Here is a 57,671-nt window from a genome sequence, read left to right as displayed (position 1 = left end):
TCCACCAGACCACTATTTTGCATGTCTTTCAACTCTTCCCAGCTCAAGATTTTATTGCGTGCAATTTCCTCACCGCCAAAGTCAACCTTCTGGCCCGCCTTAGGTTCTAACCATGACCCTACCACTGCCAGCACCACCGGAATTTTTTTGGCACGAATAATCGGATAGGCATTTTGGTAAAAAGATTGATAACCATCATCCACCGTCAACAACACCGGTTTTGCCGGCAGTCGATACTTGCCCTGATGTGCCTTGATCAACTGATCAACATTGATAAAGTGATAGCCATTCTTCTTGAGCCAGTCGATATGTTCACTGAACTGTTGTGCCGTCACCGAATAGCTAGGAATCAGCGCATCTTTCCTGTCTGTGATTTCATGATAGCCAATGACGGTTAAGGTGGTTGCATCGATTTTTGGTTTTGCAGCAAACGTAGTGGTGCTAGCAACCACGCCAAACACAAGACCTAAAACTGTATTTAAGGTCGGAGACACGAAACGTGTGGTCATAGAGATATCGTCTCAAGATTAGAAATGTGCTGATCGCAAAGCATGCCTGAAGCCTCTTACACTTTATTGAAACATCAGAGAATTTAAATGATCAGCTGGGAATATGGATTGTATTTATAATTTTAAAAACTGAAAATAAACTTAAAAGTATTTTTTATGAAATAAATCACAGGATAACTGGGGTTTTATTAACAAAAATCTAAAAACTCCTAAGATGACACGCAACATTAGGAGTTTTTCGAATCGTGATTGGCTGGCTTTAATACTGGATGGACTGAAAATTCGGATCGTCTGCGAGCTGCTGTAAATAGTGCCGTTCTTTTTGATAAAAATATTTATTTAAACGGTTCACCCATTCCCCACGGCGGAAGGTCAATATTTTTTTATGCACACCATCATATTCCAGTAATACCACATTACTGTCATCTTCGCCTGTCGCCAAACGGGTCAATTTATAATCATGCGGCGCATATTGATGCGATGGCTGCAAGGATCTCAAAATTTCGACTTTATATTCACCATCCAGCCAGTAATGTTTATCCATTAAAGCTTTTTCATTGACCCAGAAACCGGTTTCCGCACCATCATGGGTATCAATCAGAAAAAAATGATCCAGTTCCCTTAACAACTCTGATGCAGTGATATCCAAATAATCATTCATACCCACCTCTACTCACTCAAATTCTTATCGTTGCTTATGCTATTTTTTTATCATGGTTCAATTACAAGTGGTCTTGCCCCCGCCACCTGTAATCACCCAAAGCACAAATGATCATGACCTGTAGTGAATAATGGGTTTTTGCAACAGTATCATCAAAAATTGCGCTTTTCATTCAAACATATACAGGAGCGTATAGAGAATCAATATTTTTCTCTTGGGTTGCTCTATAATTCAGATAAAAGAAATTTATTTAAAAATCATAATGTTATTTAAAGATTATATTTATAATAATATGTATTTGATTTTAAAGTGATTTAGCTAAAAATCAGACTAAATCACCTTTATTGCTACGCTACAAAAATGTTATTCGTCGCGAGTTTTTACATCAAAAAGCTCGATCTCAAAGGTCAGATTGGCATTGGCCGGAATAATCTTTCCAATCTTACGCGCGCCATAAGCCAAATGTGCTGGCACAATCAGTTTACGCTTGCCACCCACGCGCATGCCGATAATGCCCTGATCCCAACCCTTGATCACACGGCCTGTGCCAATCACGGTTTCAAAATAGTTGCCGCGATCCAGTGAAGAATCAAATTGGGTGCCATCTTCCAGCCATCCGGTATAGTGCGTGGTAATTAAGGCACCTTTCACCGCTTCTTTACCTTCACCGACTTTTAAATCAATAATTTCTAATTCTGCGCTCATTTCTATCTCTCCAAATTACTCAAACCAAGATTATTGCAATTGTTGCCATTGAATGTCGACCTGACCTTTATCGCTGAGCAAGATCCATTCGCCATCCATGATATTCAGCTGTAATTGCATGGTCCGTTCGCATAAGCCTTCAAGCGCTTGTGTGGCTTGAGGAGCCAATTGCCACACTTGTACATTGCTTAAGGTGTTAATCTTGCTATTCTTCTGCCACCAGTCGTCTGCTTGCGAGCCATACGTCACGACAGCCACCTGCTTACAACGGGCACTGGCCTTTTTGACTTTATCTTCCGATGGGCAACCCACTTCAATCCACTTTTCTAACAGCCCCGTAAGATCTTTTTGCCATAAAGCAGGCTCATCTGTTTCAAACAGGTCTTTGGTAAATTCCAGACGCTCATCGGCAAAACGCGCATAAGCAAGGATACGAACCATTAAACGCTCAATGGTTTCAGATGGATGCAGTGCCAGTGTCAGTTGATAATCTGCATAGATATGCTCATCCATATTGGCAATATTCAGGTCTGCCTTATATATTGTTGCTTTTAACGCCATAAACGATACTCTTAAAATACGGTACTCTCAAATTTGGCGCTAAGCATACTCTATTTTGCGGGCAAGAATGCGCTGAATTATTCAGGCAGTCGATGAATCTTCAGGATTGCGACAAGCCAGTAACTGGGTCTCAAATGCTAGCCAATCCTGCTCAGACTGTGTAATCACCTCAATCCGGTTATCAATACCTTCTTCGGCAGATTTATAGTTAAATTGCTGTGGATTGAAATTAAAACTTTTCCAGCCCTGATCGGTATGAAAAATCCCCTTGATCCGCACCCAGTCTTGCTGTGTACACAACAGATCCAGCAGCTCATAAAAATTGAACTGCCAACGTTTGGGAAGTTTCCAGCCTGCAACCGTATACCCCTGAGCCGTCTCAATATAGTGATAAGGCAGCTGTTTAATTTCAGCGACTGGCGCATGCGTCGGTTGTGCTTGTTGTAGCTTTAATAAAGGCTGGATTTTACGTTGTATTGCCTGCTGCTGAATATCCAATCGTTGAATATCCACTTGCCCATTTTTAGCTTCTATCCAATATTGAACATAGGTTTCATAGTCTTGTTTTAATACAGTATAAGCTTGACGGTCCTCTGCAGTCATACAGTCGATATGGGATAGCACCACAATTTGTGCCGCTTTGAGTTGATCCGTATATAAGTTTTGCTTGACCCACTGCTCATCATGTAAACGGCTACCATCCACCACGATCACTAAAGCCCGCATTGCCAAACTGCTGTGCCAGTGTGGCTCAGTCAGTTGTTCCAGAAGCTGCGCAGGATGGCCCAAACCGGTCGGTTCGATAAATAAACGGTCAGGTTTACTTTCAGTTAATAGTCGTGCAAGTGCAATTTGCATCGGCAATTGACTACTACAACATAGACAGCCGCCCAATAGCTCTTTGACTGCATAACCTTGTTGTTGGCTAATCAATTGTTGATCGACACCAATTTGGCCAAACTCGTTCATCAAGATTGCCCAAGTCTCATTCTCAGGCTTTTGCTTCAATAAGTGCTGTAATAACGTGGTCTTACCCGCTCCTAAAAAACCGGAAATAATATGGGTGGGGACCGTTTTGGGCGCAAGAAATTTCACGAGGCACTCGCATTAAAAATTTATTTCATTCTAATGAGAAAAATTGATTAAATAAATTAAAGAATATCGATTGATATACTATGTCTTTAAACGCATTAATTCAAAATAAGGTGATATTCATCACAATCAACATCTAAAAAATATATTTAATCTAAAAAAACAAATGGTTTATTCAATTAACCCATATTCGTTAAACTTAAATCAATGTTTAAAATACGTAAAAAATCCGCTTGTTTTTTGATCACAAAAACATATTTCCATACATTTTCATCCTTAATTTCTCCATGCTATTTTACACAGTGACTACATAAAGCGACGCAATATTTCATATTGTTAAGAAGGACGTAATAGATTGTTAAGGATGTTGCTGCAAAAACGTTTGGCCCATAGCATGGACCTCATGCCGAAATGAGAGATTCGGATTGACTGAATCCTCCATTGATGGCTGTTATTTTAAATGAAATAAGGATGCCAAACATGAAACTTATCAAAACTCTTCTTGCAACAACTCTTACTCTTGCAGCAGCGTCTTCATTTGCAGCAACAGCTGACGAACAAGCTCAGACTCAGGACAGAGTAGTTGTTTCTACTCAAGAGCAACCTGGTACTCAAGCTGCGACTGACGCAACTGCTGAAGCACCTGCATCTACACCTGCACCAACAAACTAAGTAGATCTGAAGGTCTCCTCCAGACCTTTGGACCAACATTCGTAATGATCTAACGCTTATTTCATTACCAATGTAAAAAAAGATCGGACCATGCTGCGGTCCGATTTTTATTTTTTGAGCATCTTAAAATTTAGACGCTTAGCATTGCGTCGATTTTTTAAACATACTGCATGAAGGTTGATGAACTTCTTGCAAACGTGTAGCTTTACGCTGCTCTGCTGCCTCAAAACGACAACGTTTCCATTCCGTATCCAGATTTAAGGCGGGTACCTGTTTGGGCTTACGCTGCTCATCCACTGCAACCATGGTGAAATAGCAGGTATTGGTATGGCGTATGGTTCTATTCTGGATATGTTGCGCTTCGACACGGATACCGATTTCCATTGAGGTGCGCCCAACATGATTGACGCTGGCCAGAAATGTCACCAGTTCGCCCACATAAATCGGTTCTTTAAAATTCACCCGGTCAACCGATAAAGTCACCACATAACTTCCTGAGTATCGACTTGCACATGCATATGCAACCTGATCGAGCAGCTTGAGAATCGTCCCCCCATGAACGTTGCCTGAAAAATTTGCCATGTCTGGGGTCATCAAAACGGTCATGGTCAGCTCTGACTGGTCATCAGGCGCCTGGTTCGCTTGATCTAATTGATACATGAGAACAGCTCATTAAGAATGTAACCTGATTATTATCGTTGATTCATGCGCATAAAAATATGCGCAAAACGCTAAAACATCATCAATTATTTTTATGATCTTTATATTATTTAATTGGAAATAATGACATTAAAGCTGTTTTTACACGGGATAAAAGGCTCTATTCCGGATAAAAACAGCTCCAGTTCAAAGATTATTCAATGGTTTTAGCTTAAATTAGCCGAGCGTATCAGACCCACCACTCCATTGACGATCATATCAATTGCAATGGTACCAATCAGCAAGGCAGATAAACGCCCAACAATATCAAAATACCGGTCAATATATTTGGCATGTTTATAACGAAGATGATCATGTCCAAACTTCATCAGAATGAGAATACTACAGGTCAGGATCAAGGTAAGCGCGATCACTGCAATTGCACCGCTAAACGGTACGCTCACCCCGGTCACAACCGCTGCACTGATGGTACCCGGACCGATCATAAAAGGCATCGCAATGGTCCCCGCCAGATGCTCAGGCGCTCCCCGCATCTCACCAATGGTTTCCGCACCCTGAAATACATAACGGTAGCCAATCACCAGAAAGATGAAGCCACCAAAAATCTGAAATGATTCAAAGCGGACATTCAAATAACGGCTAAAAATGTTCTCACCACCCCATGCAAACAGGATAAACACCCCAAAAGCAATCAAACTGCCTTGAATCAATGCTTTACTAAATACCTTGGCCTCGGTATTACGGATCATCCCCACCATATAGACGCTCATCAGGAAGGGGTTTAAGAGAGAGAAAAACAATGCAAATGCATGAATATAAGGAGAAAACATAGCACTCTCGTGATCAGCGGAAAAGATTAAAAATGAACAACATAAGAAAAAATCAAATCATCAACTCATACACCGGTTAAAAGCTGCTTGCAACGGGGTGTGACATTGTTGAGTGAATCATCCTTATTCAGATCCAGCGTCGCACCAATACCCAACAAACTCACATGAATTTTTGCATGACTAGGGTTCAATGCTTTCACATTAAATTTTATACCTTGATCACTGTACAGCACATTGTCGACCAATTTTACCTTGTAAGACATCGCTTCCTTACGATCATCCATACACAACATACCGCTTCCCTGACGATTTAGTTTTAAAACGGCCATCGATGCCCCTGCCTCGCCAGACCAACTCCCTGAAAATGGAATCTGGGTCGGACTTAACTGACTGAATTGAGCAGGTGTCATGGTTGTTATCGAAGTACAGCCCACCAAAACAAAAGCAAGACTTCCGGCCAATAAAATATTCTTCGCAACCATAGCTAACCCAATAAAAATAAAATAATTCCGTACATTTTCCCACATTTAAGCTTTTTTTAATTTGTACTGCATGTATATAGCTAGTATCGGAAATGTTAAAAAATTTAGTACTCGTCACCTTGTGAATGAGATTATTCAATCAATATTCACAGTTAATACATCTTTATTTTTAATATCAGGATTTAAATGATTAGACCCATAAATCCCTATTTATTCCTCTAAATAAAATAGTTTGTAAAAATTATTTTAAATATAGAATTATGACTTGATTTTCATTGCAATGATCTGTAGATTTTCTTTTTGAGCGAGTAATTCAAATGACTTTCCAAACGATCTTTGAAACCTTTCAAGCGCTTCCGAATGGAACAGATACCTACAAACAAATCAAATCTCAATGTGAACAGGCCATTATTCAGGCCGAACATCCTCTAGAACATTGTGCCTTATTACTCATCTATGGTTTTACAAAAAATTATGTCTTGCTTTATGAGGATCAACCGGTCAGCCCTGATTTTTCAAGTAAAGTGAAAGCCCAACTCACGCATTATATGCAGGAAATCAGTAATGCTTTGGCAACTGAAGATGCAGCGTCTATCCTGGCTGCCTTAAATGATGTGTCTAAACAATATATAGATAGCTCTAGAATTTTCTAATCCTTGTAAGCTATTTTATTACCCTCTAGACCTCATATATCTCGAAATACCGCTTCTAAATATCGGCCGATTATATTTAGAAGCTACTCCGTATAAATATGACCTGAGAATTAAATATATTACTCATGTCATAATATGTATATAAATATGCGTTCTTTATTTTAAATAAACTTCTTGGTTTATTTATATCAGGATTGCTTTTGCCTGACTGACAATATGCTGGGTTAAAAGCTGTAAGGGTTTGGATTGTTGATTCCAGTGATGCCAGTACAAGGGTACTTCCATTTTTGCTTCGGGCAACAGCTCAACCAAAGCATCTTCATTCTTCTCAGTCACCAACTGCAACTCCGGCACCATGCCATAACCCAGTCCCAGTTTGATGGCGGTGACAAAAGATTCGGAAGACGGAATTAAATGACAGGGATAGCTGCCTTTCATCAGACCAAAATGCTTTTCAAGTATATCGAAGTGTAGCCGGTCCTTATGATTAAAAATAATCGCAGGCGTATGACGCAGATTTTCCCGGTCGATACCATGAGCAAACCACTTTTTTCTGAATGACGCAGTCGCCACCATTCGGTAACGCATCACCCCCAGATATTCTGCATGACAGCCCCGCATCGGCTGGTCTTCAATTGAAATACAGGCACTGACGGTGCCCTTTTCCAGTAAGGAATAGGTATGTGACTGGTCATCTGTCCTTAGCTCAATCACGATTTTCTGTTTGAGCAATACCTCTTGTAATGCGGGCAGAAGCCAGGTTGCTAAAGAATCTTCATTAGAACCGATCACCGTTTTGAAAAAGTTGGCATCTCCTCCTCCCGTCAAACCATGTAACAGGTTTTGTTCCAGTCGTTTTATATGTTGCAAATACTCGAACAGCTGCTGACCTGCCTGAGTCAGTACACAAGGACGACCACGGATCAATAACAATTTGCCCAGCTCTTTTTCCAGCGCCTGTACCCTCAGCGTTACCGCTGAAGAAGTAATACAAAGCTTTGCTCCAGCCTGTTCAAAGCTTCCATCTTCTGCAACAGCAAAGAAGGCTTCACATTGTTTATTGTCTAGCATCACAAACCTTAAAAAAATTTAGGTAATCCAAAACAATCTTAATTTTACTGAATTTTTAAATTTAAAAAAGGCACCGGTAAATATAAACCTTCAATCTGAAAAATTTCCCATGCTTTGAAGCAATGGATCTAAAGACTTTAAAATGCCATTCTGATTTAGCTTGCCCTCCCTGGTTTTTGCAGGGCCATTGTTAATTTCCTGATCCCTGACCGTCACCCCGTACTTTGTCTTGATTGATACAGATCAAAGCAGTCTTTTTCTCAAATAAATAATACTGAGTAACGCAAATGCCAAGCCGATAAAAGACGGTGCATAACCAAAGGGAGTTGCTAACAACCCAACCATCACTGCACCAGCGACTGCACCCCCATAATTAAAAATATTCACGCGAGCAATAATTTCATCTCTTCGTGTTTCATCCAAACGGCCTACAGCAGAATATGTAAGTGGAACCAAGGCACCCACCGCTACACCAGCCAGTGCGAAACCTAAAATCACTGTAACGAGTGAATGGCTTATCCCGGATAACGCACAGCCGAAAGCCCCAATCAGCAGCGTGACCAAAGCAACCCATGTCGCTGTTTTAAATTGCAGCAAGTAATCCAGTCCTAAACGTGTCAGTAAAATGCCAATCTGATAAGCGGCATAACCTAAAGGAGCAACAGTTGCCGAGCTGGCTAAAACATCTTTGAGATAGATTGAACTCCATGTACTGATGGCAGAATCGACCGTAAATATAATCAGAATAATCATCCCAAAAATGAGAAGTTGCCGATATGGAATCACTGCTTTCTGTGGTGAAGATAATCCTGAAGATTGTTTTTGCTGAAATAACCAGTGTCTCGAGAGTTGCGAAGTAATCAATGCAATCACTGCTGCAATACATAATGCTGTCGTTGCGCCAAGTGAAGTTGATACAGTGGCTGACATTATTAATGCACCCAAAAATGCCGCCGCTGTATAACAAGCAAAGAAACCACCAAATACACTCTTACCAAGCCGTTGTTCCATCATAACAGCCTGCATATTCAGTGCTGCATCTAAACAGCCTAGTCCAAGTCCATAAAGCAAAAAGCTGGCAATCATCAGCATCACATTTGGACTACATGCAGCAATTGCGACCCCAACAGCTTCAAGCAGAAAACCCGTTACAACAGCAAGTCGCGATCCGAACTTGACTGCTGTACGGTCAGCGAGAACAGAACCGAGCGCCGCTGCTATGCATACCCCCAGAATAATCAACGACAACTGATCATCAGACAGCCTGAAGCGGCCTTTTATGCTGGGAAGTGCGGTCATTACGGTTGCGTAGCCAAGACCTTGTGTTGCAAAACCCAGCGCAATCACTTTCCGTGTTTTGCTGGAAATTCCATCGTTTACACTTTGGATAGGAAGATTGAGATCCATGCCCGACTCACTGACTTATTTTTAAAATATTTGTTTAGAGATGCACTCGAACACGTCCTGTGTCGATTGTTTTTAATTTTTATTTAAAACAACGCGCAAGATAAGGGCAATAATTGGAAAACAAAGGGGGGAAATTCGGACAACAAGATTTGAAATCAACTGGGTTGCCTCAACCCACCTTAAAAAAATTTAGGCAACCCAAAACAATCTTAATTTTACTGACTTTTAAAATTTAAAAAAGATAATAGCAACCATAAATTTTCATTGTGGAACATCTCCCTTCTTTCAGCGTCTAAGTCATTGCGATGTCTGATCTTAAATCGGCATCCAAAGCTCAGATTAGGAAAGAACACTCCCATTCCACCCTAATTCTTGAGGAGCTCAATCTATGACCGCATTTTTCTATGGGCTTGGGATCGGCTTTTCTCTCATTTTAGCCATTGGCGCACAAAATGCCTTTGTACTGAAACAAGGTTTAAAACAGCAGCATGTCTTTTGGGTCTGTTTAATCTGCGCACTTTCCGATTCTATTCTGATCTATCTGGGCGTTACCGGTTTCTCGAAAATTGTGGTGGATTTTCCCCTGATTGTCACGCTTGCGAAATACTTTGGTGCAGCCTTTCTGTTTCTGTATGGTCTGCGAAATTTTTATTCCGCTATCCAGAATAATAGTGGACTGAATCCAAGTGAAATTGAAAAGGATTCACTGCTTAAAATTATCGGCATGTGTCTGGCCTTTACCTGGCTCAATCCGCATGTCTATCTGGATACCGTGATTCTGGTTGGCTCTATTTCTGTACAATTTGCAGATCAGATCTATCTCTTTGCGGCAGGCACCATTCTGGCGTCGTGGATCTTCTTCTTTGCGCTGGGCTATGGGGCAAGAGCGTTATTACCTTTATTTAAAAAGGCCAGCTCATGGAGAGTATTAGATGTTCTGGTCGGCCTCATGATGTGGGCAATTGCCACTAAATTATTGATCTAAATCATCAGGCAATAAAAAAGCCCTTGTGTTCACAAGGGCTTTTTCGTATTTGGCGGAAGCGGTGAGATTCGAACTCACGGAGGACTCACACCCTCGTCGGTTTTCAAGACCGGTGCATTAAACCGCTCTGCCACGCTTCCAATGGCGGCTATCATATAAATAAAAGTTCAACTTGGCAAATCTTTTATTTAAAAACCTGCATCAAATGCTCAAAATAAAATCAACAAGCGGTATTTTTACGAATTTCCAGGCTTTTCATAGCGAATTGAGTTGATATACCACACTTTTTTACCTAAAGGTGTGTGCACTTCCACCTCATCATCGACCTGTTTACTGAGCAATGCACGCGCCATTGGAGACTCGATCGAAATATGCTGAGGATGATGATCATAGATTTCATCCACCCCGACAATTCTTAATTTTTTTTGTTCGCCGGCATCATTTTCAATTTCCACCCAAGCCCCAAAGTAGACCTTGCCTTCCTGCTCAGGCACATAATCTACAATTTTTAATTCTTCCAGACGTTTGCCTAAATAACGGACACGGCGGTCTATTTTCCGGAGTAGCTGTTTATTGTACTGGTAATCGGCATTCTCTGAGCGATCACCTAAGCTTGCAGCCCAATTCACTTTTTTAGTAATTTCCGGACGTTCGTCATGCCAAAGTTTCTTGAGTTCGGCAACCAGTAAATCATGTCCGGTACGGGTGATTAAATTCGATTTCATAGGCTTAAAATACGTTACTACAACATTCTATTTACAAGTTTTTGCATTGTATGCCTTATTTCGCCACGACTAAAGTGTATAAATTTTATTCTTTTTCTAAATCATGTGTTTGTGATGCAATTCTCATTTTTTCTTACGCTAAAATTTGACAATCTAGTTTTTGGCGCTTAATATGCGCGCCTAAGTTTGATTTTGTCTATTTTTTGTACGCACTATTAATATTGTGAAACATTTGCGTCATTTTTTCCCTTTAATCGATGTCATTTTGAATGACGTTCATGACTTGCCCACCCCTTATTGAATTTATCAACTTTTAAAAGTTAAGGCAGTGTATTGCTGAACTTTTAGGGCATAAATTATCTGTAGCGGAGACAACATGCACAGTAATTCAAGTTCTGGGTCTAGGCCTAGCCTTAACTCTTTATCTTCCACACTCCCGTTCCAAGCATTAGCTTTAAGTATTGCGGTTTTACCTTTTAACAGCTTGAATGCAGAAAAATCGCATCAATACAACTCTGTTGTAACCACCAATGTTCTTACTGTCGTTGCAGTTGAAAGTCCAACCACAGTATTTAATGATGGTCAATTTTTACATGGTTTCGGCTATGATCTCGCGCGTAATTATGCGCAAAGTCTTAATGTAAAACTTGATTTTAAAACGGTTCCTGATAATGCCACGGCATTGAAATGGGTGGCTCAGGGCAAAGCCAATCTTGCCATGACCACAGCCAACCTCGCTGCAATTGAGAACAAACAACTGGTTTCTTTTTCAGCCAGTTGTGGCGATCAAGCCAGCCTCAGTAAAAATGGTTTAAACCCTCAGTTAAACTGGGTATTTAAGCAGGCAGATGATCCGCTGACCTTAACCGCAAGTGGTTATGTCTGCCAGAGCAAACAGATGGGAACCACCCAACAGCTCGCTTCATTTTATAACCGGAATGTGGTGAAGCCAGAGTCTTGGTCAACCATTCAGAAAGATCTGAAACAACGCTTGCCGATTTATAAAGCCAGCTTTAAACAGAGCGCTTCTAAATACAATTTAGATTGGCACTTGCTGGCTGCGATTGGCTATCAGGAGTCTTATCTTAAACCGACCTCAGTCTCTCCCACTGGTGTGCGTGGTTTAATGATGCTGACCAATAGCACAGCTCAAGCCATGGGTGTCAGTAATCGTTCTGATCCAGTCCAGAGTATTCAGGGCGGTGCTAAGTATTTTGATCTGATGCTGGACCAGTTTTCGAATGTACCTTATCCGGACCGCAACTGGTATGCATTGGTGGCCTATAACATGGGCCCTGGCGCTGTCAGCCAGATCCAGAAGCGTATTCGTGCCCAAGGTAAGGACCCAAATCAATGGGTCAACCTGTACGATCATTTGCAACGCAATCAGGCACGTAATGGTCGTTATAAGCAAGCGCTACAATATGTCACGCGGATTCGCACCTACTTGGAACACATCAAAACCAATAGCCGTATTGATGTCTAAGTGTCAGGCAATAAAAAAGCTTACCTCAGGGTAAGCTTTTTTATCGGGAAAGAATTTAAGCAGTTTGCTCAAGTACTTTCTTGAATAAATCTTTTTGCTCTTGGCTTGGCTTCGCTGTTTGTAAAGCCATAAGCTGAGACATATCACCTTGCACCTTGATTTTACCTGTCATGAATGCTTGCATTGCAGCAGCCATGTCAAACTCAAGGAATACTTTACGTAAAGTTTCAGCATCCATGTTTAAGGTTGTTTTCGCATTTGAAGATAAACCTTTCTGGATTTTACCTGCATCCAAAGAGAGCTCTGTATTACCAGCTGCATCTGTTACAACCAAGTTAATCGCTAAATTCGCAAGCGCAGGTGGCAAGTTTAAATCACCAGCTTCAGCAGTAAGTTTTTCAACAGTTGCAAACCAATCATCAGTTAAAAATGCAGCCATGATTATTCCTCAAATGTATTTGTTCAATTTCTTGTGCCATCTATCCAGACGACATCTCATGAAGCAATTTGCTTGTGCCCTGTTATAGCATGTAATTTTTATTTTGGGCTATGATTTTTTGTACGCAGGATTCAATTTTTAAATTTTTTATAAAAAAAAGGTACTTAACCAGTACCTTTTCAAAAAAATTTATACTTTACTCTGCCGCAAAACTCAGGTTGACCACGTCCAGACGGTTTTTCATCTCTTCCGGATCTTTCATGTCAAACTCGCGTTGACCATCAAGTGCTTCAAAGTCGAATAACTCACGGTCCGCCAGTTGCGAAGGAGAAACGTTCTGTAATGCACCAAAAATACTGTGCAAACGTTTAGGGTGCTGTTTGTCCCATTCACGTAACATGTCATTGATAATGGCACGCTGTAAGTTTTCCTGTGAACCACACAAATTACATGGAATGATCGGGAACTGGCGTAATTCCGCGTACTTGATGATGTCTTTCTCTTCGACATAAGCCAAAGGACGGATCAAGATATTCTTTTTATCCGAAGACAAAAGTTTTGGTGGCATCGCTTTCAAACTTCCACCATGGAATAAATTCAAAAAGAAGGTCGCCATGATGTCATCACGGTGGTGACCCAACGCGACCTTAGTGGCGCCGATCTCCTGCGCAAAGCCATACAGCGAACCACGGCGTAAACGTGAGCATACCGCACAGTAAGTCTTGCCCTCAGGCGTTAAACGCTTGGTAATGGTATAGGTATCTTTTTCCAGAATGTAATAAGGAATATTGTTCTCTTCCATATAACGTGGCAAGACATCTTCAGGGAAGCCCGGTTGTTTCTGATCCAGGTTGACGGCAACCACATCAAAGTTGATTGGCGCAATACGCTTGAATTGCAACAGGATATCAAGCATGGTATAGCTGTCTTTACCGCCCGACACACAAACCATGACCTTGTCGCCCTCTTCGATCATGTTGTAATCACGAATTGCATGCCCCACCTGACGACGAAGTTTTTTCAACAGGCGATAATACGCCGAACTTGTCGGAAGCTCTGGCTTGAAATTAAATCCTTGGTTGGACTCCACTGGCGCGTACATAGACGTGATTTACTCATAAACAAAAATACCGCGCGATTTTATCTCATTCCGAAAAAATGCGCATCTAAAGAATTTTTCAATTTCTTTCAATCGTCATATTTCAGTTTCATACTGGTAAAATTGTGATCAAAAAAATTTAGAATAGCCTAGATCGCTTATATTTCAAACTTTTCCACAGTTGTCCACAAAAGCTGTGGATAAATTTGTGGATTTCTTAGCTATTGACAAACTGCCTTTATCTTAAAATAAGGCTTCCCATTAAATTGATCATTTTTTAACCAATCATTTTATAAGTTTAAAATCAATAACTTATATAAGTCAAGACTTAGTTTTTAAAAAAAATATTTTAATTTTTTTTGCTGAACATTCGCACAAATTGACTTGATTTTTGTCTGACAGTCAAAAATAAAAAAATTGTAGCAAAAGTTCTTTTTATGCATTTTTTTGTTAAACTGCCACATGCAACTTATGCTCATCCTTTCGCGAATATTATAACGATGAACAAAACAACTTATTTTTTTGCTGTTTGCTTGGGAACAATCGGTTTTTTTAATGTGACAGCATCAAGTTATGCTGGGCAGACCATTTATCAATTTAAAGATGATAATGGGACAACACTACTCACCAATAAGAAAAAGGCAGAGTACAGTCATCTAAAAGTGGTCAAAGCCACTTATTATCCTGATAGTAATATTCATAACTATAGTAACTGGGGCGCCAGTGAAGCCTCTGTACTGCCAAGCTATAGCCGGAATAAAAATGCATTTGACCAGCTGATCCGTCAAGCTGCTCAACAGCACGGAATTTCAGAGGGCTTGATTAAAGCTGTCATGCATACCGAATCAGGCTTTAATATCAAGGCTCGTTCACCAGTCGGTGCACAAGGTTTAATGCAACTGATGCCAGCCACTGCACGCCGTTTTAATGTCAGTAATGCCTACGATCCACAACAAAACATCTTTGGCGGTGCAAAATATCTGAGCTGGTTACTGAAACGCTTTAATGGTAATACCCAACTGGCGATTGCGGCTTATAACGCTGGTGAAGGCAATGTCGATAAATACGGCGGTATTCCGCCATTTCGTGAAACCCAGGATTATGTCCGTCGTGTTACCAGCCGTTACCAAAATCTTTATGCTTCAGGCTTAGGCACGTTTACAGAATCAAACAGCAGCAATACTCAGGTACTGGCGCAATCTGCGAATTATTCCTCATCATCCAATAATATTGCTGAAGCCACTCCCGCCCCTAGATCCTACAATCGCCAGATCATTACCCTTGCAGATGGAACCTTTACCGATGCGCCATCCGGAACCTATACCACCGCCAATGCCACCGCAACCGCCCGAATCCGTCTAAGTAACTGACAATTCAGGCTGTGTATTCTCATGGCATGATTTTTCCTGCTATTTTTTAGACAAAATCGCATTTAAGTCCCTGTTTCATAGTCAATTGATATTTTTATTGGCTAAATGTATCTGCGCCGATTTTTTTCTTGAATTTTTAGGGTTCGCCCTGCATATTAGCGTTATGATTTATAATTTATAAATCAGATCACTTTTTCTTTATAAGAGGGTTTTCTCAATGATGCGGATTGGTTTGTTCTTGCTAACCAACCTCGCGGTACTGGTTGTAGCTGGCATTATCTTGTCACTCTTCGGTGTCGGTAGTTACCATGGCGCGGGTGGCTTGAATCTAGGCAACCTACTGGTCGTCTGTTTTGTCTTTGGTATGGTGGGTTCGATTATTTCCCTGTTCATGTCAAAGTGGATGGCTAAAAAAACCACTGGGACAGAATTAATTGACCCAAATGCACCCCGTAGTCAAGCAGAAGCTTGGTTATTACAAGAAGTGGCGCAATTATCCCAACGTGCAGGTATTAACATGCCTGAAGTGGGTATTTTCCCTTCTTACCAATCCAATGCATTTGCGACAGGTTGGAATAAAAATGATGCTTTAGTAGCTGTTTCAACAGGCCTACTCGAGCGTATGAACAAAGATGAACTTCGTGCCGTACTGGCGCACGAAATCGGTCACGTTGCCAATGGCGACATGGTGACTCTTGCGCTGATCCAAGGTGTGGTCAACGCCTTCGTGATGTTCTTTGCACGTATTGCAGGTGACTTCATCGACCGTAACGTATTTGGTCGTGAAGATGGTGAAGCACCCGGTCTTGCTTATTTTGCCATTACCATTGTACTCGACATCGTCTTCGGTATTTTGGCCTCTGCCATCGTGATGTGGTTCTCTCGTCAACGTGAATATCGCGCAGATGAAGCTGGCGCACGTTTAGCAGGTAAACAGGCCATGATTTCTGCCCTGCTTCGTTTACAGGCAGAGTCAGAAATGCCAGATCAAATGCCGAAAGAAATGAAAGCATTTGCAATTGCGGAAGGTAAGGAACAAGGCTTTAGCTTAGCGGCTTTATTCCAGACCCACCCAACCATTGAACAACGTGTTGCGGCATTGCAGCAATTAAACGTTCAATAATCAGTATCAGATTCATGATAAAGCCTCCATCATGGAGGCTTTATTTTTGCCTAAAGACTAGCGTGTCTGGAAAGATTGATAAAATTGCCACAGATAACTGAAACCTGCCCACACTGCCAGCACCAGTAACATCAGCACTGCGATGCCCAATAAATCGGGAATGCGTAACCAGATCCAGCTCACCACCGGATTACGCCAGAAGGCAGAAGTTTTCTGTTTTTGCTCAAGTGACTCATGCAGGAATGGATGCACCACATGAATATCGCTGTGGACCTGATACTCTTCCCGAATATGCTCATGCACTATCTCCAGCGTCTTGCGGCTAGGGCGGATGAATACGTCAAATACAGTGCCGACAATCGGCACGAAGCCAACCAGCATATCCATAATTGCCAGTTTCACCACACCTTTGAGCTTATGTTGCGGTACACCGACTTCTCTGGCTTTTTTAAAGGCATATAAGGTCAGGATAAAACCGGCAATATCTCCAGCAAATGGAATCGTGCTTAATGCAGCATCTGCGCCCACACCCTGCTTGGTAAAGGGTATGCGGACCAGACTGTCCATAGTATTGGCAAATTTGGCCAAATCACGCTCGACCGCAATCGCTTGCTGCTGAGTTAGTTTTTTTTGTTCTGGGTAATCAGTCATTCGCTCAACCTAAAAACGATGTTTATGCTTGAGAATAAAGTAGTTTTTAGGTTTTGTCGGTACAATTATGATTACAGCCTAGAATAAAATCATGGAGGCAATAAATAAATAAACGATCACCCCGGTGGCATCACAAATCGAAGTCACCAGTGGTGCTGAGGCACTGGCTGGATCAAGCCCGGCCTTATTTAAAATAAACGGCAAACTCATCCCGATCAGGCAGCCCATCAATACAATCCCCATCATACTTAAGGCCAGGACTAGTGCCACCATTTCGTCACCACGGAAATAGCCCAGTAGCGAAACAGCCACCGCCATGGTACCACCCAGACACAGGGCCACCAGACTTTCCCGCCCCAGTAGCGAGAACCAGTCTTTAAACTGCACATCTCCTGTCGCCAAAGCACGGACCATTAATGTTGAAGACTGAGAACCTGCATTTCCGCCACTTCCCACTAGCAATGGCAAGAAGAAGACCAGCACCAGATTCTGCGCAATTACATCTTCATAATGCGCAATCCCGATCCCAGACAACAAGCTGCCAAACACCAAGAAAACCAGCCAGAACACGCGTTTCTGGTAAAGCTGTAAAATAGGTGCAGATTTAATGCTAAGTTTGGATGAAGCATCGACCGCCCCGACTTTCAGGAAGTCTTCGGTGGCCTCTTCACTGGCCACATCCATCGCATCATCATAGGTTACGATCCCGACCATCATGTCGTAGTGATCAAGAATCGGTAGTGCCAACAGATCATAACGGGCAATGGTCTTGGCCACCTCATCCTGATCGGTATCGACATAGGCAGTCAGCACATTGGTTTCCATCAACTCATTAATATTCTGTTCTTCATCTGCCAGAATTAACTGTTTCAGGGATAAAACCCCCAAAATTTTTCGTGCCTGATCCAGTACATAGGCAAAATAAATCGTTTCAGTATCGGGTGCTTCCAGACGCAACATTTTAATTGCATCCTTGACCGTAATATCAGGCTTGAGCGTGGCGTATTCAGAACTCATGATTGCCCCTGCCGTTCCTTCAAGATAAGCAGAAAGCTGACGAATATCTTCTCTTTCAGCCTGCGCTAAGGCAGGCAATAATGCATTCTGTTGTTCCTGATCCAGACACTTGAAGACATCAGCGCGCTTATCCGAAGACATCTCTCCAATAATCTCTGCGAGTATATGTCTAGGCATGGCTTTGGCCAGTTTGACCTGTTCATTGGGAGGAAGATAGGAGAAAACGTAGGCACGCTCAGGTAAGTGGGTAAGCAACAGTTGGCTTTGCTCTACAGAGAGCTGGGTCAAGACATCGGCAAGATCCACCGCCCGAAAGGTCTGTACGGATGCGAGTGCAAGTTCAAGATGGTTGTTTTTAAGTGCGTCGCTTAGTAAATATAAAAAATTATTGTAGCTCATGTCAGCCTCTTCACTACAAATGCTCTGCAATGAAGAACTACAAGCAGCCTATTGGTTTACTGCTAAATAGAAAGCTTCATGCAGACTTTGATGAAAATAAAAATGTGTAATCTGGGATAAATTACAACTCTGCGTGTCCATTTAGGCAATCAAACCTCATTAGACCGTTTATACGGCACGGCAATACTACAAATTTTTTTGAATATTCTCAACTTATTCAACAAAAATGAACAGTTGCTGGCTTAGTCTAAGCCAGCAACTGTTCAGTTTGGCGCTATGATAAAACAATATGGTTAAGCAGTTTCAACCTTCGGTTTTGGCTTGAATGCCGTTCTCACCAAGACATACATAAACGGAATGAAGATCAGTACCAGAATGGTCCCGAAAACCACCCCGCCAAACACGCTATAACCAATCGCCTGTCGGCTTAACGCACCCGCACCACTCGAAAACATCAGCGGGATAACGCCGGCACCGAAGGCAATCGAGGTCATCAAGATTGGACGGAGTCGTAATCCTGCAGCATGTAACGCCGCTTGTAGTGCGGTTTGGCCCTGTTGTTGCAGGCTGGCTGCAAACTCAACCATTAAAATGGCATTTTTACAGGACAAGCCAATAGTGGTGAGCAAGGCAATCTGGAAATAAATATCGTTAGCAAAACCAAACAGGTAACTGAATAAAATCGTTCCGCCGACACCTAATGGAATCGCAGCCATCACCACCGAAGGAATTGACCAGCTTTCATATAGAGCTGCAAGGCACAGAAAAATAAAGGCTATCGAAATGAGATACAGCCAGATCGCCTGATTGCTGGATTGCTGTTCCTGATAAGACAGTCCGCTCCAAGCCAGGCCGACATCTGGCATTTTATCGACCAGTCCCTGAATGGCCTGCATCCCTTGCCCACTACTAAAACCGCTTGCAGCATCCGCTTCCAGACTAATGGCCGGATACCCCATAAAGCGCTCCAGCATTGGTGGCGCGCCCTGCCATCCAATCTGACTGAATTGCGAAAACGGCACCATTTGTCCATTGGCATTTTTTACATACCAGTAATTGAGATCTTCCGGCTTGGAGCGGTATGGCGCATCTCCTTGTAGATACACGCGCTTGATCCGGCCACGATCAATAAAGTCATTGATATAACTGCCACTCCACGCGGTCGATAAGGTGCGGTTAATATCACTGACGTTCAGCCCGTGAATCATCGCCGCTTTATGGTCAATCTTGATATTCAGTACCGCCTGATCATCATTGCCTTTTTTATCCACATTTTCGACCGAATCCAGCGCATTGCCCTGTTGCTGTAAATCCTGAAAAGAGCTTAATAGACTCTGTCTGCCCAAACCCTTGGTATCCTGTAGCCAGAAATCGATCTTATCTGAATTTCCAAGCCCACGAATTACCGAAGGCATCATCACCATAATGCGGGCCTGATTATTCTGCGAAAAATACTGCATCGCCCGCGCACGAATTTGCTGGGCACTATTTTCCGTGCCCTTGCGCTCATCCCAATGTTTCAGTGAAACAAAGGCCTGCCCAAGATTTTGTCCGGTACCTGAAAAATTGCGCCCATGAATCACCATTACCCCATTTAAATTGGCTTTTTCATGTTCAAGGAAATAGTCAGAAATCTGTTTTCCGACATTTTCCGTTTTGCTCATCGGCGTACCTTCCGGTAAACGGAATTGCACCGCTAAAGTTCCTTGGTCTTCCTGAGGTAAAAAGCTACTAGGCAATTCGCGATAGACCCAGGCAAAAATCCCAATCAGGAGAGCAATACCGATCAAGGACATGCTTTTCAGGCTGATGGCTTTGTTAGACACCTTCAGATAACGTGTTTTAATATGGTCCAGTCCCTGATTAAATTTGACTGCCCAACGTGCTTGTTTGTGTTGCGGTTTAAGCAAAATGGCACATAAAGCTGGGGTTAGAATCAAGGCGACCAGTAAGGACAGCCCCATCGCCACCACTAAGGTGATGGAGAACTGTCGATAAATAATCCCTGTCGCCCCGCTAAAAAAGGACATCGGAATAAAAACGGCGGTCAGGACCAAAGTAATCCCGACCAAGGCCCCACTAATTTCCTGCATCGATTGAATCGAGGCTTGTTTGGCACTGAGTTGCTGCTCGTGCATAAGACGTTCGACATTCTCAACCACCACAATTGCATCATCGACCAGCAAGCCAATCGCCAGCACCATGGCAAATAAGGTCAGGGTATTAATACTCATGCCCAAAACGGCCAAGACCGCAAAAGTGCCTAGGATTACCACAGGTACGGTGATCGCAGGGATCAAGGTGGCACGCCAGTTTTGCAGGAAGATGAACATCACCAGCACCACCAGTCCGATGGCTTCAATCAGGGTGGACACCACTTGTGACATCGATTCTTTGACAAATGGTGTGTCATCCCGTGGATACATCACAAAATAACCTTCTGGTAAGGTTTTTTCCAAACGGGCCACTTCTTTATATACCGCATCCGCCACTTGCATCACGTTCGCGCCAACAGTCAGCGACAAGGATAGCCCCGAAGCAGGATAACCATTGATACGGTTAAACACCTGATAATTTTCAGCGCCAACCTCAACCCGGGCGACATCTTTTAAATAGACAAAACTGCCATCAGTGTTGGCTTTAATAATAATATTTTCAAACTGCTCAGGGGTGCGTAACAACGAGCCTGAAGTAACTTTGGCATTCAGGTATTGATCACTGGCCGCAGGCAGTGCTCCAATCGCACCTGCTGCCACTTGTGTATTCTGGTTTTCAATCGCTGTTCGGACATCACCCACCTGAAGCTGATAACCTTCAAGTCGTTGCGGGTCCAGCCAGATGCGCATGGCATATTGCGAACCAAACACACTGACTTCGCCAATGCCTTCAATCCGGCTTAGATTGAGTTCAAAGTTATTGGTAATGTAATCGGAAATATCCAGATTGGTCGACCGGCCAGACTTATCCCCGACCCCAATCACCATAAAGGAATCACTTAAAGATTTGCGAACATTCACACCTTGACGCTGAACATCATCGGGAAGGCGGTTAATTGCCCCATTGACTGCATTTTGGACCTGTACCTGTGCCTGATCAGGATCGGTGCCTTGCTCAAAGAACAAACTGATACGGCTACTACCACTTGCATCACTACTCGAACTAAAATAGAGCAGATGATCAATGCCTTTAATTTGCTGTTCCAAAACCTGGGTCACACTATCTTCAACCGCCTGAGCATCCGCACCACTATAATTGGCCGATACCGTAATTCGGGGCGGTGCAATATCGGGATAACGTTCTACGGGCAAATTCAGAATGGCGAATAAACCAACTGCCATCACAATAATTGCCAGTACAGTCGCAAAGATCGGACGATGAATAAAAAACTTAGATAGCATGGCTGTTTATCCCATTAGCGAAACAGTCAATTTTTCAAAAAGATAGGCAAATACAGGCACTTTTCAGAATATGATCATTACCGAGCTGACAGGCAAACACCATCCCTATTAACATATCATTTCAAAAAGCGTAAATTGCGGAGAAATAATGAATTTCAGGTTATTCGCAATAAAAAATAATGCGTTAACTTTGCAATAATTCAACAGCTTAACTGTGCCAATCAATTTAATTTACTGTGCAATCAAAGACTTCTTAATTTTGAATTGACACATCCCCCACTAAAAACGATATTAGCACGCTTAGTTTATCTCCCCTCCCCATACTGTATTAGGCATATATGAAGGCCAGCTTAAAAAACTTGAATATTCTGCTGCTGATCTTACTACCCGCCTTGATCACAGGCGGCTTACTGATTGCAGTCGGTAATTTATCTGATGGTTTAAGACTTGGCTGTTTATCATTGCCCGGTGTGCTATTTATTTATCTGGCGATTACCCGACAAAAAATCTATTGGTATATCCTTGCGATTATCTGGTGGTTTTTGGCATGGTTAGATGCCTTACTTCGTTCAAGCACCTGGTTTTTATTCAATAGTGATAATGAGGCCTATTTCATTATTGAAGCGCTTGCCAACACCAACCGTCGGGAAAGTCTGGAATTTTTTCAGCTTCATCTCGCGACCATGCTCACTGTGGCAGTTGGCCTATTCGTATTGGTCATCTTATATAGTGTTGCTGTTTTCAAGCTGGTTAAACCGATTCATTTTAGCCAACTCTGGCACAGCCGAATTTATCGGGGCTGTATTATTTTACTGGTCTTACTGGCAACCACCAGTTATCTGATGAAACCATCACGCAAGGTACATCCGATTGTATTCTGGACTGAGTATCAGGCCAAAATTCAGGATTTCAAAGACCGTATCAAACAGCATAAAAATGTTCATCAACAATGGGACAAAAGTGCCAAGCAGAATCTGGTACTGACAGAACAGGCAAAAGGTAAACAGACCCATGTACTGGTCCTCTCCGAAAGTTTAACCAGTTTAAATCTAGGTGTCTGCGGCTACCCACGTAATACCACGCCTGAACTGGCAAAACGACTGGATGAGATCAAGGTCTTTTGTAATGCTTTCTCTCCTTCACCCTCTACAATCAATGCATTACGCGTACTGTTAACCGAAAGCCCGGCTTCACAACATGATCAATATTCACCAGAAAGTATTCTGGCCTATGCCCGGGCAGCGGGATATAAAATTTACTGGCTCAGTAATCAGGACGATACTTATTTATCTTCTTTATTCGGTTCTTATGCCGATAAAGCAGTCTATAAAAATAAGCGTTCGGGACGCAGCAGCACCTCGTTGGATGAATCACTCATTCCTGATTATCAACAGGCGCTGGCCGATCCTGAACCGAAAAAACTGATTATTCTCCATCTGATTGGCGCCCATCCAAACTATGAAGAGCGCTATCCAGCGGCATTTAACCGGTTTTCCAGCAACAGTAACGATGCTGTCGAAACTGACCTCAAAAATAGAGATATTGATCCGTGGATTCGTTCACTGCGCAATGACTATGATAATGCAGTCTTGTATGAAGATTCATTACTGAGCCAGTTTTTGGATGATTTAAGAGCAGATGCGATACCTGATTTTAGATCTTTTACTGTGGTTTCCGATCATGGCAATGAAGTCGGACATGAAATTGATTATGCCGGTCATAGCCCAAATACCAGAGCAGGTTATCAAGTTCCTGTGATCATGTGGTCAGATCGCTTACACAGCACAGGTATAGATAAAGAAAAAACCTTAAGTACTGCGGAACTGGACAATAATCTGCTGCACCTTATGGGACTGAAAGACAAATCCTCCCCTTCTCAAACTTACTGGCTTGATGACAATTATCATTTCACACCAGAAGCCAACTGGCCTTATTGGAAGAAATAGCTCTTCATTATCTCATTGTTTTTGAATCCAGTTTAGACACAAGCTCAAACTGGATTTTTTATTTCAGTGCGACTGCTTTTAAAATTCTTGATATTTTCATAAAACCATCATCTCACTGTCATGTGTTTGATAACTTCAATGCTCAAACTAACGGCTTGAATAAAAAACACATGAGCTTATCTATGTTTAAAAAAGCAGTTCTTTGTCTGTGCCTGATCAGCCTTGCTGGTTGCAATGATGACAACAATGATCAAAACAATATCAAACAACCGAATAATCAGGGTCCAAAAATTCTGGTGGTGGGACATCGGGGAGCCAGTGCACTTCGTCCAGAACACACCCTTGCATCGTATCAAAAGGCGATTGACGACGGCGCCGACTTTATTGAGCCGGATCTGGTTTCAACCCAGGATGGCGTTCTGGTTGCTCGTCATGAAAATGAAATTGGCGGCACCACCAATGTTTCGACCCTGCCACAATTTGCCGATCGTAAAAAAACCAAGGTGATTGATGGCATGACTTTGCAAGGCTGGTTTACTGAAGACTTTACATTAAATGAATTGCAACAACTGAAAGCACGTGAGCGTATTCCACAATATCGACCAGACAATCAAAAATACAATGATCTCTATACCATTCCGACCTTGGAACAGATTATCGAATTGGCCGAAGCACATTATAAGAAAACCGGAAAAATCATCGGCCTTTATATCGAAACCAAACATCCCACCTATTTCCAGAAGCAGAATCTTGCCATGGAAGATCGTCTGCTGAAAACCTTATCTCAATATCAATACACCCGCGATATTGCACCGATCTATTTACAGTCTTTTGAAGTCGGCAATTTGAAATACTTAAAGAACCAGCTTGATCTGCACAAAAGTGTCAAACATGCCCAACTGATCCAGCTTTATGATGCGCCCGATACCAAACCTGCTGATTATGTAGCTGAAAACAATCCGAAAACCTATGCAGATTTAGCCACGGCGAGCGGTCTTAAAAAGGTTGCAAAATATGCCAATGGCGTCGGCCCATGGAAAGTCTATGTCTTTAAAAATGACGACATGACGGAAACCACCTCCTTTGTTAAAGATGCCCATCAGGCGGGCCTAAAGGTGCATCCATATACCTTCCGGCCTGAAAATAACTTCCTGCCAGCCAGCTTAAAATGTAGCGCAGATAAAGCCAAAGAAGCAGAACGTTGCGCAACAGGTTCAATTAAGGAAATGCAGCTGTATTTCAAAGCAGGTGTGGATGGTATCTTTACCGATGATCCAGCATTGGGGCGCCAGGCAGTACAAAGTTATCAAGCCACGGCAAAATAAGTCTTGTTTCAAATTTAAGGGCAGCCTCAGCTGCCCTTATTTATGCATGGCCAAGTTGTTTTTGCTTGACCTGTTGCCATTGCCACCAGCCATAAGCCGCCAGCCCGACAAAGGCGGCATACAGTCCTGCGGTCAGGAAAACTTCTTTGTAGATAAATATGCCCACATAGATAATATTGACAAAAATCCACAGAATCCACGTGGCAATATGCTTTCGACTGGTCCAGTAGGTGGCCAATAAGCTGAATGCCACCAATTGCGAATCCAGCATCGGTACCGCAGCATCAGTAAAATGTTTAAGCATCAAGCCAAAGAGTAGACCAAAAATAACCGCCATACCCATTTGCGCCAATACCAGAGTTTTGGCAATCGGTTCAATCCGGATCTCATGGTCCTGTCGTTTGCCTTTCAGCCAGTAATAGAATCCATACACATTCATCGCAATAAAGAAAAATTGCAGCAGTGTTTCACCATATAAGCGGATGCTAAAGAAAAAATAGGCGTATAAACTGCACGCCAGAAAATTAAACCACCAGCACCACATGTGGCGTCGAATGGTTAAGGTCACACCAATCAGACTGATCACGATCGCAAAAATTTCAAAGGCAGACAAGAGCAAACTTCTTTCAGAATTTGTTGGCAACATTATGGAAAAATCTGCAATTTTAGCAATGCCCAATTGTTGATTTACTTTGCCTATATTTTTATCTTGATTTGAGAAATGGCTATTTTTCAAACACACGCTATGCTATAAAAGATCAGAATCAGTTTCGAATATCTTATATGTTGAACCCTCAAGTTTCCTGTTCACGTCCAAGTGTGATTGCGCATGACATTTCTGTCTATGCGGCATGGCGACGTGTCTACGCGTTACCGCGAGGGGACTTGATATATTTCAGATGATGACACTTTAAACATCAGTTGAATCCACAGGTCGCCTCATGAGCGACCTTTTTTATTGTCTTAATTTCACCGTTGTTATTACAGGAATCATGCCATGACCCAGTTGCCCGAAAAGAATGCTCTCTCCATACCACAGCTACAACCGGCTGTAGCCCCTGTTTCCCCTCGCCTTGCTACAGTCGGTCAATTCATCGCCGTGGTGCTAATCTGGTCATTTACACCTTTAGCTGCGGTCTGGACAGTACATGAAATACACTGGGCTTGGGGATTATTCTTACGATTCAGTATTGCCATCCCACTGGCCTTGCTGTGTCTGCTTTATTTTCGCTTGAAACTGACCATCAACAAGACTGCCATACTCAGTTATGGTGCTGGTGCACTTGGGCTGTTCGGCTCCATGACATTTTGTTATATGGGTGCAACCCGCGTCTCTTCCGGCATGATCTCGATTATTTATGGGACCGCACCGTTATGGTCGGGACTGATCGCCGTATTTATCCTCAAACGCGAACACTTTTTAAAACGCCAATGGTATGGACTCATCCTGGCCGTTTTCGGACTTTCGCTCACCTTAGGTCTTGGTGCAACGCACATCCAACTAGATAGGCTTGGGGTCATCTATGAAATTATTGCAGTACTGCTGTACGTATTTTCCATGTTTGCCGTTGCACAAATTGGTGCCGGGATCCATCCCATTATTCAAACCACAGGCTCGACGCTCATTTCGTGGTTCGGCTATCTGTGTTTATTACCTTTTTTCCTCAGCCAAGCACCCACCCAGTTACCAAGCCTGCAAACAGGTCTGGCCTTGTTATATAGCGCATTATTTTCGTCGGTGCTGGCCATGATTTGTTACTTTCACCTCATCCAGAAACTGAATCCGACCACGGTCATGCTGATTACCATATTAACACCCGTCCTTGCGACTGGCTGGGGAATATGGTTTAACAATGAAGCATTAAGCTCACATCTGATCATTGGACTTATTTTTCTATGCTTCGGCTTATTTCTTTACGCTTACCGTAGAAAATAAGGTATAGATAAGGTTTTAAAACTGACAGGTCAGTCAACAGGACCTGTCAGCAATAGTATCGGCTAACAAGCCACAGTAAACTATCCCGATCACCTCGTGATTTCTCAAAGATTTGTTCAAGGATGAAATAATCTATGCGTTCTTACGTCTTCTGGCTCTGCTTCGGCCTATTATTCGTCTTGCAAGGGTGTGTACATGCCACAACCCAAACAACCGTGGTGACCAGCAAAAGCATCGAACTGAAACAACGCTATTATCAGGCAAAGACTACGGCGCCGGATGGGACTGTACTTGCCTTTACGGTGTATCAACCGCATTTAAAACCAGGCCAGACTGCACCTTTAATTTTACATACCCATGGCTTTGGCCTCTCCCGGATGAAACGCCCCGAACTGAGTTTGTATGGTTTCCTGTTACCTACTGGACAAGTCGCGAAAACTGCCTGGCAGAAGGGCTACTGGGTCATGAGTTATGACCAGCGTGGTCACGGTGACAGCCAAGGAAAAATCCGCCTGACTGATCCGGAGAAAGAAGCTCAAGACGTCATCACCCTGATGAACTGGGCAGAAAAAAACCTGCCGCAACTGGCAACAAATCAACATGGCGTGCGAACAGGCATGATCGGTGAGTCTTATGCAGGTGGCGTACAATACATCGCTTCAGCGCGTGATCCCCGTTTACAGGCCATCGTTCCTATCACCACCTGGTATGACATCGTCAATAGTCTTGCACCAAATGGAGTACCCAAAAGTAACTGGATCGGTTTTCTCAACCTGATTGGCGATTGGTGGAACTGGAATAAGTTTGATCCCGAATTAAAACAGGCCTATCTTGAAACGCAACAAGGTCAACTGAAAGCATCTACCTATGATTTTTTAAAAACCCATCAAGCCAGCTGGTTTTGCGATCATGCACAGGCACCTCAAGCGGATGCACTGATTATTCAGGGGTTTAGAGATATCTTGTTTCCCTTTAATGAAGGAGTAAAAGCAGCCCAATGTATTCAGCATGCTCAGCATGACGTCCATTTGGTTGGGGTACAGGGCGGACATTTACAGCCTTTTGCCCAGCATTCGCCTCGCGGCAACACACCGTTCTGGTATATTGGCAAAACGGTGAGTTGTGGCAACCAGCAAAAATATAATCTGCAAAATATCATCTTGGACTGGTTCAGCCAGAAGCTCAAGGACCAAACGCCAGCGATCAACTTACCAGAGTTATGTGTGGATCAAAGTCCTGTCACTAGCTTAAATGACCTGAATGCAACTCAGTCCTATCGTCTGAATAAAACCTGGATTGCACCGACTGCAACTCAAGCAGTCTTTGTTCCTATCCATACCGCCACCCAGCGCAGTTATATCACGGGTGCCCCACAGCTCTCTTTACAGGTAGAAACACCATCTAAAGTAGATCCGACCTTATTTATCTCTGTGGCGATTAAATCAAAACTCACAGGGAAATATGAGGTTTTAAATGATCAGACTGCGCCGTTTAATGCAGCCCGAAAACAGGCTTATGACCAGATTACCCAAGGCATAACCCAGCTGGACAAACAGCATTTAACCATTGAGTTACCAAGTATGAATGGGCGATTGAATCAAGGCGATACCCTAGGCTTACTCATCAACACACAGAGCATGTACTATCAAAAAATAAAACAGCCTAAAATTGAGACTTGGATTTCAGGGCACATTGTTTTACCTAAATTTTGGAGTGAGACCGCTTCGAAATAAAATTTATTTTTATAAAAAACCAGCGAGAGTGAATTCTACCACTCTCGATTGGCAATCAATTCTTCCATTTCAATATCCAGATAACCGACCTCTTGCACCACCATCATCATGGCTTCAGCAATATAATCTGCGGCAGTGTCATCTAAACTGGAATCCAGATCTTCAAATTGCGGTTTCATTTCGTTAATTTCGATCATGGTTTGATGTGCAAAACGATAGATTTCCGTTTCAGATAAGTCAGTACGGCTCACCTTTTTTGAAAACTTCTGGATGTGCTGTTTCACTTCAGCAACGAGAATATCGGGATAATATTCATCGTCAAACATGGGGAGGAGTAAATCTTCGAACATAAAAAATAATATGCCAATAAAACGCCATGCTTATAACATAATCTAATCAAAATCACGATATTTAGACATAAAAAAAGCGGTTTTCCGACCGCTTTTTTTAATCATGTTTACTCTTTTTTAGCACTTAAGCTTTTGGCAATCTTCGCCAACTCAACAAATTCCTCTCGCATTTGATAAGGATCAGGTTTTGCTGATTGCTGTGCAAGCTGAATAATCTGATCCCATCCCATTGCGCCATTGTACTGTCCACCTTTTAACTGCTGGGCATAAGAGGCCACAGCAATGGCAAAACGGGTATCGTTATTGGCTTGAGCCAATGGTCTGCTTTCCGCCCTCACCGCTTGACTCAATAAAATACTTTTCTCTTGATTTGGTAATTTATAGCGCAAGTTTACAAACGCATATTCCGACTTTTTGCTTGTGTCAGTTTTTGCCGCGGTCTGATAACGTGAATCATTGAGCCAGCCTTGTTGACCCACTGGAATGATTTCATAAATCGCGGTGACATTATGTCCCGCTCCAATATCCCCGGCATCGACCTGGTCATTGTTAAAATCTTCCTGCTTCAACATCCGGTTTTCATAACCGACTAAACGATATTCTTTCACCGTTGCAGGATTAAATTCGACCTGAATTTTGACATCCTGAGCAACAGTTGCAAGGGTCGATGAAAGCTGACGCTGTACCACTTTTTTTGCTTCATTTTTATTATCAATATAGCTGTAATTGCCATCGCCTGCATCCGCCAGTTGCTCCATCAACTGCTCATTGTAGTTCCCAGTACCAAAACCCAATGTCGTTAACGAGATCCCGCTTTTACGTTTCTGTGCCACCATACCTTTCAAGGTACTAAAATCGGTAATACCGACATTAAAGTCCCCATCTGTCGCCAGCAGAATACGGTTAATACCATTTTTCACAAAGGCTTTTTCAGCCTGCTGATAGGCCAACTGGATGGCTTGCTCACCTGCGGTTGCCCCACTGGCCTGCAAGGCATTAATCACGGCCAGGATCTTGTCTTTTTGATTGCCTGCGGTCGGTTCCAGGACCAGTTTTTCACCGCTGGCATAAGTAATAATGGTGACCTTATCCTGTGCTCGAAGTTGCTCGGTGAGTAAGCGTAAAGTCTGTTTTACCAGAGGCAGTTTGTCAGCTGCATCCATACTGCCAGAGACATCGACCAAAAAGACCAGATTGGCAGGTGGCAGTTGTTTGATGCTCAGGTCTTTGGCCTGAATCCCAATCTTGATCAGCTTGGCATTTTGTTTCCATGGCGAATCAACGGATTCGGTAGTGACCGAAAAAGGATGAATGCTATTTGGCTGCGGGTACTGATAATCAAAATAATTAATCATCTCCTCGGCACGAACCGCATCAATAGGCGGTAATCGCCCGTCATTTAAAAAACGACGTGTGTTGGTATAACTACCTGTATCTACATCAATACTAAACGTTGAAACAGCTTGATCCGCAACACGATGTACTGGATTGACTTCATTATTTTGATATTTTTCAGTGTTCTGCTCTAAGCGCGGTCTTTCCATGGTCGGCATCACGGCAATATAAGATGCTGGTGCGATCATCTTACGTGCTTTGATCAATCCCTGATTGGACGGAGTCATTGGTGAGGGTGCTACAGGCATCGCAGTTTCAACTGCAACCTGATCATACTGTTTAACAGGTGTACTACAGGCCATGATCATGCAACTGAGCAAACTCAGGGTTAAAATTTTTGTTGATTGATGCATTATTCACTTCCCCCAATTTATTTCATTTTTTCAAATACAGTCACTATATAAAGAATTGTATGCAAAAAAAGAAAGATACACCGTATTCTAATGTATCTTTCCAGCATGGCTGATCAATCAACTAAACCGTTGTTCTAATCAATCGCATAATTGATGGTCACCACCACACGGGCAATTTTATTAATGGTGGCCTTGTCATAAGCACCGCCATAATCACTATCATCATCCGAGCCACTTTCTGGCAAGATATAAAATGCCCCTTGACTGGCAGAACGCATCATTCCGACCTTTACACCACCCACTTTGGCAAACTCGTTGGCACGGCTATAGGCATTTTGGGTGGCATTGGCAATCAGCGACATTTTGATTTCCTCTAAATTTGATACCAAATATTCAGGTTTCTGCTCAATTGCAATGCCCTTTTCATCCAGTAGATATGCATCTCTGGCAGCCTGTTCAATCTTCTTGATATCGCGGCTATTAATCACCAAATTCTGTAAAGCGGTATAGCCTTTAAACTCGCGATTGATTCGCCCGTCCCCCAGATTCACTTCTTCATAATAAGGTTGTGAACTTTTATTTCCGAGTTGCATATCTGCCGCTTTAAAACCATGTTCTACAAAGAACGCCTGTAAGGCTTTCATTTGCTGATCAAGTAATTGATAGGCCTCTGGAATCGTGTCCGATGTATGACTGCTTTGGAGATGGATCTCCCAACGTGCTGAATCAGCCTGAATCGGTTTTTCAGCCAGGCCCTTGACTGTAATTGAATTTTTAGTGCTATTAAACTGTTTCAGGGCATAGCCCATAACCCCTGCAGAAATAATAAATCCAAGACTCAAAATGAGTGCAAACACCCATAAACTTTTATATGTAATTGTTTTATTTTCCATTTTTAATATCACTTTGCTTATTTTATAGTCTTGTTATATTTAATCTGATCAGGCAAGTCAATAGAGCCCTGAAGCGCTACTGACATCTCAGCCACTTTTAAGCCTGCATCATTTTCCAGACCTTGATCGCATCGCTCGTGGCTTTAACATCGTGTGCCCGAACAATACTTGCTCCTTGCTGAATACTTAAAAGATGCCCTGTCACACTCCCTATAGCTCGTTCTTGGGCTGGGACACCATTTAAAGCTTCACCAATAAAACGTTTCCGTGACAAGCCCGATAAAATTGGATAGCCCATTCGATTGAGCTTCCAGAACTCATTCAATAATTGGAAATTTTGCTGGGCATTTTTGGCAAAACCAAAACCTGGATCGATAATAATATTTTCCGGCTTAACACCAACCGCAATGGCCTGATCCAGACGTTGTTGTAACTCCTGAATGACCTCTTCGGTCACGTCATCGTACTGATCCAGCTGATTCATATTGGTCGGTTCACCCCGCATATGCATCAACACCACAGGAATATTTAACTCGGCTGCGGTTTCCAAGGCTTGAGGGCGGGTTAAGGCACGCACATCATTCCAGATATGCGCACCGGCTTGGACGGCAGCACGCATGACTTCAGGCTGACTGGTATCAATCGACATGATCACATCATATTTGGATAATGTCTCGACCACAGGAATCACACGGCGAAGTTCTTCCTCCAGCGCTACAGGTGATGCATTGGGGCGGGTAGATTCGCCCCCAATATCAATAATACTTGCGCCGTCTTCAATCATCTGTAAAGCATGTTGAATCGCCTGATCTTTCTGGTGATGCTGCCCCCCATCACTAAAGGAATCCGGGGTTACATTCAAGATTCCCATCACCTGGGGTTGTGAAAGATCTAATCGAAAACGACCACAGGATAATTGACTTTGGGGTAATGGCATCAACTGCATCATCAAAACTCTTCACACTTTAACAGGCTTATTTTAACAACACAGCTGATGCTGCGTTGCTGATTTATTTTCAGTTTGGCGCAAAATCCAGACAAAAAAAGAGCGACCGAAGTCGCTCTTTTTATCTGATCTTTGATTAGCCCATTGCTGGTAAAGGTGGTGGTGTAGATGGACCATCTTTCGGTGGTTCAAATGCCGCCACTGGATTATCAGCAACATAAACTTTAGGTGGTTGCGGCTCACGACCTTCCATGATGTCACGGATCTGGTCACGATCGATTGTTTCCCAATCCATCAACGCTTTCACCATTGCATGTGCGATATCTTTGTTATTTTCCAAGATCTCACGTGCAACTTTGTATTGCTCATCCAGGATACGACGTACTTCTTCATCGACCTTTTGCTGAGTCGCTTCAGAAATGGTACGGCTACCGACATTACCGAAGAAACCATTTTGGTTTTCATCTTCATAAACCATAACGCCAAGCGCATCAGACATACCATATTTGGTTACCATTGCACGCGCCATTTTAGTTGCACGTTCAAAGTCGTTCGATGCACCAGTCGACATTTGGTTAATAAACACTTCTTCCGCAATACGACCACCAAACAAGATTGAAAGTTCATTCAACATCTTATCTTTATAGTGACTGGTCTGATCTTGCTCCGGCAACTGCCAGGTCACACCTAATGCCCAACCGCGTGGCATGATCGTTACTTTATGCACAGGGTCGGTACCCGGTAGCATCTCGGCAACAATCGCATGTCCCGCTTCATGGTAAGCCGTAGCACGACGTTCTTCTTCACGAATCACCATCGATTTACGTTCAGGACCCATATAGATCTTGTCTTTGGCATCTTCAAAGTCATGCATATCGACCGTGTTTTTATTACGGCGAGCAGCAAACAATGCAGCTTCATTGACCAAGTTTGCTAATTGCGCACCCGAGAAGCCCGGTGTACCACGTGCAAGCACTTTAAGATCCACACCTGTCACCGAAGGAAGTTTCTTCAAGTGAACGTTCAGGATCTGCTCACGGCCACGAATGTCTGGTAAACCCACCATCACTTGACGGTCAAAACGGCCTGGACGAAGCAAGGCTTTATCCAGTACGTCTACGCGGTTGGTCGCAGCAATCACGATTACGCCTTCATTGCCTTCAAAACCATCCATCTCGACAAGCATCTGGTTCAAGGTTTGTTCACGCTCATCATGACCACCGCCTGTACCCGAACCACGATGACGACCGACTGCATCAATCTCATCAATAAAGATGATACATGGCGCATGGCGTTTCGCCTGTTCAAACATGTCACGAACACGAGAAGCACCGACACCGACAAACATTTCAACGAAGTCAGAACCCGAGATACTAAAGAATGGAACCTTAGCTTCACCGGCAATGGCTTTCGCCAATAATGTTTTACCCGTACCTGGAGGACCAACCATCAGTACACCACGTGGAATGGTTGCACCAAGGCGTTTAAATTTGGCTGGGTCTTTTAAGAAATCAACGATTTCAACCACTTCTTGTTTTGCTTCATCACAGCCAGCGACGTCACTGAATGTTAACTTGATCTGATCTTCAGATAACATTTTCGCTTTTGACTTACCAAAGCTCATAGGACCGTTTTTACCACCAGCACCACCGCCCATATTACGCATGAAGAACATGAATAACAGGATGATCAGTAATACCGGGAAACTTGCAATGAGAAGTTGCATCAAAATGCCTTGACGTTGCGGTGCTGTGCCCTCAACCACTACATTCTGTTTATTTAAGCTTGGTAGCAACTCAGTGTCTTCTACTTGAGGACGAACCGTCTCAAATGAAGAACCATTGGTTTTTTCACCATTAATATTTAAACCGTCGATTGTGACTTGTTTAATTTGCCCAGCATTCACCGCTGCAACGAAATCAGAATATTTCATCGCTGCAGGCTTATTGCGGTCACTGACGTTGCTAAAAATCAAAATCAGAACACCGAGTATGATGAGCCACAATACGGCATTCTTGAAGTAATCGCTCAAGGCTTTATTCCCATATCAATCTAATTTGATCATACCTAATCTTGGCTGACCTTCACAAAAACAGCAATGAATTTGCGTTGCAAAAAACTTAAAAGGTACAAAATGCACAATTTTTAACAACTTGGCAAGTACACTTTTATTGCAATGCCTTTTTACGACCTTGACCAATCAAAAAAACTTCTTTCGATCGAGCACGTGATGCCGCAGGTTTGGCTGTTTTTAATACATCAAAACTATCGACCACCTGTTTGCGGAATTCGTCAAATCCTGAACCTTGGAACACTTTAACAACAAACTGTCCATTTGGTCCGAGAACTTTCTGAGCAAAATCCAAAGCCAGTTCACATAAGTAAATCTGACGCGGTTGATCAACAGCCCTATTACCTGATGTATTGGGGGCCATATCCGAAATTACAACGTCTACTTGACGTCCATTTAAAATATTTAACAATTTTTCTAAAACTTCTTCCTCACGGAAGTCGCCTTGCAGGAAGGTTACGTCTGGCAATGCATCCATTTCCAGAATATCTGAGGCAATCACCAAACCGTTTGAGCCAACCAGTTTACCCGCAATCTGAGACCAGCTGCCTGGCGCCGCACCCAAGTCGACCACCGTCATACCGGGCTTGATCATTTTATATTTTTCTTGGATTTCAAGTAACTTATACGCCGCACGTGCGCGATAACCTTCCTTTTGTGCTTTTTTTACAAAAGGGTCATCTAAATGCTCTCTCATCCATGCACGACTGCTTTTAGACAATTTTTGATTGGTAATGCGTGTCGCCATAACTCACTAAATTTCAAAAAACTTCTGATGAGTCATTGTACGTGAAAATTCCGCCTATTACAGTACGGATGTACTTCATTCACACGAACTTTTACAGATTTTTTCCGATCAGGCCAATTGGTTATTTCAGCAATTTTTCACATATTTGTTTGAAGTGTCGGTCTGCGAATCTATCTTAGAAACAGGATGCAAGTTATACTAGGTCGTTTTTCCAATCAGGTATTTTTAATGGCGGCTTTATCTATCCATGAACGTAAACGTTTACGTCAAATCGGTCATGCACTTAATCCAGTTGTAATGATTGGTAGCCAAGGTCTTACAGAAAACGTCATTGAAGAAACAAATCGTGCGTTAAACGACCACGAGTTGATTAAAGTGAAAATTGCGGGTGAAGACCGTGATGCACGTGGTGCCGTCATTGACGCGATTGTAGAAGCAACCGGTGCCGAGTCTGTACAAAAGATTGGTAAAATTGTTCTGCTCTATAAAAAAGCGGCGAAACAAAACCAGCACCTGTCTAACTTAGTTCGTTTTGCTCACTTAAGTAATAAGTAATTAGCATGGCGAGTTATGAACTATCCGCTTTTGATCGCTTTAGTGCCATTACGGTCGTTGGGGCGATTGAGCAACAAACACCAGCAACCTTGAATGTTGGTTTTTGGGTTCGTGACCCAAATCAATTTTTGATTTACCCAGATCAGGTTACGGCGCATCCACGTCATGATTTTTTATGGGAACAGACGTGCTTTGAAATTTTTGTAGGCGTGAAAGATCAAGATTTCTACCGAGAAATTAACCTTTCCCCTTCTCAAGCCTGGCAAGTCTATCAATTTGAAGAATACCGCTTCCCTGAAGATATGCCGCCTGTCGCTGCCTATGACATTGAACTGAATCATTTACAACGCACGCATTATGGCTTGAATGTCAGTCTAGATTTCTCCCAGTTTATGCGTGAGCATCAACTTAAATGGGCTGACCTGTATATCGGTTTAACCGCTGTGCTTAATACCACTCAAGGTATGCACTATTTTGCAATGCAGCACAGCAGCCCTCAAGCTGACTTCCATAATAAGCGCGACTGGTTACATCAGTTTTAATAGGTTAAGCATAAAAAAAGCGAGAAAAATTCTCGCTTTTTTTTTCGAACAATTAGCTTGTACGGACTTTATTCCATGCTTCAACCGCTTGCTCTTTGGTGCGCTTAAAACTGCCTACCAGAGTATCTTTGTGCTTTACTGAAATCTGGCTAATGTCATCTTTCAGTTCTTTGCTCACCTTGCTTAAGTCTTCAATCAATGCATTCAACTCAGTTTTCAATGCATTTTTCAGTTCAAGCAAGTTACCTTGCGATGAATTCAATTGAGTTTTAATCACTTCAATACGCTCTAAAATATCCTGCTTGATTTGCGCAAACTGGTTTTGAACGTTTTGATTTAATTCTTTTGCTTCAGTCTCAATTTTTTCCTGAGTTTCTGCCAAAGCTTCTTTCACTTGACCTTGCGTTTCAGCGATCACTTCTTTCGCCTGCTCTTGTGTCTCAGCAAGCACTTCTTTTGCTTTTGCGGTTTTTTCTGCGACTGCTTCTTTCGCTTTCGCAGTTTTCTCTGCCACAGCAGTCTTCACTTCAGCCGTTTTTGCAGCAACCTCTTGTTTCGCTTTGGTTGTTTTCTCAACAACTGTATCTTTCACTTCTTCAGCCGTTACCGGTGTAGTTTGATTCTCAGCCATTTTGCTTACCCTCTTCTTGATTGTTAATTTTTGGCTAAGCATAGGATAAAACGGCTACTTCTTAGACAACATTAAAATTGTCAGACAATTTGCATAATATCTCATGATAACCATATAAAGATGAGAGATTTTGCAATAGACAGATATCTAGCCATTTAAAAAAATAAATCGTGTAATTCCTGATTTTAATAAATAAAAACACATAGACTTTTCACGCACTCATGCGTATAATGCGCTGTTAAGTTACAAGCGAGCAGACTGGAAGGAGGGGCATGTTTTTTTAAGACAGCCTGCCTTTTTTTATGTCTTCTCGCTTTTTTACAGCCTAATTTTTGTGGTCTTAGTTCAGGAGCTTTGGTTTGAGCACCCCCGCCATTTTAGCCCTCGCAGATGGAACGATCTTTAAAGGAACGTCTATCGGTGCATCGGGTAGTACGACTGGTGAAGTCGTTTTTAACACTGCCATGACTGGTTATCAAGAAATTTTGACCGACCCAAGCTACGCACAACAAATTGTGACGTTGACTTATCCTCATATTGGAAATACTGGCTGTAATAGTGAAGACGTTGAATCAGGTCGCATCCATAAAGTATGGGCGAATGGTTTGATTATCCGCGATCTTCCTTTATTGCACAGCAACTTCCGTTCTGAACAATCACTCAGTGAATACCTGGAGCAACATAATGTTGTAGCCATCGCTGATATCGATACCCGTAAATTGACGCGTATTTTACGTGACAAAGGTGCACAAAACGGCTGTATCCTTGCTGGCGAAAATATTACAGAAGAACAAGCGATTGCGAAAGCACGTGAATTTGGCGGTTTAAACGGTCTCGATCTTGCGAAAGAATGCTGTGACCCGACGGGTTTTGAATGGACTGAAGGTTCTTGGACTTTAGGTCAGGGTTTCACTCAACCAGAATTAAAATATCATGTGGTTGCATACGATTATGGTGTCAAAACCAACATCTTACGTATGCTTGCAGACCGTGGCTGTAAATTGACAGTGGTTCCTGCACAGACTCCTGCTGAAAAGGTTCTTGCTTTAAATCCGGATGGCGTGTTCTTGTCAAATGGTCCTGGTGACCCGGCAGCATGTGACTATGCCATCGAAGCAGTCAAAACCATTGTTGAAACCACAACATTGCCAGTATTCGGTATTTGTTTAGGTCATCAGATTTTAGCGCTTGCTTCAGGTGCGAAGACCATGAAAATGAATCACGGTCACCACGGCGCGAACCATCCTGTACAAAACCTTGAGAACGGTACAGTGATGATTACTTCTCAAAACCACGGCTTTGCTGTCGATGAGAGTACTTTACCAGCAAACTTAAAAGTGACACATCGCTCACTGTTTGATGGTACAAACCAAGGTATTCATCGTACTGACAAACCAGCATTCAGCTTCCAGGGTCACCCTGAAGCCAGCCCTGGTCCACATGATTGTGCGCCGTTGTTCGATCATTTCATCGAACTTATCGAAGCCGCTAAGAAGTAATTAAGGAGCGAATAATGCCTAAACGTACGGATATTAAAAGCATCTTAATTATTGGTGCTGGTCCTATTGTCATTGGTCAGGCGTGTGAGTTTGACTATTCAGGTGCGCAAGCATGTAAAGCGCTTCGTGAAGAAGGTTATCGCGTTATTCTGGTCAACTCGAATCCTGCGACCATTATGACTGACCCTTCAATGGCAGATGCAACGTATATTGAGCCAATCACTTGGCAAACTGTTGCACAAATCATTGAAAAAGAACGTCCAGATGCAGTCCTTCCAACCATGGGTGGTCAAACTGCATTGAACTGTGCCCTTGCACTCGATGAGCACGGCGTTCTTGAAAAATATAATGTTGAACTGATTGGCGCATCAAAAGACGCGATTGAAAAAGCAGAAGATCGTAAACTGTTTGATATCGCAATGCGTAAAATTGGTCTGGAATGTCCAAAAGCGGCCATTGCTGAAACAATGGAAGAAGCTTTGGCCATTCAAGCCGGTTTCGGTTTCCCTGTCATCATTCGTCCATCATTCACGATGGGTGGTTCTGGTGGTGGTATCGCCTATAACCGCGAAGAATTCCTTGAAATCTGTGAACGTGGTTTCGACCTCTCTCCTACTCACCAGTTATTGATCGATGAATCTTTGATTGGCTGGAAAGAATACGAGATGGAAGTTGTTCGTGACAAAAACGACAACTGTATCATCGTCTGTGCGATCGAAAACTTTGATCCAATGGGCGTTCACACCGGTGACTCCATCACCGTTGCGCCTGCGCAAACATTGACAGACAAAGAATATCAATTAATGCGTAATGCATCGGTTGCAGTTCTGCGTGAAATCGGTGTTGAAACAGGTGGTTCAAACGTTCAGTTCGGTATTAATCCGAAAGATGGCCGTATGGTTGTGATCGAGATGAACCCACGTGTATCACGTTCATCTGCACTTGCGTCTAAAGCAACAGGTTTCCCGATTGCAAAAATCGCGGCGAAACTTGCAGTGGGTTACACCCTTGATGAGTTGAAAAATGACATCACTGGCGGCGTAACACCAGCATCTTTCGAACCATCGATTGACTATGTTGTGACCAAGATTCCACGTTTCAACTTCGAAAAATTCCCACAAGCTGAGCCGGTATTAACCACTCAGATGAAATCTGTGGGCGAAGTGATGGCGATTGGTCGTAACTTCCAGGAATCTGTACAAAAAGCACTTCGTGGTCTTGAAGTTGGCGTCAGTGGCTTTGATGAAAAAATCGAAGCGGGTACTGCCAATGCCAAAGACATCATCCTAAAAGAGCTTAAAGTTCCGGGTCCAGAGCGTATCTGGTATGTTGCGGATGCATTCCGTCACGGTTTCTCTTTAGATGACGTATTTGAAGCAACTAAAATCGACCGCTGGTTCCTGATCCAGATCGAAGACATCATTAAAACTGAAGCTCAAGTGAAAACTTTAGGTTTTGGTGATTTAAATGCTGACAATATTCGCTCATTCAAGCGCAAAGGTTTATCTGACCTGCGTATTGCGGACTTGATGGGTATTTCACAAAAACAATTCCGTAAACATCGTTGGAACCTGGGTGTCTATCCAGTTTACAAACGTGTTGATACTTGTGCAGCAGAGTTTGAATCTGGCACTGCTTACATGTATTCAACTTACGATGAAGAATGTGAAGCAAATCCATCTAACCGTGACAAGATCATGGTGATTGGTGGCGGTCCTAACCGTATCGGTCAAGGGATCGAGTTTGACTACTGCTGTGTACACGCTGCATTAGCTATGCGTGAAGACGGTTATGAAACCATCATGGTGAACTGTAACCCTGAAACCGTTTCAACCGACTATGACACATCTGACCGTCTATACTTCGAGCCTGTAACACTTGAAGATGTACTTGAAATCGTACGTACCGAGAAGCCGAAGGGCGTGATCGTACAGTACGGTGGTCAAACACCATTAAAATTGGCGCGTGCTTTAGAAGAAGCCGGTACACCAATTATCGGTACATCTCCAGATGCGATTGACCGCGCTGAAGACCGTGAACGTTTCCAGCAAATGATTCAACGTTTACAGCTTCGTCAACCGAACAACAGCATTGTAAAATCTGCTGAAGAAGGTATTTCTGAAGCGGCTAAAGTAGGTTATCCGTTAGTTGTTCGCCCATCTTATGTATTGGGTGGCCGTGCGATGGAAATCGTATATAACGAAGAAGAGCTTAAACGCTACCTTCGTGAAGCTGTACAAGCCTCAAATGAAGCGCCTGTCCTGCTTGACCATTTCCTTGATGATGCAACTGAAGTCGACGTTGACTGTGTATCTGACGGTAAAGATGTTGTGATCGGCGGTATCATGCAGCATATTGAACAGGCCGGTATTCACTCTGGTGACTCTGCATGTTCGATTCCTCCGTACTCTCTTTCTCAAGAAGTTCAGGATGAGATGCGTCGTCAAACGGTTGCAATGGCAAAAGAGCTTGGCGTAATTGGTTTGATGAACGTTCAATTCGCAGTCAAAGGCGATGACGTTTACGTACTCGAAGTGAACCCACGTGCATCACGTACCGTACCATTCGTATCGAAATGTATTGGTGACTCTTTAGCGAAAGTGGCTGCACGTTGTATGGCGGGCCAATCCCTTGAATCTCAAGGTTTCACTAAAGAAATCATCCCGACCCATTTCGCAGTGAAAGAAGCGGTGTTCCCATTCGCTAAATTCCCTGGCGTAGATCCAATGCTTGGCCCTGAGATGAAATCGACAGGTGAAGTCATGGGTGTGGGTACCACATTTGGTGAAGCATTCTACAAGGCAGTACTCGGTTCAAACGAACGTTTGCCTGGCTTGCCAACTGAAGGCGAAGTGAAGCATGCCTTCTTGTCGGTTCGTGAATCAGACAAGAAATACATTGCCAACATCGCTCAACAGTTGATTGACTATGGTTTCAAACTTGTTGCGACCAATGGTACACACCGTGTATTGAAAGAAGCGGGTATCGAATGTGAAGCTGTCAATAAAGTGACCGAAGGTCGCCCACATATTGTTGACCGCTTGAAAAATGGTGAAATTCATCTTATTGTCAACACAACAGAAGGCAAACAAGCTCAGTATGATTCTGCCATGATTCGTCGTGCTGCCCTACAAGGCAAGGTGTACTACACCACGACAATCAACGGTGCTGAAGCAGTTTGCCAAGCATTTGCTGTGAAATTGCCAATGGATGTGTACCGCTTGCAAGATTTACAAACTGTAGGTTAATTCTCTACCGATAAAGTCCCGTCACCTTATCGGTGGCGGGCTTTTTCTTTTTTTAATCCTGTATTTTCCCAACCACTTTAGAGGGACTGAAATGCAACGTTATCCTATGACTCCCGAAGGCAAGGTTGCCTTAGAGAAAGAATTACAACAGCTCAAGACAGTTGATCGCCCACGTATTATCCAGGCGATTGCTGAAGCACGTGAGCACGGTGATTTAAAGGAAAATGCTGAATATCATGCTGCTCGTGAACAGCAAGGTTTCTGCGAAGGCCGTATTCAGGATATCGAAGGTAAACTCGGTGCAGTTCAAGAAATTGATGTCAGAACACTCGAGCAAAATGGTCGTGTTGTATTTGGTGTGACTGTTACCATTGAAAACCTGGATACCGAAGAACGTAAGACTTATAAAATTGTAGGCGATGACGAAGCAGATTTTAAAATCAATAAAATCTCAGTAAACTCCCCGATTGCTCGTGGTCTTTTAGGTAAAAACGAAGGCGACGAAGTAAAAATTCAAACACCACAAGGTGAAGTTGAATACGAAATCGTAAGTGTGGAATATATTTAACACGCTCGATTAAGTCTCCAAAGAACTCTTCATTTATTGAAGAGTTCTTTGGTTTTGGGCGTATTATTTTCAAAAAATGACCTTGCTCTATGCATTTATTGGTTTTTTATTTCCTCATCATATTCAATGTCTGTTTACCTGAGTGAGGAAATTTTTCCCTCATAAAAAGAACCGTATTCACTTTAGTCGTTATAATAGCGAAGCTTTCCTCTCGTAGTTATTGTTAAGATATGGATCAATTAATCAACTCTCCTGTGAAACACTGGTGTGAGTTCGAGTTTATTTCTAAGACGGTGAAAAACCCCAACATCCATATCAAGGGCAATTATTCTTATTATTCTGCGTATTGGGATCAGGGCTTTGAACGATGTGTAGTGCGTTATCTACATGATAAGCCGTCCACATCCGAGAAACCGATTGATCAACTTTATATTGGTAATTTTGTCTGCTTCGGCGCGGAATGCGTAATTATGATGGGTGGTAATCAACTACACCGCCCTGACTGGATCTCAACCTTCCCCTTTGATACACGCAGCTTTCTACCTGCTGGCGACACCGTGATTGCAAATGGTTGCTGGATTGGTAGTCGTGCCATGATCATGCAAGGGGTAAAACTGGGTGAAGGTGCCGTCGTGGCAACAGGTGCTGTAGTTACTCAGGATGTTCCACCCTATGCAATTGTTGGTGGTGTTCCAGCCAAAGTCATCAAATACCGCTTTCCTAAACAAGACATTGAAAAACTGCTTGCTCTAAAGCTTTATGATCTGGATGAAAAGCATATTTTAAAGATGAGAGAACAGTTGCAGACGGATGATGTAGAAGCCCTTATCCAATATTTCGAGCAAAGTTAATCTAACTTTTTATAGATAAATCATGATGATAGTCCCCTTTTATTTTTATGGAAATTTCATCTATTCTTAAACACATCCAAGCTTAACCATACTGCTATAAATAATAACTATCCCTATAAAAATGCTAGGTTTTATTCTCATCGCAATAGGTCTAGAATAGAATCATAGCTCATATATTAAGCAAATTTTATTGACTCAATTCAATGCAAAATCATAAATATAAGGAGTAACAACATGGCTTATCAAAAAATCTTAGTGGCGATCGATGACTCCGAAATTGCTGCGAATGTCATCCGTGAAGCAGCTCAACTAGCGAAGGCCTTGGACAGTGAAGTGACCGTGGTTGAGGTCATGGCACTTGATCCCTATCTGGCAGATGCTTATATCCGTATGGGTCAAAGCAATGATTTGATTGAACGTGTTCGAGGTTATGTTCAGGATAATTTAACGAAAGCCGAGCAAAAATTTGAAGAGCATGGCCTGACGGTGGCCACACAAATACTAGAAGGCTTTGCCGTGCATCAGGAAATTATTGGCGCAGCGCAAAACCTAGGTGCTGACCTGATCATCATGGGTTCACATGGTCGTACAGGCTTTAAACAGTTTGTCTTGGGTAGCGTGGCACAAAAGGTTTTGGCTGAAAGCCATATTCCAGTATTAATTGTTCGCTAGAAGGTAAATACTGCCGGATTGATAAAAAAACATGGTAAACCTTTACCATGTTTTTTTATTTTGAATTATTGAGTTTTTAATTCAATAGGTTTGGCTTTTTCTAAAACATCGTTCGAAATTTCACTGGTCGATACAATTGTTAATGATTGCCCCTTAGCCTGAAGTTTCTCTTTATTCAAATCATTTAAAACAACATTAGTATCTTTGGTATTTAAGCTATACATCGCACCAGTTGCCGGATCGATAATGAGTAACCCTAAAATACCACCGAATAGAATATTACCGACATACCAGCCGTTTACACTTGAACTTACGGTAATTTCTTTCTTTTCATAGCCTTCTTTTTCAAAAATAACCGTATATCTTTCAGGAACAAAGAAGCCGGCACCACGGTTTAAACTGACCGTAACAGGTGCTTTACCCACATGAATTTTTTTCCCATCACGATTTAAGATCGTAATATCACTTAAATCTGGCGTACTTTGGAACGTCATGGTTTGGGTTTTACCCGAAATGATGCTGGCACAACCAGATAAACTGAGAACAACAGCCCCACAAAATAGAGAAATTTTTTTCATTTAAATACCTAAAACACTAATGTAATTTTATGTATCCAAGTGTAAATAAACTGTAAAATAATTTCAACATATTAATTCTGGTTTAGTCTGAGATTATTTAAGGCTGCCAGCCAAAGATTTTTAAACTGACCTTGCCATTTAATAAATAGATCCCCTCTTGTTCTAATAACATTTGTTGAACATTTTCACCGCGCTGATTGATACGAGTTACACTGATTTTTCCTTGAGAATTAATGACACGATACCACGGGATTTCACTTTGCTTGTCTAAATGCTTGAGCACATAACCGACTAAACGCGCATGTTTAGGCAAACCCGCCAACTTGGCAATTTGTCCATAACTTGCCACTTTGCCATACGGAATCAGGGCAATTACTTCCAAGATTTGTCGATGTAGTTCATTGGTATCTTGCACAATACAACCTATAAAAATTTGCTAAGATGATAAAAATCATGCGAAAACGCTAAACACAATAATTAAAACTCTACGACTTGAGAGAACAACAATGCGGTTAAAACTCACAGCGCTGACAGTATTTTGTCTGATCTTTAGTGCGTCCTGTACCACACAAAAATCACCTGTAAAAATTACGCCTTATAAATATCATTCAGGTGCTTCAGATGACTTGCCTATAGTCAATGTCAGTTTTATTTTTACCACCAATCGTCCTGAAGCCCAAGCCTTTGATAGCAAAAAGCAAATGTATAAAGAGCTGGGCATCCTGAACCAGTATTTTGTCGATGAAAATAATCAAAAAATCTTTAAGTTCAAATTCCATCGCTACTATTCTTATCAGGACTTTAGTAAACGAAAATGTGATCTGGCCAATCAACTCAATCAGCCCAGAGCCTTGATTGCCGATAATATTCCTGGTGCAGTAAAAACCTGCTTTCCCCGTCGCAAAAGCAAGGAAGTGCTATTTTTTATTTATGATTCCTACGGCGATAAACTCAACTATGCCGATGTGACCAGTTGGGGCTTTAGAAACCAGGGTCAGCCTTTTATTCTAATTGACTGGGAACGCCTGAATTACCAGATTCAGGCCGCCAGTGTACACGAGATGGGCCATGCTTTTGGCTTAAGCCATGTCTGTGCGCCGAAAGCGACCAAAGCCACACCAACCAATATTATGACCAGTTATGACTGTAAACTCGGTAGCGGTGGCTTACGTAATCTCGGCTTCACCCAAGAACAGCTCAGTATCATGCTCGAGAATTACAAGCGTTATCCTTAAAATTTCAGCTGGATATAACGACCCAAATGATCTTGTCCCAACCTGTAATCTGCCGAATTGAGTTGACCGGTTAAAAAAGCCTGGGCTTGCTTGAATTGTGCTTCATTTACAGGATAAGGCTGCCAAAAGCTGTGTAAATTATCCGTGAAGATTGGATAAAGCTGTACGCTTTGCGCCTTTAAATTGATTCGAACCACCAGTCCGTACGGCAAAGCCTGATACTTTTCAAACTCGCCATTGCTATTAAACACACCATTGCCGATTCCGAATATGACCGGTTTATGCTGAATATACTGTATTGGCTGCAGAGTATGCGCACCATGACCAATCACCAGATCAGCACCGATCCGGGTTAACACCTGCGCAAGCTGTTCCTGTTCAGGATGCGTACTTTTAAAATCCACGCCCCAATGACAAATCACAATAATCTTATGCTGTGGATATTGCAGCCGATACTGCATGATTTGCTCAAATAGAATGGCATTGATACTCGCCACACCTGCACTCTGCCCCAATGCATAAAAGTCATGCGCTTGATAAGCTGTCTGCCGATGCCAATAGCCATTAAAAATTGCAACTGTTTGCTGTTCAGCATGAATTTGCAGGCACTGATGCGCTTGCTGTTGGTTAGCCCCTGCCCCAATGAAGTTGATCCCGGTCTGATCTAACAACGCTAAAGTATGTACAAGGCTTGGAGTACCATAATCCTTTAAATGGTTATTGGCGAGACATAGCGTATTCAAATGCACACGCCTAAATTCGGCCAGGGTCGGTTCAGACTCTGCTCCCAGAATAAAGGCTTTTTTATCTGTTAATGGTGAATTTTCATCAATGTTAAACACGGCTTCAAAATTGGCAATATTGATCTCATCTTCATGGAAAAACGGTTTGATCTTCTCAAAAGAACGCGCATAGCCATAACGTTGTAGCGCATCGTCTATGCCCTTGTTTTTTCTTTTATGGCTATAAAACTCACCGAAATAGGTATCGCCAATGATATTGATCCATTCACGTTTGGCCTGAATCTGTTTGGCAGGCAATAAAGCAGGTTCAAAATAGTGATAATACGGCAGCAGATGGTCAATCCGATGCAAATTATCCAAGAGATGAAAAATGCCTAGACTTTGATTTTCATGGCGATACGAAAAGTAATAAGGTTGCTGCTGATTTGAGAGAATCAGGACAGCATCGAGCTGGTGACAGCTCAATACAGCGCTAAATGGTGCAATCTGCTGCTCTGCAAGCTTGAATGTTTTGACAAATACCGTATGCAATAAGGATACAGGCATGTTAAAGATGGCTTGGGCAAGACCTGATAAATTTTGCAGGGTATTCTGTACATCACGGTCTGGATCAGGCAGTTGCAATCCAAACTGCCGGGCAGTCTGTGCCATCTGGATTTGAGCCTGCTGCCAATCGCCAAACAAAGCACAACCAAGTGCCTGCTTGTGCTCAAGCCTTTGGGTAAAACTCCAATATTGCAATAGCACCAAAACAGAAGCCCCCTGTTTCAGTAACTGTCCCTGTTGATGCTGCTGTTCAAACGGCTGCTCGATTACTATCTTCTGCTCAAGTTGCACCTGACCTGCAACAATAGCTTGCAAAGCCAGATAAACTAAAATCCAGTCACTACAGTCGCCTGCGATTTTAGTCTGCCAGAGCGGATGCTGATAATTTTCATTGCCAATTCGACTGATGATCTTGATCTCTTGAGGAGAGCGCATGGGTTTCATCCTCAATGTTTCAGTTTTCAAAATGCTGAACATAGGCCACATAACCGGAAAGATTATGTTCCTGATCATCAATACGGACACGGAAGCGGTCATGCCGGACATAAAAGGCATTCAGACACTTTTCAGGACAGGCCATATACATGGCCACTTCAGGATAAAAAAATCCGGTGCGTTGAAAATCGCTACGAAACTCGATCAGCTTTTTTAAATCCTCAAACTGTGCCTGTGCAAACAACTCATGCAAACCCAAATCCCGAATCCGGCACAGCATTTGATAAGCCGCCATCATCATTTCCAGCAAAGTGGCATAGGCGGTTTTACGATTGCGGATAAACACCAGATGCCTGCGATAATTGTTGATCCCAAATTGAAAATATTTTTCCTCTGGACAAATTTTGGTGAGCTCATTGCTACAGTAACTCAGCCAATGGTCATGATAACGATCATATTTTTGTTCGATAAAGCGTTCAAACATGCGCTTGACCGTGCTTAGCAGCTTTTCATCAGCCTGTAGCTGATAAAGACGTAATAAAGCCAAGGCCGTTTCACCGTCATAATAAATAATGCGAAACTTTTCTTTCACGCTATAGTCTGGGTAATGCAGGACATGTACGGTTTCACCTGCAGCATTGACCATCGACAAAATACCATTGGCCAAGGCCTGGGCAAATTTCAGATAATGATCATCCCCTGTCATTTCCTGATATTTACTCAACATCAGAATTGCAGCAGCATTGGCACCCAGCTTGATTTCATTCAGTTGGCTGAGATCTGCGCCATCTAACATATAAGCCAGACCACTTTGCTTTTCGATATAAAAATGTTTTAAGGCATATTCAATGGCTGTCTGGATTTTTGCGATTCTGTGCTGGTGTGGGAAAAGCGCCAATATCTCAATCAAGGCATAGGTCGAAGTACAATGCCGCACTGTGTTATAGCTACGAATGTCACGGTCATAGGCTGGAAAAAAACCATAGATAAAGCGTCCATCCGCCTGAATCTGCTGTTCAAGAAACTGGGCGTTAGCTTCAATCATGTGCATGAAATGCTGTTTTTTGTCATCTGTTAAGTAACGTACTCCATGTTCAGTGAATTGACTACGGAGAGGTAGCAACTGTCCAGATTCATAAAATACGGCATGGCTATCGAAGCTCCAGACCTGCTGGATTTGATTGAGCTGGACTGGATGCGCTTGATGCGGATATTTCTTTGAAATACTCGCATTCAAGTTATCTTGATCAAAAAAGTTGGGCGTATCATAGCTCAAGCCACGAATGATGGCCTTGCCATACAATTCCTGCTCCAAAAAACAGGTCTGGAAGTGCTGATCAAAACTGATACCTTTGCGATAGTGATTATTATGCAACTGGCATTTTATGTCTTGCTCGATTTGCTGCCAGGATGCTGCCTGGATGTTATAGGCCAGATCAAATTTTAACAATTCTGCCAGTTGCCCCTGCTGGTTGAATTGTTTATCCAGAAAAGTAAACAGCGCCTGTTGTGCAGGTTGTAACTCAGTCAATGCAGTATTCCAGACCTGGCAACGTTGTGTTCTTGCGCCATAGGACAAGAAAATAACCGTGTGGGTGAAACCCAGATGTTGCTGAACCTTTTCAAAGTAAGCACTGAGTTGATGTTTGAGTTGTTCAAGTGCTGAAATCGTCGTAATCGTCATGTCTTCAGTTGTTAGAATTTTTAAGCGTTTTAAACAAGATAGCACAATTTTTTATGATCTTCTCAAAATGAAAAAAGAGAACCCGAAGGTTCTCTTTTTATAGAAAGGATTGAGGATTAGTAAATGATCTGGTTGTTATTTAACAGCGTATTCAGATCTGTTGTCACCCCTTCAAGTACCAACAATGGTGTATACGTACTGCTACCAAGGATACCAGGATCACCATTACGATCGATTTCAATCGTTGTATTACCACCACTTGTGGTTACACGGAGGTACTCGCCAATATTCAGTGCATTTTGATCACCATCCAACAGATGCTGGATATCGATCTTGTCTGCCTGATCATTGTAGTTCGCTGCACCAGTATTGGTGTTGCCAACAACAAAGTCTGTCCAGTGATCAACACCATTACCGCCTGTATTTGCACCATTACCCGCTGATGCCGCACTACCATTCAGGATTTGGAAGATCAAGGTATCTGATCCAGTACCTGTGGTGAAGGTATCATTGGCAGTTGTACTGGTATAAAGCAGGTTGTAATCAGTATGGGTCAAATCAATATTCAAGGTAGAAGTTGACTCGACACCTGTTGCAGAAATGATCTTGTAGTCAATGCTATCCGCCGATGTTAAATGTGTAGTCACATTGACATCATTTGGACGGTATTCATAGGTACCATTGGCCTGCATGATCAGGATACCGTTACCGGTATTAATACTTTGTCCAATCGCATCGACATAAGATCCAGCGACGCTATCCCACACCTGAAGTTTATAACCTTCATGTGTTGGAAGACCTGTATCCGCAACCCCACCAATATCATCTCCGAGTAACACGTTACCGTTGATCCATTCAGAGCTGTATTGATCCAGATGAATTGTGGTTGTGGTGACACTTGTATCCAAGGTAGTTGCGCCTAGAGATACGCCTTGTAAAGTGTATTGAACACGATACAGACCCGCTGCCAGATAATCGACATTGTCCTGGAAGGCCACACTGCCCGCCTGAATTGTTGCCAGACTACCCAAGGCCGTTTGTGAACCAGTGTAGATAGTATTGGTCCAGGTCACTCCACCATCGTTACTGCGTTGAATCACGTAACTGACTGTTGGCAACAAACTCGCAAGTGGTTGAGCCGTATAAACTGCCGCCAGATCAATATTGGCCACTGTTCCGGCCGCTACCGTAAAGCTATTTGAAGTCACCGAAGTTGAACCAATGAGATTGACCGTAATATTCGGACTATCGACATCAACAGCTGCATCTCTGCTATTCGAGAAGTCTGTTGTTGCCACTGCATTGTCTGCATTGGCTGTGAATTGAACCACACCATCATTGCCAGGGTTGACTGTATCCCAAACCACAGTTGCATCAGGTGAACCGACTTGAATATGCAATTGCGCCGTATCCGTCGCACCGGTCAACACGTCACGGATGGTATAGGTAAAGGTATCAACTTTACCCACCGCACTTAAATCAGTGGTATTTGGCGTATAGGTGTACTCGCCGTTGGCAGAGATCACCAAGGTACCATAAGCCCCAACGATGGTTGTGTTGGTTCCGATGGTTTCAGTTGGCGCCCCAGCAACTTCTGAAGTCACTGTTGAAACCTGTGTGGTCAAGGTAATTGAATCACCTGTTAACACATTGCCTTCAGCCTCAATCGCAGTATTGGTCGGTGCAACGGTATAGTCGAAGTCATCTTTCACGACACTCATGGTACCCAAGATACCGACGCCCACACCTGTGTAGACCATGAAGGCACGGTATTCGCCCTGACCTAGATCAGGTACTGTTACACCAATACCACCACTTCCTAATAAACCGATGTTGAGTAAGCCTGTGCTTGAACCACCATCAATGTTATGCCAGGTTCCATCTGCTGCTTTTTCTTGCAGTACCACCTTGTAGTCATTGAATAATGACAGTGAAACTGTTGGTGCGTAAGAGAAGGTCACATCCGCGCCATGTCCAGCTGCAATATTAAATTTCACACTTGGTGTACCCAGCAATGAAAGATTGAGGTTCTCAGACACACCCACCAGTAACAGATAGCTTGCCGAACCGACGGCAACACCCAACTGACCTTGTGGAACAACATCGATACCCGCAGACACCACATCATCAATCGCATCTACAGGTGTAGCCACGATATCAGCTGGTTGTGACGGATCCGCCGGATTCCAGGTCATATCGACCGCATCGCTGTCAATATGGAAGTACAAGGTGGCTTGCGATGAATTCACACCATCCGTCAAGGTATAGGTAAATTGATCGACTTGGCCCACACCACTGGCATTGGCAGTTGGTTGATAGCTGTAATTACCATTTGCGTAAATCGACAATGTACCGTAGTCACCGATAATGGTTGTAACACCCGTCGCATTCACTGCATGTGCAACACCATTGAATTCAACGCTGGTGATGCTACTGAAGCCAGAGGCTGTATCTGCATGTCCATTGAGACCAATGTCATGGATCACGTTACCTTCCGCAGCTTCTACGCTGTAACCGGTGATGTTGGTTGCATCAAATACATCTTTCTGAACAGAAAGCGTACCGAGCAAGCTGACACCGATACCGCTACCCGCATAGGTCATAAAGGCTCTGTACTGACCTGCACCTAAACCATCTAATGTGATTGAATTACCACCAAAGGCTGCAAGGCTTAGTAAATCAGCATCGCCTGTACCATGTACAGCTACCCATTGGTTGGTCGCAGTATCAAATTTCTGAACCACGAGTACATAGTCAGCAAGCAGGCTTGCGTCGATTAATGCACTGTAATTGAACGTCACATCATTTAAGGTGTTGTCAGTCAAGGTAAAGCCGACGCCTTGTCCGCCCAACTGGAAGTCAAAATTCTCGGTTAAGCTTAATAACGCTAGATATAAGTAACTACCAGCTGCAACATCGTTACCAATTTGCAGATATTCCGGATTAATCTCGGCAACTGCAAGGTCATCAACTGCAATCACTGGCGTACTGTTGCCAATGGTGAAGTCCAGACTTGCACTTGACGAGTTACCTCCCAATGGATCTGACAAGGTATAAGTGAAGTGATCCACCAGACCTAGATTTGCATTGGTATTATTCGGTGTATAGATATAATCGCCATTTGCAAATATTTGCAGTGTTCCGTATTGACCGACAATGGTTGCACCATTGGTGAGATCAACTGTGGTTGTTACACCATTGAACGTTACAGAACCCACAACTGTGTAGCCTGTGACTGAGTCGGCATTGGTACCCACACCTAGACCAGTAATCACGTTGCCTTCTGTCGCAACACCTGTGTAATCCACTTGTGTTGGATCAAAGACATCCATGGTACCCGTCAATGTGCCCAGGATACTCTTACCGTATAGACCGTTATAGGTCATGAAGGCACGGTATTGTCCTTCTTCCAGACCTTCAAGTACCACACCTGGTGTTGCATTCAAGCCGATACCCAACACGCTGAGGTTAAGTAAAGAGGCGTCGCTGCTACCGGTAATTGATTCCCAACGGTTTGTGACTGTATTGAATTTCTGTACCACAAGCTGGTAATCGCCCAATGCGCCTTCATTAATCAGACTGCTGTATTTGAAGGTCGCTGTACCTTGCTCACCCGCAGCCACATTGAAGTTCACTGTGCTGTTTACGAATGGTAAAGGTGCTTGGAGGTTGATCCCTGCCAACGATAGCAATGCAAGGTAAGTTGCGCTGCCCAGTGCACGATCATCTTCAATAAGATGCGGTTGCGCACTAATTCCAGCATTCACGGCATCGTCTGCTGCAATAATGGTTACGGTTGCAGGTTCTGATGGATCCGCTGGGTTCCAGTTCATATCGACAACTTTACTGTCGAGGTGAACATAGAAGGTCGCTTGTGAAGTGGTACCTGATGCCGGATCGCGTAAGGTGTAAGTAAACTCATCGACCTGTCCTAAACCAGCACTGTCAGGATTTGGTGTATAGGTATAGTCACCATTTGGATAGATCACCAAGGTACCGTGAACTCCTGGCACCGTGGTTGGAGAGCCAGTGATGGCAACACCGTTAATTTCACTGATCACGCTGTTTGGTGTAGCAATGTCGATTGCACCATTGGTATTTGGATCAGAGATCAGGTTACCGTGCGCTGCAACAACATCGTAGCCAGTGATCACCGCAGGGTTGTAGAGATCAACCTCACCGTTCAGGGTAACACCGACTGCGCCACCTAACAGACCATTGAAGGACAAGAACGCTCTATATTCGCCTTCGGTCAAGCCCGCAATTTGCGCGGTTGGTGTGTTACCTAATAAGGTCAGATTCAATAATGAACGGTCACCGGTACCATTCACCGCTTCCCATTGACCGGTCACTTCATTGTATTTTTGCAATACAACATTGTAGTTACCGAGTGCCGATGCGCCAATCAGACTGTTGAAGCTAAAGGTTGCAACACCTTCCTGTCCAGCAGCGACATTGAAATCAACAGTATCCACAGTCAGCAATTGCAAGTCGACCAGATTTCCGACATTCAACAAAACACCATAGAATGCTGAATCTGTTTCTGTGCCCACCAATTGATATTGTGGATTGATTTCCACTTCCACCAAGTTGTCCGCAGCACGGATTGAATCAAACACAATATTCAGATTTGCTTCTGTCGTCGCGCCTGTGACCGGATCGGTCAAGGTATAGGTAAATTGATCTGTTTGACCCACACCCGAGCCATTCGCGAACGGAACATAGGTATAACTACCATCTTGATGGAAGGTAATCGTTCCATATTGACCATCGAAGCTTTCACCATCGGCATCAATCGGATGACCATTCACCGAAGAAACAATCGTAGTCGATGTAATTTGATCGACTTGTCCGTTTGGATCTGGATCAAGGATCACGTTACCTTCTGCATTGCCGACTTCATATCCGCCAGGGATCGATAGATCATAGTCATCCATCGTCGCAGACAAGGTACCAAGTACACCAACACCTAATAAGCCATCGTAAGTCAAGAAGCCGCGGTATTGTCCCGCTTCCAGACCTTCGAGTACGACACCTGGAACATTTCCGATGCCAAGACCGAGTAAGTGCAGGCTAAGCAATGAAGCATCGCTATCGCCGTGGATAGATTCCCATTGATTCGTCGTCGTATTAAATTTTTGTACCACTAATTTATAGTCGGACAACAATGCAGCATCAATTAAGCCACTGTATTGGAATGTCACAGTACCTTCATGCCCAGTCTGTACATCAAAGCCGATTGAGTTACCACCAAGTTGAAGATCAATGCCTGCCAATGAAGTTAACAATAGATATGACGTACTACCCAAGCTCACATCATCTTGTACCAATGCCGGTTGTGGACTAAGCACTGCATGTCCAATGTTGTCATAAGCAATTAAGGTGCCGGTGTTCACCGTAAAAGTGACATCACCAGTGACATTACCGACGTTACCTGCTGCATCTGTCGCCTTAACAGTAACATTAATCACTTTATCAGCATCGGCAACCAGCTCCGCACCAGCTACAGAGATACTCCATAGACCGCCCGCTTGAACTGTAGTGCTGATATCCACACCATTTACATTGACGATGACTGCATCACCAACCGTAAACTCTCCAGTGACCGTACCACTAATGGTTTGGTTTACTCCAGCTTCAGTTGAATCAACAATATTGTCTCCTGTAATCGGATCAATTGTGACCGTCGTTGTAGAACTATCTGGTGGCGTAATATCCACTGTATAGACTTGGGTATCGGTGATGTTACTGCTGTTACCTACCGCATCGGTGAAGGTGGCTGTAGCCGCAATGGTCTTGTCTATATCCGCCAACAGGTCACTGCCTGCCACATCGGCTGTCCATGTACCCGCTGCTGCATCTACAGTTGCAGTATAGGTCACGCCATTGATGACGAGTGTCACCACTGTGGTTGCTGCATCTGCTGGGATACCGGTTAAGGTACCTGTGATGGTCACTGTACCAGCTGATTCTGCTGCGTTAAGAACGTTGTCTGCTGTGACAGCATCAATATTCAGTGTCGCACCAGTGGTATCTGGCGGAGTGAGATCAACTGTTTCTGTACCTGGTACAGACGGGTTACCTGCAGGGTCGGTTGCAATCGCAGTGATGGTATCACCATCCACCAGACCGCCTGGGTTTGGTACAGTCCATTCGCCTGTTACTGGATCAGTCACTACATCAACGGTGCTGCCATCCGGGAAGGTGACAGTCACGGTTGAACCTGGTTCTGCCGTACCGGTGATTGGATCGGTGCCATTGACTGGATCAATCTCTGGGGCATTCGGTGCAGTCACGTCCACGTTATACACTTGGGTGTCAGTCACGCTGCTGCTGTTACCTGCTGCATCAGTGAAGGTCGCTGTGGCATCGATGGTTTTATCGCCATCGGCCAACAGGTCACTACCTGCCACATCGGCTGTCCACTTACCGGTTGCTGCATCTACAGTTGCAGTGTAAGTCACGCCATTGATAACTAAAGTCACCACTGTGCTTGCTGCATCTGCAGGAATACCGGTTAAGGTACCTGTTACCGTGATGGTGGTTGTTGATTCTGCAGCATTCAACACGTTGTCCGCAGTCACCGCATCAATCGCAAGGGTTGCACCCGCTGGATTTGGTGGAGTGATGTCTACAGTCTCTGTACCTGGTACAGATGGGTTACCTGCAGGGTCGGTTGCAATCGCAGTGATGGTATCACCATCCACCAGACCGCCTGGGTTTGGTACAGTCCATTCGCCTGTTACCGGATCAGTCACCACATCAACGGTGCTGCCATCCGGGAAGGTCACAGTTACGGTTGAACCTGGTTCTGCTGTACCAGTGATTGGATCGGTACCATTGACTGGATCAATTTCTGGGGCATTCGGTGCAGTGACATCCACGTTATACACTTGGGTATCCGTCACGCTGCTGCTGTTACCTGCTGCATCGGTGAAGGTCGCTGTGGCATCGATGGTCGCATCCGAATCTGCAAGTAAGTCACTACCTGCAACATCAGCTGTCCATGTACCCGCTGCTGCATCTACAGTTGCAGTGTAAGTCACGCCATTGATGACTAAAGTCACCACTGTGGTGGCTGCATCTGCTGGGATACCGGTTAAGGTACCTGTCACCGTAATGGTTGTGGTTGATTCAGCTGCATTCAACACGTTGTCCGCAGTCACCGCATCAATCGCAAGGGTTGCACCCGCTGGATTTGGTGGAGTGATGTCTACAGTCTCTGTACCTGGTACAGACGGGTTACCTGCAGGGTCGGTGGCAATCGCAGTGATGGTATCACCATCCACCAGACCGCCCGGGTTTGGTACGGTCCACTCGCCTGTTACTGGATCAGTCACTACATCAACGGTGCTGCCATCCGGGAAGGTCACAGTCACGGATGAACCTGGTTCTGCTGTACCAGTGATTGGATCGGTACCATTGACCGGATCAATCTCTGGGGCATTCGGTGCAGTCACATCCACGTTATAGACTTGGGTATCCGTCACGCTGCTGCTGTTACCGGCTGCATCAGTGAAGGTCGCTGTGGCATCGACGGTCTTGTCGCCATCGGCCAACAGGTCACTACCTGCCACATCCGCTGTCCAGTTACCTGTTGCTGCATCTACGGTTGCAGTGTACGTCACGCCATTGATAAGCAGTGTCACCACTGTGCTTGCTGCATCTGCAGGGATACCAGTCAAGGTACCTGTTACAGTGATGGTTGTTGTTGATTCTGCTGCATTCAACACGTTGTCCGCAGTCACCGCATCAATCGCAAGGGTTGCACCCGCTGGATTTGGTGGGGTGATGTCTACAGTCTCTGTACCTGGTACAGACGGGTTACCTGCAGGGTCAGTGGCAATTGCAGTGATGGTATCACCATCCACCAGACCGCCTGGATTTGGTACAGTCCATTCGCCTGTTACAGGATCAGTCACTACATCAACTGTGCTGCCATCCGGGAAGGTCACAGTCACGGTTGAACCTGGTTCTGCCGTACCGGTGATTGGATCGGTACCATTGACCGGATCAATCTCTGGGGCATTCGGTGCAGTCACATCCACGTTATAGACTTGGGTATCCGTCACGCTGCTGCTGTTACCTGCTGCATCAGTGAAGGTCGCTGTGGCATCGATGGTCTTGTCGCCATCGGCCAACAGGTCGCTACCTGCGACATCGGCTGTCCAGTTACCTGTTGCCGCATCTACC

Annotated in this window: 46 protein-coding genes, 1 tRNA gene and 2 pseudogenes (1 of these 49 running past the window's edge); 18 read left to right on the top strand and 31 right to left on the bottom strand. The window is 43.4% G+C overall.

What is annotated here, in order from left to right; genetic code table 11:
- The 5 genes from pgaB to IEV39_RS00220 all read right to left on the bottom strand — a co-directional run.
- Positions 1-509, bottom strand: partial view of a poly-beta-1,6-N-acetyl-D-glucosamine N-deacetylase PgaB gene (gene pgaB / locus IEV39_RS00240; RefSeq protein ID WP_005288343.1) — the 5' portion only. Its footprint begins 1,489 nt before the window's first position; 509 of the gene's 1,998 nt are visible here — the first part of the coding sequence; its start codon is at positions 507-509; its stop codon lies off the left edge, out of view.
- A 259-nt stretch (positions 510-768) separates the two neighbouring features.
- Positions 769-1,170: a hypothetical protein gene (locus tag IEV39_RS00235; RefSeq protein ID WP_005231844.1), complete on the bottom strand. Its 402-nt coding sequence runs from the start codon at positions 1,168-1,170 to the stop codon at positions 769-771.
- 363 nt (positions 1,171-1,533) lie between these two features.
- Complete coding sequence (locus IEV39_RS00230) at positions 1,534-1,875, bottom strand: FKBP-type peptidyl-prolyl cis-trans isomerase (protein WP_005288344.1); 342 nt, start codon at positions 1,873-1,875, stop codon at positions 1,534-1,536.
- Positions 1,876-1,905: 30 nt separating this feature from the next.
- On the bottom strand, positions 1,906-2,436 hold the full coding sequence (locus IEV39_RS00225; protein ID WP_005288347.1) for a YaeQ family protein: 531 nt from the start codon (positions 2,434-2,436) through the stop codon (positions 1,906-1,908).
- Between the two features lie 81 nt (positions 2,437-2,517).
- On the bottom strand, positions 2,518-3,531 hold the full coding sequence (locus IEV39_RS00220; protein WP_005288350.1) for a CobW family GTP-binding protein: 1,014 nt from the start codon (positions 3,529-3,531) through the stop codon (positions 2,518-2,520).
- Positions 3,532-4,008: 477 nt separating this feature from the next.
- On the opposite strand from IEV39_RS00220, the gene IEV39_RS00215 reads away from it, so the two are divergent.
- Entirely contained in the window at positions 4,009-4,200 is a 192-nt protein-coding gene (locus IEV39_RS00215) for a hypothetical protein (protein ID WP_005231849.1), read from the top strand.
- Positions 4,201-4,338: 138 nt separating this feature from the next.
- On the opposite strand, the gene IEV39_RS00210 is transcribed toward IEV39_RS00215, so the two are convergent.
- The 3 genes from IEV39_RS00210 to IEV39_RS00200 form a co-directional block, all read right to left on the bottom strand.
- Positions 4,339-4,860 carry an acyl-CoA thioesterase gene (locus tag IEV39_RS00210; protein WP_005231850.1) on the bottom strand — a complete coding sequence of 174 codons (522 nt, stop codon included), beginning with the start codon at positions 4,858-4,860 and terminating at the stop codon, positions 4,339-4,341.
- Positions 4,861-5,066: 206 nt separating this feature from the next.
- Positions 5,067-5,690: a MarC family protein gene (locus tag IEV39_RS00205; protein ID WP_005231852.1), complete on the bottom strand. Its 624-nt coding sequence runs from the start codon at positions 5,688-5,690 to the stop codon at positions 5,067-5,069.
- Positions 5,691-5,755: 65 nt separating this feature from the next.
- Positions 5,756-6,172 carry a J517_1871 family lipoprotein gene (locus IEV39_RS00200; protein ID WP_032883190.1) on the bottom strand — a complete coding sequence of 139 codons (417 nt, stop codon included), beginning with the start codon at positions 6,170-6,172 and terminating at the stop codon, positions 5,756-5,758.
- Positions 6,173-6,489: 317 nt separating this feature from the next.
- Here IEV39_RS00200 and IEV39_RS00195 point away from each other — a divergent pair, with 317 nt between their 5' ends.
- Positions 6,490-6,825 carry a hypothetical protein gene (locus IEV39_RS00195; protein ID WP_005288357.1) on the top strand — a complete coding sequence of 112 codons (336 nt, stop codon included), beginning with the start codon at positions 6,490-6,492 and terminating at the stop codon, positions 6,823-6,825.
- A gap of 183 nt (positions 6,826-7,008) precedes the next feature.
- On the opposite strand, the gene IEV39_RS00190 is transcribed toward IEV39_RS00195, so the two are convergent.
- Positions 7,009-7,896 (bottom strand): ArgP/LysG family DNA-binding transcriptional regulator, encoded by an 888-nt coding sequence (locus tag IEV39_RS00190; protein WP_005231855.1) that lies wholly within the window; start codon positions 7,894-7,896, stop codon positions 7,009-7,011.
- A 243-nt stretch (positions 7,897-8,139) separates the two neighbouring features.
- Complete coding sequence (locus IEV39_RS00185) at positions 8,140-9,303, bottom strand: MFS transporter (RefSeq protein WP_005288360.1); 1,164 nt, start codon at positions 9,301-9,303, stop codon at positions 8,140-8,142.
- 388 nt (positions 9,304-9,691) lie between these two features.
- On the opposite strand from IEV39_RS00185, the gene IEV39_RS00180 reads away from it, so the two are divergent.
- On the top strand, positions 9,692-10,288 hold the full coding sequence (locus IEV39_RS00180) for a LysE/ArgO family amino acid transporter (RefSeq protein ID WP_005288361.1): 597 nt from the start codon (positions 9,692-9,694) through the stop codon (positions 10,286-10,288).
- Between the two features lie 50 nt (positions 10,289-10,338).
- Here the strand turns inward: IEV39_RS00180 and IEV39_RS00175 are convergent.
- Together IEV39_RS00175 and greB are read right to left on the bottom strand one after the other, a co-directional pair.
- A tRNA-Ser gene (locus IEV39_RS00175) sits at positions 10,339-10,428 on the bottom strand.
- A gap of 96 nt (positions 10,429-10,524) precedes the next feature.
- Positions 10,525-11,013, bottom strand: a complete 489-nt coding sequence (gene greB / locus IEV39_RS00170; protein ID WP_005288365.1) for a transcription elongation factor GreB — start codon at positions 11,011-11,013, stop codon at positions 10,525-10,527.
- 376 nt (positions 11,014-11,389) lie between these two features.
- Here greB and IEV39_RS00165 point away from each other — a divergent pair, with 376 nt between their 5' ends.
- On the top strand, positions 11,390-12,499 hold the full coding sequence (locus IEV39_RS00165; RefSeq protein ID WP_005231860.1) for a transglycosylase SLT domain-containing protein: 1,110 nt from the start codon (positions 11,390-11,392) through the stop codon (positions 12,497-12,499).
- Between the two features lie 55 nt (positions 12,500-12,554).
- On the opposite strand, the gene IEV39_RS00160 is transcribed toward IEV39_RS00165, so the two are convergent.
- On the bottom strand, positions 12,555-12,938 hold the full coding sequence (locus IEV39_RS00160; protein WP_005231862.1) for an SCP2 sterol-binding domain-containing protein: 384 nt from the start codon (positions 12,936-12,938) through the stop codon (positions 12,555-12,557).
- Positions 12,939-13,134: 196 nt separating this feature from the next.
- The gene (ttcA, locus tag IEV39_RS00155; protein WP_004774851.1) at positions 13,135-14,040 is read right to left on the bottom strand and encodes a tRNA 2-thiocytidine(32) synthetase TtcA; all 906 of its coding nucleotides are present in this window, start codon (positions 14,038-14,040) and stop codon (positions 13,135-13,137) included.
- A 497-nt stretch (positions 14,041-14,537) separates the two neighbouring features.
- Between ttcA and IEV39_RS00150 the strand changes: the two genes are divergently transcribed.
- A complete protein-coding gene (locus tag IEV39_RS00150; protein ID WP_032883281.1) occupies positions 14,538-15,407 on the top strand; it encodes a lytic transglycosylase domain-containing protein in 870 nt (289 codons plus the stop codon).
- A 217-nt stretch (positions 15,408-15,624) separates the two neighbouring features.
- Positions 15,625-16,530, top strand: a complete 906-nt coding sequence (gene htpX / locus IEV39_RS00145; protein ID WP_005231873.1) for a protease HtpX — start codon at positions 15,625-15,627, stop codon at positions 16,528-16,530.
- A 57-nt stretch (positions 16,531-16,587) separates the two neighbouring features.
- Here the strand turns inward: htpX and IEV39_RS00140 are convergent, their stop codons facing one another.
- The 3 genes from IEV39_RS00140 to IEV39_RS00130 form a co-directional block, all read right to left on the bottom strand.
- The gene (locus tag IEV39_RS00140; RefSeq protein ID WP_005288371.1) at positions 16,588-17,181 is read right to left on the bottom strand and encodes a DUF4112 domain-containing protein; all 594 of its coding nucleotides are present in this window, start codon (positions 17,179-17,181) and stop codon (positions 16,588-16,590) included.
- Positions 17,182-17,259: 78 nt separating this feature from the next.
- Positions 17,260-18,597 carry a magnesium transporter gene (mgtE, locus tag IEV39_RS00135; RefSeq protein ID WP_005288374.1) on the bottom strand — a complete coding sequence of 446 codons (1,338 nt, stop codon included), beginning with the start codon at positions 18,595-18,597 and terminating at the stop codon, positions 17,260-17,262.
- Between the two features lie 293 nt (positions 18,598-18,890).
- Positions 18,891-21,995 (bottom strand): efflux RND transporter permease subunit, encoded by a 3,105-nt coding sequence (locus tag IEV39_RS00130; protein ID WP_005288376.1) that lies wholly within the window; start codon positions 21,993-21,995, stop codon positions 18,891-18,893.
- 338 nt (positions 21,996-22,333) lie between these two features.
- Here IEV39_RS00130 and IEV39_RS00125 point away from each other — a divergent pair, with 338 nt between their 5' ends.
- Positions 22,334-23,941, top strand: a complete 1,608-nt coding sequence (locus tag IEV39_RS00125; protein WP_005288380.1) for a phosphoethanolamine transferase — start codon at positions 22,334-22,336, stop codon at positions 23,939-23,941.
- A gap of 182 nt (positions 23,942-24,123) precedes the next feature.
- Positions 24,124-25,266, top strand: a complete 1,143-nt coding sequence (locus IEV39_RS00120) for a glycerophosphodiester phosphodiesterase (protein WP_005288384.1) — start codon at positions 24,124-24,126, stop codon at positions 25,264-25,266.
- A gap of 40 nt (positions 25,267-25,306) precedes the next feature.
- Here IEV39_RS00120 and pnuC read toward each other — a convergent pair whose 3' ends face one another.
- Positions 25,307-25,879 (bottom strand): nicotinamide riboside transporter PnuC, encoded by a 573-nt coding sequence (pnuC, locus tag IEV39_RS00115; RefSeq protein WP_486599115.1) that lies wholly within the window; start codon positions 25,877-25,879, stop codon positions 25,307-25,309.
- Between the two features lie 384 nt (positions 25,880-26,263).
- On the opposite strand from pnuC, the gene IEV39_RS00110 reads away from it, so the two are divergent.
- A complete protein-coding gene (locus tag IEV39_RS00110) occupies positions 26,264-27,202 on the top strand; it encodes a DMT family transporter (RefSeq protein WP_005288390.1) in 939 nt (312 codons plus the stop codon).
- 134 nt (positions 27,203-27,336) lie between these two features.
- Positions 27,337-28,935: an alpha/beta hydrolase family protein gene (locus IEV39_RS00105; RefSeq protein ID WP_005288393.1), complete on the top strand. Its 1,599-nt coding sequence runs from the start codon at positions 27,337-27,339 to the stop codon at positions 28,933-28,935.
- A 35-nt stretch (positions 28,936-28,970) separates the two neighbouring features.
- Here IEV39_RS00105 and IEV39_RS00100 read toward each other — a convergent pair whose 3' ends face one another.
- The 6 genes from IEV39_RS00100 to rlmE all read right to left on the bottom strand — a co-directional run bounded on the left by IEV39_RS00100 (position 28,971) and on the right by rlmE (position 35,691).
- The gene (locus tag IEV39_RS00100) at positions 28,971-29,285 is read right to left on the bottom strand and encodes a DUF5713 family protein (RefSeq protein ID WP_005288399.1); all 315 of its coding nucleotides are present in this window, start codon (positions 29,283-29,285) and stop codon (positions 28,971-28,973) included.
- A 107-nt stretch (positions 29,286-29,392) separates the two neighbouring features.
- Positions 29,393-31,033: a vWA domain-containing protein gene (locus tag IEV39_RS00095; protein WP_005288401.1), complete on the bottom strand. Its 1,641-nt coding sequence runs from the start codon at positions 31,031-31,033 to the stop codon at positions 29,393-29,395.
- Between the two features lie 134 nt (positions 31,034-31,167).
- Entirely contained in the window at positions 31,168-31,926 is a 759-nt protein-coding gene (locus IEV39_RS00090) for an SIMPL domain-containing protein (protein ID WP_005288404.1), read from the bottom strand.
- 97 nt (positions 31,927-32,023) lie between these two features.
- Complete coding sequence (folP, locus tag IEV39_RS00085; protein ID WP_032883283.1) at positions 32,024-32,872, bottom strand: dihydropteroate synthase; 849 nt, start codon at positions 32,870-32,872, stop codon at positions 32,024-32,026.
- A 136-nt stretch (positions 32,873-33,008) separates the two neighbouring features.
- Positions 33,009-34,904: an ATP-dependent zinc metalloprotease FtsH gene (gene ftsH / locus IEV39_RS00080; protein WP_005231889.1), complete on the bottom strand. Its 1,896-nt coding sequence runs from the start codon at positions 34,902-34,904 to the stop codon at positions 33,009-33,011.
- Between the two features lie 136 nt (positions 34,905-35,040).
- Positions 35,041-35,691: a 23S rRNA (uridine(2552)-2'-O)-methyltransferase RlmE gene (rlmE, locus tag IEV39_RS00075; RefSeq protein WP_005288410.1), complete on the bottom strand. Its 651-nt coding sequence runs from the start codon at positions 35,689-35,691 to the stop codon at positions 35,041-35,043.
- Positions 35,692-35,919: 228 nt separating this feature from the next.
- Between rlmE and yhbY the strand changes: the two genes are divergently transcribed.
- Positions 35,920-36,246 carry a ribosome assembly RNA-binding protein YhbY gene (gene yhbY / locus IEV39_RS00070; RefSeq protein ID WP_004774823.1) on the top strand — a complete coding sequence of 109 codons (327 nt, stop codon included), beginning with the start codon at positions 35,920-35,922 and terminating at the stop codon, positions 36,244-36,246.
- A 5-nt stretch (positions 36,247-36,251) separates the two neighbouring features.
- On the top strand, positions 36,252-36,788 hold the full coding sequence (locus IEV39_RS00065) for a DOMON-like domain-containing protein (protein WP_005231892.1): 537 nt from the start codon (positions 36,252-36,254) through the stop codon (positions 36,786-36,788).
- 52 nt (positions 36,789-36,840) lie between these two features.
- Here IEV39_RS00065 and IEV39_RS00060 read toward each other — a convergent pair whose 3' ends face one another.
- Positions 36,841-37,419: a hypothetical protein gene (locus IEV39_RS00060; protein WP_005288414.1), complete on the bottom strand. Its 579-nt coding sequence runs from the start codon at positions 37,417-37,419 to the stop codon at positions 36,841-36,843.
- A gap of 359 nt (positions 37,420-37,778) precedes the next feature.
- Here IEV39_RS00060 and carA point away from each other — a divergent pair, with 359 nt between their 5' ends.
- The 5 genes from carA (at position 37,779) to IEV39_RS00035 (ending at position 44,257) form a co-directional block, all read left to right on the top strand.
- Complete coding sequence (carA, locus tag IEV39_RS00055; RefSeq protein WP_005231896.1) at positions 37,779-38,918, top strand: glutamine-hydrolyzing carbamoyl-phosphate synthase small subunit; 1,140 nt, start codon at positions 37,779-37,781, stop codon at positions 38,916-38,918.
- A gap of 14 nt (positions 38,919-38,932) precedes the next feature.
- A complete protein-coding gene (gene carB, locus IEV39_RS00050; protein WP_005288418.1) occupies positions 38,933-42,166 on the top strand; it encodes a carbamoyl-phosphate synthase large subunit in 3,234 nt (1,077 codons plus the stop codon).
- 91 nt (positions 42,167-42,257) lie between these two features.
- Positions 42,258-42,734, top strand: coding sequence for a transcription elongation factor GreA (gene greA / locus IEV39_RS00045; RefSeq protein ID WP_005231898.1), 477 nt, complete (start codon positions 42,258-42,260; stop codon positions 42,732-42,734).
- Between the two features lie 230 nt (positions 42,735-42,964).
- Positions 42,965-43,585 carry a CatB-related O-acetyltransferase gene (locus IEV39_RS00040; RefSeq protein ID WP_005288421.1) on the top strand — a complete coding sequence of 207 codons (621 nt, stop codon included), beginning with the start codon at positions 42,965-42,967 and terminating at the stop codon, positions 43,583-43,585.
- A gap of 234 nt (positions 43,586-43,819) precedes the next feature.
- Complete coding sequence (locus tag IEV39_RS00035) at positions 43,820-44,257, top strand: universal stress protein (RefSeq protein ID WP_005288423.1); 438 nt, start codon at positions 43,820-43,822, stop codon at positions 44,255-44,257.
- Between the two features lie 65 nt (positions 44,258-44,322).
- Here IEV39_RS00035 and IEV39_RS00030 read toward each other — a convergent pair whose 3' ends face one another.
- The gene (locus IEV39_RS00030; RefSeq protein WP_005288426.1) at positions 44,323-44,835 is read right to left on the bottom strand and encodes a hypothetical protein; all 513 of its coding nucleotides are present in this window, start codon (positions 44,833-44,835) and stop codon (positions 44,323-44,325) included.
- Positions 44,836-44,932: 97 nt separating this feature from the next.
- Positions 44,933-45,250 carry an MGMT family protein gene (locus IEV39_RS00025; protein ID WP_005288429.1) on the bottom strand — a complete coding sequence of 106 codons (318 nt, stop codon included), beginning with the start codon at positions 45,248-45,250 and terminating at the stop codon, positions 44,933-44,935.
- Positions 45,251-45,341: 91 nt separating this feature from the next.
- Here IEV39_RS00025 and IEV39_RS00020 point away from each other — a divergent pair, with 91 nt between their 5' ends.
- Positions 45,342-46,070, top strand: coding sequence for a hypothetical protein (locus IEV39_RS00020; RefSeq protein WP_005288431.1), 729 nt, complete (start codon positions 45,342-45,344; stop codon positions 46,068-46,070).
- Here IEV39_RS00020 and IEV39_RS00015 read toward each other — a convergent pair.
- The 4 genes and pseudogenes from IEV39_RS00015 to IEV39_RS18685 form a co-directional block, all read right to left on the bottom strand.
- Positions 46,067-47,794: a CapA family protein gene (locus tag IEV39_RS00015; RefSeq protein ID WP_005288442.1), complete on the bottom strand. Its 1,728-nt coding sequence runs from the start codon at positions 47,792-47,794 to the stop codon at positions 46,067-46,069. The two genes, IEV39_RS00020 and IEV39_RS00015, sit on opposite strands and share 4 nt — an antisense overlap.
- Before the next feature lie 19 nt (positions 47,795-47,813).
- Positions 47,814-49,478, bottom strand: coding sequence for an AGE family epimerase/isomerase (locus tag IEV39_RS00010; protein ID WP_005288444.1), 1,665 nt, complete (start codon positions 49,476-49,478; stop codon positions 47,814-47,816).
- Positions 49,479-49,594: 116 nt separating this feature from the next.
- Positions 49,595-54,652: pseudogene (locus tag IEV39_RS18690) on the bottom strand (BapA/Bap/LapF family large adhesin); the annotation flags it as partial.
- Positions 54,653-54,880: 228 nt separating this feature from the next.
- A pseudogene (locus IEV39_RS18685) lies at positions 54,881-57,671 on the bottom strand (beta strand repeat-containing protein); the annotation flags it as partial.

Origin of the sequence: Acinetobacter courvalinii (assembly GCF_014635545.1) — a bacterium.
GTDB lineage: Bacteria > Pseudomonadota > Gammaproteobacteria > Pseudomonadales > Moraxellaceae > Acinetobacter > Acinetobacter courvalinii.
This window is presented reverse-complemented; position numbering and strand designations above follow the sequence as displayed.

Coding starts and splice junctions, on each gene's coding strand:
- IEV39_RS00105 (WP_005288393.1), top strand. CDS start 27,337: ATGCGTTCTTACGTCTTCTGGCTCTGCTTCGGCCTATTATTCGTCTTG.
- IEV39_RS00230 (WP_005288344.1), bottom strand. CDS start 1,875: ATGAGCGCAGAATTAGAAATTATTGATTTAAAAGTCGGTGAAGGTAAA.
- IEV39_RS00190 (WP_005231855.1), bottom strand. CDS start 7,896: ATGCTAGACAATAAACAATGTGAAGCCTTCTTTGCTGTTGCAGAAGAT.
- IEV39_RS00035 (WP_005288423.1), top strand. CDS start 43,820: ATGGCTTATCAAAAAATCTTAGTGGCGATCGATGACTCCGAAATTGCT.
- IEV39_RS00185 (WP_005288360.1), bottom strand. CDS start 9,303: ATGGATCTCAATCTTCCTATCCAAAGTGTAAACGATGGAATTTCCAGC.
- IEV39_RS00060 (WP_005288414.1), bottom strand. CDS start 37,419: ATGGCTGAGAATCAAACTACACCGGTAACGGCTGAAGAAGTGAAAGAT.
- IEV39_RS00015 (WP_005288442.1), bottom strand. CDS start 47,794: ATGCGCTCTCCTCAAGAGATCAAGATCATCAGTCGAATTGGCAATGAA.
- yhbY (WP_004774823.1), top strand. CDS start 35,920: ATGGCGGCTTTATCTATCCATGAACGTAAACGTTTACGTCAAATCGGT.
- IEV39_RS00150 (WP_032883281.1), top strand. CDS start 14,538: ATGAACAAAACAACTTATTTTTTTGCTGTTTGCTTGGGAACAATCGGT.
- IEV39_RS00140 (WP_005288371.1), bottom strand. CDS start 17,181: ATGACTGATTACCCAGAACAAAAAAAACTAACTCAGCAGCAAGCGATT.
- IEV39_RS00040 (WP_005288421.1), top strand. CDS start 42,965: ATGGATCAATTAATCAACTCTCCTGTGAAACACTGGTGTGAGTTCGAG.
- IEV39_RS00235 (WP_005231844.1), bottom strand. CDS start 1,170: ATGAATGATTATTTGGATATCACTGCATCAGAGTTGTTAAGGGAACTG.
- IEV39_RS00010 (WP_005288444.1), bottom strand. CDS start 49,478: ATGACGATTACGACGATTTCAGCACTTGAACAACTCAAACATCAACTC.
- mgtE (WP_005288374.1), bottom strand. CDS start 18,597: ATGAGCTACAATAATTTTTTATATTTACTAAGCGACGCACTTAAAAAC.
- carB (WP_005288418.1), top strand. CDS start 38,933: ATGCCTAAACGTACGGATATTAAAAGCATCTTAATTATTGGTGCTGGT.
- IEV39_RS00020 (WP_005288431.1), top strand. CDS start 45,342: ATGCGGTTAAAACTCACAGCGCTGACAGTATTTTGTCTGATCTTTAGT.
- htpX (WP_005231873.1), top strand. CDS start 15,625: ATGATGCGGATTGGTTTGTTCTTGCTAACCAACCTCGCGGTACTGGTT.
- IEV39_RS00030 (WP_005288426.1), bottom strand. CDS start 44,835: ATGAAAAAAATTTCTCTATTTTGTGGGGCTGTTGTTCTCAGTTTATCT.
- greB (WP_005288365.1), bottom strand. CDS start 11,013: ATGAAATCGAATTTAATCACCCGTACCGGACATGATTTACTGGTTGCC.
- IEV39_RS00215 (WP_005231849.1), top strand. CDS start 4,009: ATGAAACTTATCAAAACTCTTCTTGCAACAACTCTTACTCTTGCAGCA.
- rlmE (WP_005288410.1), bottom strand. CDS start 35,691: ATGGCGACACGCATTACCAATCAAAAATTGTCTAAAAGCAGTCGTGCA.
- IEV39_RS00165 (WP_005231860.1), top strand. CDS start 11,390: ATGCACAGTAATTCAAGTTCTGGGTCTAGGCCTAGCCTTAACTCTTTA.
- IEV39_RS00130 (WP_005288376.1), bottom strand. CDS start 21,995: ATGCTATCTAAGTTTTTTATTCATCGTCCGATCTTTGCGACTGTACTG.
- greA (WP_005231898.1), top strand. CDS start 42,258: ATGCAACGTTATCCTATGACTCCCGAAGGCAAGGTTGCCTTAGAGAAA.
- ttcA (WP_004774851.1), bottom strand. CDS start 14,040: ATGTACGCGCCAGTGGAGTCCAACCAAGGATTTAATTTCAAGCCAGAG.
- folP (WP_032883283.1), bottom strand. CDS start 32,872: ATGCAGTTGATGCCATTACCCCAAAGTCAATTATCCTGTGGTCGTTTT.
- IEV39_RS00195 (WP_005288357.1), top strand. CDS start 6,490: ATGACTTTCCAAACGATCTTTGAAACCTTTCAAGCGCTTCCGAATGGA.
- IEV39_RS00095 (WP_005288401.1), bottom strand. CDS start 31,033: ATGCATCAATCAACAAAAATTTTAACCCTGAGTTTGCTCAGTTGCATG.
- IEV39_RS00200 (WP_032883190.1), bottom strand. CDS start 6,172: ATGGTTGCGAAGAATATTTTATTGGCCGGAAGTCTTGCTTTTGTTTTG.
- IEV39_RS00090 (WP_005288404.1), bottom strand. CDS start 31,926: ATGGAAAATAAAACAATTACATATAAAAGTTTATGGGTGTTTGCACTC.
- IEV39_RS00160 (WP_005231862.1), bottom strand. CDS start 12,938: ATGGCTGCATTTTTAACTGATGATTGGTTTGCAACTGTTGAAAAACTT.
- IEV39_RS00110 (WP_005288390.1), top strand. CDS start 26,264: ATGACCCAGTTGCCCGAAAAGAATGCTCTCTCCATACCACAGCTACAA.
- IEV39_RS00180 (WP_005288361.1), top strand. CDS start 9,692: ATGACCGCATTTTTCTATGGGCTTGGGATCGGCTTTTCTCTCATTTTA.
- IEV39_RS00210 (WP_005231850.1), bottom strand. CDS start 4,860: ATGTATCAATTAGATCAAGCGAACCAGGCGCCTGATGACCAGTCAGAG.
- IEV39_RS00205 (WP_005231852.1), bottom strand. CDS start 5,690: ATGTTTTCTCCTTATATTCATGCATTTGCATTGTTTTTCTCTCTCTTA.
- IEV39_RS00065 (WP_005231892.1), top strand. CDS start 36,252: ATGGCGAGTTATGAACTATCCGCTTTTGATCGCTTTAGTGCCATTACG.
- IEV39_RS00120 (WP_005288384.1), top strand. CDS start 24,124: ATGTTTAAAAAAGCAGTTCTTTGTCTGTGCCTGATCAGCCTTGCTGGT.
- IEV39_RS00125 (WP_005288380.1), top strand. CDS start 22,334: ATGAAGGCCAGCTTAAAAAACTTGAATATTCTGCTGCTGATCTTACTA.
- IEV39_RS00225 (WP_005288347.1), bottom strand. CDS start 2,436: ATGGCGTTAAAAGCAACAATATATAAGGCAGACCTGAATATTGCCAAT.
- IEV39_RS00100 (WP_005288399.1), bottom strand. CDS start 29,285: ATGTTCGAAGATTTACTCCTCCCCATGTTTGACGATGAATATTATCCC.